This is a genomic window from Vibrio sp. 1069 (genome assembly GCF_033340555.1).
In genome coordinates this window covers 173,015-230,685 of sequence record NZ_JAWOWP010000002.1, presented here as the reverse complement: position 1 = coordinate 230,685, position 57,671 = coordinate 173,015, and the positions used below count along the sequence as shown (strand labels likewise).

Annotated in this window: 33 protein-coding genes; 16 read left to right on the top strand and 17 right to left on the bottom strand. The window is 45.0% G+C overall.

Annotated elements, in window-relative coordinates:
• The first annotated feature begins 278 nt into the window (after positions 1-278).
• Positions 279-896, top strand: a complete 618-nt coding sequence (locus R7040_RS04085; RefSeq protein ID WP_130546252.1) for an HAD family hydrolase — start codon at positions 279-281, stop codon at positions 894-896.
• A gap of 89 nt (positions 897-985) precedes the next feature.
• Here the strand turns inward: R7040_RS04085 and R7040_RS04080 are convergent, their stop codons facing one another.
• Positions 986-1,534, bottom strand: coding sequence for a GNAT family N-acetyltransferase (locus tag R7040_RS04080; protein ID WP_005376525.1), 549 nt, complete (start codon positions 1,532-1,534; stop codon positions 986-988).
• A gap of 271 nt (positions 1,535-1,805) precedes the next feature.
• Here R7040_RS04080 and R7040_RS04075 point away from each other — a divergent pair, with 271 nt between their 5' ends.
• A complete protein-coding gene (locus R7040_RS04075) occupies positions 1,806-2,930 on the top strand; it encodes an acyl-CoA desaturase (RefSeq protein WP_017821552.1) in 1,125 nt (374 codons plus the stop codon).
• Positions 2,931-3,289: 359 nt separating this feature from the next.
• Complete coding sequence (dcuC, locus tag R7040_RS04070; protein WP_005398199.1) at positions 3,290-4,657, top strand: anaerobic C4-dicarboxylate transporter DcuC; 1,368 nt, start codon at positions 3,290-3,292, stop codon at positions 4,655-4,657.
• Between the two features lie 103 nt (positions 4,658-4,760).
• Here dcuC and R7040_RS04065 read toward each other — a convergent pair whose 3' ends face one another.
• On the bottom strand, positions 4,761-5,117 hold the full coding sequence (locus R7040_RS04065; protein WP_005376535.1) for a hypothetical protein: 357 nt from the start codon (positions 5,115-5,117) through the stop codon (positions 4,761-4,763).
• Positions 5,118-5,693: 576 nt separating this feature from the next.
• Here R7040_RS04065 and R7040_RS04060 point away from each other — a divergent pair.
• The 4 genes from R7040_RS04060 (at position 5,694) to R7040_RS04045 (ending at position 9,769) form a co-directional block, all read left to right on the top strand.
• Positions 5,694-6,926, top strand: a complete 1,233-nt coding sequence (locus R7040_RS04060; RefSeq protein ID WP_005388232.1) for an OFA family MFS transporter — start codon at positions 5,694-5,696, stop codon at positions 6,924-6,926.
• Between the two features lie 67 nt (positions 6,927-6,993).
• A complete protein-coding gene (locus R7040_RS04055; RefSeq protein ID WP_318081074.1) occupies positions 6,994-8,607 on the top strand; it encodes a VRR-NUC domain-containing protein in 1,614 nt (537 codons plus the stop codon).
• Between the two features lie 163 nt (positions 8,608-8,770).
• Positions 8,771-9,418: an AcfA family outer membrane beta-barrel protein gene (locus R7040_RS04050; RefSeq protein ID WP_262583638.1), complete on the top strand. Its 648-nt coding sequence runs from the start codon at positions 8,771-8,773 to the stop codon at positions 9,416-9,418.
• Positions 9,419-9,433: 15 nt separating this feature from the next.
• Positions 9,434-9,769, top strand: a complete 336-nt coding sequence (locus R7040_RS04045; RefSeq protein ID WP_262583639.1) for a YgiW/YdeI family stress tolerance OB fold protein — start codon at positions 9,434-9,436, stop codon at positions 9,767-9,769.
• Positions 9,770-9,850: 81 nt separating this feature from the next.
• Here the strand turns inward: R7040_RS04045 and yegS are convergent, their stop codons facing one another.
• From yegS to R7040_RS03990, 11 genes are all read right to left on the bottom strand, one after another.
• Positions 9,851-10,753 (bottom strand): lipid kinase YegS, encoded by a 903-nt coding sequence (yegS, locus tag R7040_RS04040; protein WP_262583640.1) that lies wholly within the window; start codon positions 10,751-10,753, stop codon positions 9,851-9,853.
• Between the two features lie 8 nt (positions 10,754-10,761).
• Complete coding sequence (locus tag R7040_RS04035) at positions 10,762-11,667, bottom strand: LysR family transcriptional regulator (RefSeq protein ID WP_005376541.1); 906 nt, start codon at positions 11,665-11,667, stop codon at positions 10,762-10,764.
• 172 nt (positions 11,668-11,839) lie between these two features.
• Entirely contained in the window at positions 11,840-12,265 is a 426-nt protein-coding gene (locus R7040_RS04030) for a bifunctional diaminohydroxyphosphoribosylaminopyrimidine deaminase/5-amino-6-(5-phosphoribosylamino)uracil reductase RibD (protein ID WP_005376542.1), read from the bottom strand.
• A 49-nt stretch (positions 12,266-12,314) separates the two neighbouring features.
• Positions 12,315-13,616 carry a BatD family protein gene (locus R7040_RS04025; RefSeq protein WP_262583642.1) on the bottom strand — a complete coding sequence of 434 codons (1,302 nt, stop codon included), beginning with the start codon at positions 13,614-13,616 and terminating at the stop codon, positions 12,315-12,317.
• On the bottom strand, positions 13,613-15,343 hold the full coding sequence (locus R7040_RS04020; protein WP_318081072.1) for a VWA domain-containing protein: 1,731 nt from the start codon (positions 15,341-15,343) through the stop codon (positions 13,613-13,615). The genes R7040_RS04025 and R7040_RS04020 overlap by 4 nt, the downstream gene beginning before the upstream one ends.
• Positions 15,336-16,406, bottom strand: a complete 1,071-nt coding sequence (locus R7040_RS04015; RefSeq protein ID WP_258460921.1) for a vWA domain-containing protein — start codon at positions 16,404-16,406, stop codon at positions 15,336-15,338. The genes R7040_RS04020 and R7040_RS04015 overlap by 8 nt, the downstream gene beginning before the upstream one ends.
• Positions 16,399-16,977: a DUF4381 domain-containing protein gene (locus tag R7040_RS04010; RefSeq protein WP_258460922.1), complete on the bottom strand. Its 579-nt coding sequence runs from the start codon at positions 16,975-16,977 to the stop codon at positions 16,399-16,401. The genes R7040_RS04015 and R7040_RS04010 overlap by 8 nt, the downstream gene beginning before the upstream one ends.
• Positions 16,978-17,940 carry a DUF58 domain-containing protein gene (locus tag R7040_RS04005; protein ID WP_021485282.1) on the bottom strand — a complete coding sequence of 321 codons (963 nt, stop codon included), beginning with the start codon at positions 17,938-17,940 and terminating at the stop codon, positions 16,978-16,980.
• A gap of 12 nt (positions 17,941-17,952) precedes the next feature.
• The gene (locus R7040_RS04000; RefSeq protein WP_005376549.1) at positions 17,953-18,936 is read right to left on the bottom strand and encodes an AAA family ATPase; all 984 of its coding nucleotides are present in this window, start codon (positions 18,934-18,936) and stop codon (positions 17,953-17,955) included.
• A gap of 85 nt (positions 18,937-19,021) precedes the next feature.
• Positions 19,022-20,323 (bottom strand): anaerobic sulfatase maturase, encoded by a 1,302-nt coding sequence (locus tag R7040_RS03995; RefSeq protein ID WP_258470481.1) that lies wholly within the window; start codon positions 20,321-20,323, stop codon positions 19,022-19,024.
• Positions 20,324-20,429: 106 nt separating this feature from the next.
• On the bottom strand, positions 20,430-21,956 hold the full coding sequence (locus R7040_RS03990; protein ID WP_186585377.1) for an arylsulfatase: 1,527 nt from the start codon (positions 21,954-21,956) through the stop codon (positions 20,430-20,432).
• A gap of 141 nt (positions 21,957-22,097) precedes the next feature.
• Between R7040_RS03990 and R7040_RS03985 the strand changes: the two genes are divergently transcribed.
• A complete protein-coding gene (locus R7040_RS03985) occupies positions 22,098-22,955 on the top strand; it encodes a LysR family transcriptional regulator (protein WP_017635364.1) in 858 nt (285 codons plus the stop codon).
• Between the two features lie 134 nt (positions 22,956-23,089).
• Here the strand turns inward: R7040_RS03985 and R7040_RS03980 are convergent, their stop codons facing one another.
• Complete coding sequence (locus tag R7040_RS03980; protein ID WP_213966169.1) at positions 23,090-24,637, bottom strand: arylsulfatase; 1,548 nt, start codon at positions 24,635-24,637, stop codon at positions 23,090-23,092.
• A gap of 306 nt (positions 24,638-24,943) precedes the next feature.
• On the opposite strand from R7040_RS03980, the gene R7040_RS03975 reads away from it, so the two are divergent.
• The 3 genes from R7040_RS03975 (at position 24,944) to R7040_RS03965 (ending at position 27,975) form a co-directional block, all read left to right on the top strand.
• Complete coding sequence (locus R7040_RS03975; RefSeq protein WP_025767860.1) at positions 24,944-25,330, top strand: winged helix-turn-helix domain-containing protein; 387 nt, start codon at positions 24,944-24,946, stop codon at positions 25,328-25,330.
• A gap of 80 nt (positions 25,331-25,410) precedes the next feature.
• The gene (locus R7040_RS03970; protein ID WP_025767861.1) at positions 25,411-27,765 is read left to right on the top strand and encodes a fatty acid cis/trans isomerase; all 2,355 of its coding nucleotides are present in this window, start codon (positions 25,411-25,413) and stop codon (positions 27,763-27,765) included.
• An 18-nt stretch (positions 27,766-27,783) separates the two neighbouring features.
• Positions 27,784-27,975, top strand: a complete 192-nt coding sequence (locus R7040_RS03965; RefSeq protein WP_005376565.1) for a hypothetical protein — start codon at positions 27,784-27,786, stop codon at positions 27,973-27,975.
• A 50-nt stretch (positions 27,976-28,025) separates the two neighbouring features.
• Here R7040_RS03965 and torS read toward each other — a convergent pair whose 3' ends face one another.
• Positions 28,026-30,989, bottom strand: a complete 2,964-nt coding sequence (gene torS, locus R7040_RS03960; RefSeq protein ID WP_025767862.1) for a TMAO reductase system sensor histidine kinase/response regulator TorS — start codon at positions 30,987-30,989, stop codon at positions 28,026-28,028.
• 43 nt (positions 30,990-31,032) lie between these two features.
• Here torS and torT point away from each other — a divergent pair, with 43 nt between their 5' ends.
• Both torT and R7040_RS03950 read left to right on the top strand, forming a co-directional pair.
• Positions 31,033-32,082 (top strand): TMAO reductase system periplasmic protein TorT, encoded by a 1,050-nt coding sequence (gene torT / locus R7040_RS03955; RefSeq protein ID WP_081051359.1) that lies wholly within the window; start codon positions 31,033-31,035, stop codon positions 32,080-32,082.
• Between the two features lie 64 nt (positions 32,083-32,146).
• Entirely contained in the window at positions 32,147-32,602 is a 456-nt protein-coding gene (locus tag R7040_RS03950; protein ID WP_005376571.1) for a methylglyoxal synthase, read from the top strand.
• Positions 32,603-32,679: 77 nt separating this feature from the next.
• On the opposite strand, the gene helD is transcribed toward R7040_RS03950, so the two are convergent.
• Entirely contained in the window at positions 32,680-34,749 is a 2,070-nt protein-coding gene (gene helD, locus R7040_RS03945) for a DNA helicase IV (protein ID WP_213967550.1), read from the bottom strand.
• Between the two features lie 324 nt (positions 34,750-35,073).
• On the opposite strand from helD, the gene yccS reads away from it, so the two are divergent.
• The 3 genes from yccS (at position 35,074) to R7040_RS03930 (ending at position 38,030) form a co-directional block, all read left to right on the top strand.
• Positions 35,074-37,227, top strand: coding sequence for a YccS family putative transporter (yccS, locus tag R7040_RS03940; protein ID WP_064354722.1), 2,154 nt, complete (start codon positions 35,074-35,076; stop codon positions 37,225-37,227).
• Positions 37,228-37,416: 189 nt separating this feature from the next.
• Entirely contained in the window at positions 37,417-37,647 is a 231-nt protein-coding gene (locus tag R7040_RS03935) for a hypothetical protein (protein WP_005376575.1), read from the top strand.
• An 80-nt stretch (positions 37,648-37,727) separates the two neighbouring features.
• Positions 37,728-38,030, top strand: a complete 303-nt coding sequence (locus tag R7040_RS03930) for a hypothetical protein (RefSeq protein WP_017821544.1) — start codon at positions 37,728-37,730, stop codon at positions 38,028-38,030.
• A 184-nt stretch (positions 38,031-38,214) separates the two neighbouring features.
• Here R7040_RS03930 and R7040_RS03925 read toward each other — a convergent pair whose 3' ends face one another.
• A complete protein-coding gene (locus tag R7040_RS03925; RefSeq protein ID WP_318095416.1) occupies positions 38,215-56,835 on the bottom strand; it encodes a retention module-containing protein in 18,621 nt (6,206 codons plus the stop codon).
• Between the last annotated feature and the right edge of the window lie 836 nt (positions 56,836-57,671).

Genomic DNA, 57,671 nt, shown 5'->3' with positions numbered 1-57,671 from the left:
TAATCATCATTTATAAGCAGCGCGAAATGACGTAAACAGCTCGCAATACTTATCTTTAGTTTCAATCTTTTAAGACAGCTGCACTTGATTTACAACCAAATAAACAAAGTTGCATATAGTTTAGTGTAATTTTGCGATAATCGCTCTGTATCCAATTGGATGTTAATCTCATTTTGTTCTAGAAACTTAAGTCGCGCCTTTGGCACGGCTTTCCAACGATTTAAAAACTGCACTCACCGCATATAGCGCGGTGACAAACAATTGGCTTGGGGTGTGTCATGAATTCTTTCCAGATAAAAAATGTCATTTTTGATGTAGGTAATGTATTGGTACGCTGGTCTCCAGTAGAAATCGTTCGCTTAACATTTGGTGGTTCCGTAGAGTCAGAGAAAATGGCTCAAATGCTATTTTCATCACAAATCTGGAAAGATTTAAATAAAGGGACGATCTCCGAAAGGGAAGCAAAACAGCGTTATCAACGTGAACACCAAGTAACGACGGAAGAAATGGACCGCTTCTTTTATTATGTAAAACACACTCAAATACTACTTTACGGCAGTATAGAGCTGTTAAAACGAGTAAAAAGTGCCGGATATGGCGTATATGCGCTCACAGACAACATCAACGAAATTGTGGAACATCTTCGTACTACCTATGAGTTTTGGCCACTGTTTGATGGAGCAATCATCTCTTCTGAAGTTCAATTACTAAAACCACAAGCGGAGATCTACCAAACTCTACTTTCAAAGTATCAGCTTAACCCCGAAGAGACAGTATTTCTTGATGACATGCCTTACAATGTTGAAGGTGCCCGAGCAGTTGGCATGGCTGCTATTCAGTTTGAAAATGCTCAGCAATGTGAGCTCGAACTAAAAGCCATGGGGGTTAACTTCTAGAAAGCTTTTAATAAAACATAACGTTAGGGTGCATAAACAAAAAAGAGCAGTGTTGAGACTGCTCTTATCTAGTGTTTTAGAACGCTAGGTTAGGAGTAAATCACGTTTTCCTCAATCCCACTAACTAATGACTGGGCGTTCTTCCAACGGAATACTTTTTCTAACACCTCTTTGCCATCAGGTGCGCGCCAAGTTCGCTCTTGATCCTCTTGTCCACCAATGTGGCGATAGAATTCAATCGCAGAAATGTTTTGCGACACAACTTCTAAATAAAGACCTGTGTCTTTAAAGTACTGCTGTTGCCATTCGGCGACAGCAAGTAATAGCTGCTTACCAATCCCACGACCACGGTAACTGTCATCAACATGCAATGCGTCAATAAAGGTTCCACGCTCGAAATCATGGTTGCCGAACACACAAACAAAGCCAAGTAGCAAACCTCCCTCCTCCGCCAAGACAATGTGCTGATTGAATGGTGGGTTGGTCAAACGGGTTTGCCAAATCAGTAGTTTGTCGTCAATCGCTTCTTTCTCAAGATAGTTATCACTAAGAATGCCACGGTAATGACGCTTCCAGCTATCCGCATGAAGATGCGCAATGCGCTCGTAGTCCTTATATTCCGCTAATCGTAAATCCATTACGTATTCCTATTTTCTTACATTTTTGCTTCTTTATAGAGTCTCGGTATATTCCACCTTTATAACACTTGTTTCTTGGCAGATTTTATACACCTTAAGCCAGAGCTCATTTTTTAATACTACTCATTATTCAATTAAAAGCAAAATATCCCATCAAGTTCCTTAATCTACACCCAAAGGAATAGTCACATTTGTCTAACTTTAATTTGACTTACATGTGTACGCTGATATTCTAGCGAACAGTTGTTAGCTCAAAGTTAGGGATACACCTGTGACTCAAAACAAACCACCTGTTATCTGGTTGAATACATTAATATTTTCTGCCAGTTTTGTTCTGACTTTTATTGTAATGCCTTGGTATGCATATCATTTTGGACTGGGTTGGGAACATCTAATTTGGGGAGTGATTGCATTTAGTTTTACTAACCTTTCTATTACAGCAGGCTATCATCGTCTCTGGAGCCACAAAACGTACGAAGCTCATCCTATTTTGCGCGCCATTTTTGCGATTGGAGGAGCATTTTCTTTGCAAAATAGTGCATTACATTGGTCTTCTGATCATCGTGTGCATCACAAACATGTCGACAATAACGATAAAGATCCGTACTCAGCCAAGCGGGGTTTTTGGTATTCTCACATTGGGTGGATGTTACGTGATTACAATAAATCAAAGGAAAACGAATATACAAACTGCCGTGACCTAAAGCGCGACAAAATCGTCATGTGGCAGCATAAGTATTATGTTCCACTTGCCCTACTGACTAATATTGGTTTCCCAGTCATGCTCGGACTGATCTACGGTGATATCTGGGGGATGTTATTGGTCGTTGGTGCGGCTCGACTCTTTATGAGTCACCATACGACTTTTTTCATTAACTCCCTCGCACATATTTGGGGTAAGCAAACTTTCACAGACAAAAACACTGCTCGCGATAATGGTGTACTCGCCTTTTTCACATTTGGAGAGGGTTACCATAATTTCCATCATATTTTCGAGAATGACTATCGCAATGGCGTGTATTGGTGGCATTACGACCCAACGAAGTGGTTGATAAAGTCATGTTCTTGGCTAGGACTCACATCTAAGTTGCGCACAACGCCTACATTTAGAATTGAAAAAGCCCGTGCGAGTCAACTTTTGAAGAAAGCAAGAGAAAAGCTAGAATCGAAACCGAACACGCAAACAATCCTCGATCAGCTACAGCACGAGTTTGATACTCTAGTTCATCACATGCAGGAATACTACGAGATGCGCAAAGAAGTACTCGGTGCCAAAACTGCCAGTGTGGTAAAGAAATACGAATGTTCTGTAACAAAAATGAAGTATCAGCAAATTAAAGCAGAGTTCGAACGGCAGCAGCGTAGTTGGAACCTTATGGTTCGTCGATACGCATAGTTTATCCTCATTCTTACGATTACTTAGCTTCGCTTCGGCGAAGCTTTTTTGTTGTGAAGAGTGTTTTCCAATAATTGCTTACTGAGTAAAGTCTTTTTCCTATTGTGAATCAATTCACTCTTTATTCATTCACTTTCCTAGTCATATTTTCCTTCCTATAAATAGCTTCAAACCAGCACATAACACTTAGAAAACCAAATTCCAACAATACAATCTAACGAAATTATTTATTAAATTATTATTTGTCTCAGATCATGCAAGCCCCATATTTGTCTCGTGCCACAGCTAAGAATTCTGTAAATTCCTTGTCATAAACTGAAACAGTTTCTTTCTTTTTTACATAACATTCGGAGATCCCTATGTTAGAGCTCTTAATTGGCTTAGTGGTTACCATTGCGGTGGGTTACTTTATTGTCAAAGGCTATAAAGCTGCGGGCGTGTTACTGACAGCTGGTATTGCTTTACTTCTTATGACTGGCGTTTTGGGGCACGACGTGCTGCCGTCAAAAATCACCTCAACTGGTAACATGGTGACAGATGCGCTGGAATACGTGAAATACATGCTTCAATACCGCGGTGGCGGTCTTGGTATGCAAATCATGCTGCTTTGTGGTTTTGCGTCATACATGACTCATATCGGCGCGAACAACGTGGTAGTGAAACAGTTCTCTAAACCGCTTTCTGTCATCAAGTCTCCTTACGTCCTTTTGGTAGCGGCTTACATTGTGGCGTGTTTAATGTCTCTTGCGGTAAGTTCTGCAACAGGCCTTGGCGTACTATTAATGGCGACACTATTCCCAATGATGGTCGCGATGGGCATTTCTCGTCCAGCAGCCGTTGCAGTGTGTGCCTCTCCAGCGGCAATCATCCTTTCTCCTACTTCTGGTGATGTTGTTATCGCAGCAGAAAAGTCTGGTTTAGCGCTTGATGTGTTTGCGGTACAAACTGTGTTGCCTGTTTCTATTTGCGCAATCATCGTCATGGCAGCGGCAGCGTTCTTCTGGAACAAATACTTAGATAAGAAAGAAAATACACCAATGGAAAAAATTGATGTATCAGAGATCAAAGCTGACGCACCAGCGTTTTATGCAGCTCTTCCATTTCTACCTATCATCGGCGTTTTCCTATTCAACGGTCGTACCATTCCAGGACTTAGTCTAGACATCTACACTATTGTGGTTGGTTCGATTTTCCTTGGAGCTCTGATCCATTATGTTGTAAATAAGTTCGATGGTAAGAAATCACTAGAAGATTTAGATTCTTGTTACGCAGGCATGGCTGACGCGTTCAAAGGCGTTGTGATGCTTTTGGTTGCCGCAGGGGTTTTTGCACAAGGTCTGATGTCTATCGGAGCTATCGATAACCTACTTCATCTCGCAGATAATGCTGGTGCAGGCGGCGTTGCTTTAATGCTTATTCTAACTGCATTGACAGTTGCAGCAGCAATTGCAACGGGTTCGGGTAACGCGCCTTTTTATGCGTTCGTGGAGTTAGCACCATCTTTGGCTGCGAAAATGGGATTAAACCCTGCTTTCCTAATTATCCCGATGCTTCAAGCATCAAACCTAGGCCGTACTATCTCACCAGTATCTGGCGTAATCGTTGCGACATCAGGTATGGCAAACATCAGCCCGTTTGAGGTTGTAAAACGCACATCCGTTCCAGTTCTAGCAGGCCTTATCACGGTGATTATTGGTACTATGGTGCTTGTTCCAATGAGTGCCTAACGGTATTGCCACGATCAAACTAAAAGCAATATCCGAACAAAATTACGTTTAATTAAAAACGCCAGCAAATGTGCTGGCGTTTTTTTTATTCTAATGTGTTGATTTACGCTGACTTAAATCGGTCAGGAATCTTAGTGATGCTCTCTCTGTAGCTAAACCATAAGTAGGTAACGGCAAGCGAAAAGAATAAATATGAAAGTGCGAATACGATTGGAGACGTGATTAATTCCGCGGACATTCCCCACATCACACCGACTACGGTTATCGTCAACTTAGAAAGCATACCGCAAATGAGTAGGAATAAAGCAAGCTGTGGAAAGCGCGAGCTGCGAAATGCGAAGAAATAACAGCTACCTACCGCTAAAGAAGCAATAGATAAGCCCAACATAAATGAATGGATGTGGTCTGCTGATGCGATACCAGCGGATACCGAAGCCATGAGTAATAGGAACAGTTTCATAAGTCACCTCACAACAAATCTAAAAAGCATCCCTTCATAAATGAAAACTCATTTTTCACTATATTCTGCGCCTAAAATCAGCAATTACAAGTTACTTTTTTGCTCACTTAATGAACATAAAAGCTAATCAGCTTCAATTATTACAAAAGGTTAACAATTAAAAATTAAGAAACCCTTTGCATCTGATACTTACGACAGTTAGATGATAAATTCGCCATTTTTGTTACAGATGGTTAACATGGAAACATTTTGAAATTTTTTATTTGAAATGTGAACTGTGCACTCAACAGCGTAAAACCTCTCTGTCTTGACTCATCATTCGTTATTAGCGAACAAAAAATATCACTTTTTTACAACGTTCTTACTACATACAAAACCATGAATTCACATCCACTTTTAATGTTGCAAATTATTTTATCAGTAACCGTAAAAAGAGATTCCAATCACATATTTATTGGTTATAATCCGCGCTCATTGCGTTAAACGTTGAAAAACGCAAACTAATTTTGAGAAAAAACATCTTTAAACCAACCTTCTTTGCGGCATTGCCAATAAGAGGAAAAACTGAGAATAAAAATGAGCAAGATTGATAAAGCTATGCGCATCCTGTTAGCAGGGTTCTGTATCAACCTTTGTCTTGGCATCCTGTATGCTTGGAGTGTATTCAACAAGGCACTGGTAACTGAATCAGGCTGGAGTGCTGCAGAAGCTTCTGCACCTTACGCAACTGCAACCATCACTTTCTCTATCTGTCTTCTTATTGCAGGTATTCTTCAAGACCGCATGGGCCCTCGAATGATCCTTATCCTAGGTACTGTTCTTACAGGTCTGGGCATGATCGCTTCTGGCTTTGTGAACTCTCCACTAATGTTGAACATTACATTCGGTGTGATCACAGGTGCAGGTATCGGCTTTGGTTACGCATGCCTATCACCTTCTGCGATGAAGTGGTTCCACGCTTCGAAGAAAGGTATGGTTAACGGCATTATTGCGGCAGGTTTTGGTCTAGCGGCTATTTACCTTGCGCCAGTAACTTCTGCGCTAATAGACAGCATGGGCATTCAAACTAGCTTTATGGTTCTTGGTGTTGGTATCCTAGCGATTGCAGTTCCTCTTGCAGCAACCATCAACAACCCACCAGCAGACTACACACCTGCTGAGCCTAAAGTAAAAGAAGGCCAAGCACCTAAAGCGGTGAAAAAGTCAGATGACTTAACTTGGAAAGCAATGTTGAAAACGCCACAGTTCTACTCTCTATGGATCATGTACGCGTTTGCAGCTTCTGTTGGTCTAATGATCATTGGTAACATCACGACAATCGCAAGCGTTCAAGCAAACTTGCCAAACGCGGTTTACCTAGCGTCTATTCTTGCTGTATTTAACTCTGGCGGTCGTGTTGCCGCGGGTATGCTTGCAGATAAAATCGGCGGTGTTCGTACGCTTCTACTTGCGTTCGTTCTACAAGGCGTAAACATGGTACTGTTCGCGACGTTCGACTCTGAGTTTACACTGATCATCGGTACAGCAATCGCAGCGGTAGGTTACGGTACACTTCTAGCGGTATTCCCTACTCTAACGGCTGAGTTCTACGGTCTGAAAAACTACGGCACTAACTACGGCGTGCTTTACACAGCATGGGGTATTGGTGGTGCAATCGGCGCAGCGGTTGTTGGTTTCTCGATGACAAATGGCGACGGCTACACCTTGGCTTACACAATTTCTTCAGCAATGATGGCAGTATGTATCGTACTTGCGTTCATCACTAAGCCATTGTCTGAAGCGAAAGTAGCACAGCTAAAAAACGCATAATTGCGAATTGATTTGATAGCAAAAAGGCTTAACCTATGGGTTAAGCCTTTTTTGTTATCGGTCGTTTATGGAAAGCCCTATCGAACTTGCACCAGACTACTATCTAGAGAACTTCTTTAAGCTGACTCACCACGCAGTAACTTGGTACAGCGATTTACTGACCAAGGAAGAACACGCATGGCTTTGCTCGTTTGATTCTTTGAGCAAACACGCCCAGTGCCTTTTGGTGCGTTTATACAGCCGAAAGGGGTGTTGGTTTCGAAGTGATAAGCTGAGTTATCCAGAAATAACTTCTATCAATGAAGCACTGGCAGAATTGAGTCAGCATGAGTTTGTAGCCCTTTCCCCACCCCTTTCTCATCAAGAGTTAGCGGCTAATTTACTGACCAAGCCAGAAATCTCCACGCTTTATCCCGAACTGCCGAAATCACTCAAGAAAGACGCCCTTGTCGAACGTTTGAGTAATGCGGAATTTGATCGTACAGAGAAGCTTGAGTTTACGATCGTCAAACTCAATTCTGCTCATATGATCGACGTGTTGCTCACTCTGTTTTTTGCCAACACCCATCAAGACTTAAGTCAGTTTGTGCTTGATGACTTAGGTTTGCATCAGTTCGAGCAATATCAATTGAGTAAAGTGCGCCGTTTCTTTGATTCACGTGAGCAAATAGACCGTTTAATTGAACTGAGCCAGTTGGCCAACCTGTACTGGCAATTTGACCGAAAAGACAAAGCCAATCTCGACTTATTAATTGAGGTAATGCCTCAGCCCGTTAATCACCGTTACGTAGATCGTAAACGCGAGCACATGTTGAATGACATAGCACGTGATTACGAACGGCTTAATGATCTAGAGACCGCCCTATCTCTATTTGGGCAAACTCAACTCACACCGAGCCGAGAACGACGCGCACGTATCTATGACAAATTAAACCATGATGATTTATTTGGTGACATTGTCACAGATATGCTTAACTCACCGATCGATGTGTCTGAGCTCGAAGTTGCACAAAAACTTGAGCAACGGTTAAAACGAAAACAAGGCGAGAAAGTGCCAAGAATGACGAAGCCAACCTGTTCGGAATACCGCCTTGAACTGGATTTATCTCAACAGAGAGTCGAACTTGCCAGCAAAGCGTATTTTGAGTCTTTAGGCTGGACCGTATTCTACGCCGAAAATGCACTGCTTAATGCATTACTTGGTCTCACTTTTTGGGATGCGATTTTCGCTCCCATCGAAGGCGCATTCATCAATGCCTATCAACATCGTCCTCTGGATTTGTACCATTCTGATTTTGTTACCAAACGCCAAGCTTTGATAGATGCGACGTTTGATATGTTGGAAACGGGCAATACTTATACGTTGTTAACTAGATACGATGAGAAGTTTGGTATCAGCAATCCATTTGTGCATTGGAGCTTAATAAGTAAAGAGTTACTCGAAATGGCACTCGATACAATCCCAACTAACATGTTGATGGCGCTATTTAAAATACAATTGAGTGACCTAAAGCTTTACCGCAATGGGATGCCTGATCTGATTGCTTTTAAAGGAAACGAGTTCGAATGGATTGAAGTAAAAGGGCCAGGCGATAAACTCCAAGACAACCAATGGCGTTGGATTAAAGAGTTTACTCGCCTTAATGTGCCATTTGCGGTGTGTTACGTCGCCGCAAGTTAACTCTCTTTATATAAAGAGCTTGGCGCATGTTCATTAAAACAATTTCTTTTTTACCGCACCTTGCTCTTTTTCTGAAATATTTTCGTTTCTTCACGATCACTTCACGCTTCATCACACACAATGCGCTTCTACTCATTAAGTTGATTTGAAGAGGCAAAATAAAATGAACAAAACCATTCTTGCGTTACTCGTTACCTGCTCAGTTTCGGTATCTGCGGCTCCTTATGTAGGTCTGGAATATGGACTAGGTACCACTGACCATGACTTGGAACCTCACTTTTCAGCTGAAAATGTAACACTTAATCCAGAACTTGAGGATGGTATCTTCTCAGGTTTTATCGGTTACTCGTTTAATGACAATTGGGCAATTGAGCTAGGTTACAGTCAGTTTGACCTTGATGACGGCCGTTCTAAGAACCTTAGTATAAAGACAATTGATGGCAAAGATTACCATCATGAAATGGATTGGGATTCCTCTATCACAGCCAAACAAGTCTCGCTAGCACCAGTGTTTAGCTATGCATTAAGTGATAAATGGACAACAAAATTCAAAGCGGGTTTAACTTACACGCAATACGACGCCAAGGTTGCTCAACATCAAGAATATGAGCTTGTCGCGAATGACGATGTGGAAATAAGCAACACGCTTTTCCATAGCTCGGAGAAAAGCAACGAGTTAGGCGCAATGTTCTCTGTGGGCGCGGAATACCAAGTGTTGCCAAAGCTCACCATTGGCGCAAACGCTAAATACCAACTAGACAGCTACGCAAACACTGCATCCTTTAACGTAGGCACAACTTATTACTTCTAATATAAGGAGATGATAATGAAAAGAGTATTGTTAACATCCATGCTTGCTCTACTTTCAAGCACGGCTTTCGCCGCGTTTAATGGTCCAGAAGTCAGTGCAATCAATACGGTGAAAGAGGCGCGCAACGCAACCGACGACAGCGCTGTAGTGCTAACCGGGCATATTGTTCAATCATTTGGTAACGAGACTTACTTGTTCAAAGACAACACTGGTGAGATCGAAGTAGAGATCGACAACGAAGATTGGATGGGTCAAGAAGTGACACCAAAAGATACCGTAATGATTCGAGGAGAGGTTGATTCAGATTGGACAGCTACGCAGATAGACGTTGAGACCATTCAAAAACGTTAAGAAGTTGACTAATACCTCAACAAAAACAACACAGCCACATTTTAGTGGCTGTGTTAAGCAATAATCATGGAAAACGCTCGTTTAGCTAGTCAAGCAAGGACAATCTTGCGGTACGACTAATCGTATACTCTTAGGCTGAACATCAAATCTAATGGTTCTCGAATGATAGGGTTCTCCATCTAAATTAAGAGGTAATGGATTCGGGAAGTCTATCTCCAACCAGCTTGCTCTTGTGTACTTCACAAACTCTCCTTTCTCACTCGGGTTATTGATCTCGTCGATTACTTTAGGCAGCTCATGAGGTAAAAATGGGCGCACCAATGTTAGATCCATCAGCCCATCATTAATCATCGCTTTTGGAGCTAACTCTTGCCCACCTCCAGCAAGGCGCCCATTACAAAACGCACCGAGCAACATTTCTCCCTGATACGCACCACCTTCAATCGTTATTGTTCCGTCATATGGTTTAAAGCCAAGTGCTTTTACAACACCAGTTAGCGTGTAAGCTCCGCCGCCAAGAAAGTTTTTGAGTTCAACAGGCGTTTCTGCTGTAACTTCTGCGCCAAACCCTGCTGTTGCCACGTTAATAAAGCAGCGATCGTTCGCTTTGACGCAATCGACCAAAGCGGACTGCCCCTCAACAGCAAGAGATAAAGACGCCTTAATGGAATTAGGTACTTGAATAGCGGTAGCAAAGTCATTGGCAGTACCAAGGGGAATAATGGCTAACTCAGGGCGTTTTACTTCGTCAATTTGAATAATCGCAGAAGCCGCCTCATTGACAGTCCCATCGCCACCAGCGACAACAATACGTTCAATGCCTTCAGCAACCGCTTCTTTCACTAGCCGCGGCATGTCTTGAGATTCCCACGTCACACGCACCTGTACGTCGATGCCTTTTTCTCTCATTTTCATGATTGCATCTCTTAACTCTGGATTCCCAGCTTTTTTTCCGTTAAGGATGGCACGTATTGTCTTTTTCATTGCACTTCCTATTGGTTGATGACTTTTCCTGCTTGCTTAATCTGTGAACGCAACCATTGATGGGCGCTGTCGTTTGTGCGACTAGGATGCCAGATTGTGCAAAGCTCATACATTTGTTCATCAAATGGCATTGATAAAGATTTAACATGATAGGTGTTATTGAACAAGTTGATCATCGACTCTGGCATTAAACCAATGTATTCACTACCACAAATAATTGGGAGCATTTCTAGTACGCCTGAGGCTCGATACTTAATCTTTCTCTTATCCAAGTCGACAATGTCATCGGCGTTTAACAAGCTCTTACGACTCTGCCACTGCGAAACCACTACGTGTTCTTCTTCAAAAAATTGTTCAGCCGTAATCTCGTCATTCAGGCGTGGATGCGCTTCGCTACATACCACCACCAAACGCTCCGTAAGTACAGTTTCCAGTTTTAGCACCGTTCTTGCTCTTGGTGTGATATCAATGATCAAATCGTATCGTTGTAACCGCAGATCACTTTCAAAATCTTCCGTAAAAAGCGGATGCACTTCTAATGCAACATTTGGCGCCGACACACGGATTTGTTTCATGACTTGAGGTAGCAACTCAAAACTTGCAACGGACACACAGGCAATAGAAAACACTCTATTCGACACTTTAGGGTCAAACTCACTAGAGGCCGATAATGTCGAAGTGAAATTTTGTACTGAAGCAAGAAGAGCAGGATAAATATCCATCGCAAACGAGGTAGGCTCGACACCTTTAACGCAACGATGAAACAATGGATCATCGTAGATATCACGTAGCCTTGCTAGCGCTTTACTCACCGCAGGCTGGGTGATGTTTAAACGCGCCGCCGCCCGAGACAAGTTACGCTCTTCATAGATGGCAGTGAAAATGGGAATAAGATTAAGGTCGGTCGGTTTCATGCTATTAAATTTTTCAAAAGTCACTTTCTCTATTTTAATCTAACAGCATGATCCTTCACGTAGCCAAGTGCAATAAATGGGCGGTATCGCTTGTTTTAATGAGTTTTAACTCAATTTTGACGCACTTCATTCACCACATAAACTGGCACCGTAGTGCAACGTAAAGCTTGGATTAGGCTTTGCCTAAGTAAGGGGTAAGAAACTCGCTGACTTCCTCGCCGCACAAACCCGTTTCTACCTCTATACCTGCTTGTTTTAGAATCTCGATACCTCGACCACTGTTGCGCGGGTCGGGGTCCAATATGGCTACGACGACTTTGCTTATGCCGGATTTGACTAATGTCACCGCGCAAGCTGGCGTGCGACCAACAAACGAACACGGTTCCAGCGTAACGTATGCCGTCACCGATTCTAACGAGCCTTGATACGCATTCAGCGCTTCCACTTCCGCGTGATTGCCACCAATCGCTTGAGTATGACCTTCAGAAACGATTTGATTGTCTTTCACTAACACGCAGCCAACCGGCGGGTTGGGTTGACATTCAGGAAGCGCATTTTTGGACACTTCCAATGCGCGGCGCATAAACTCTTGGCTCATTTGAACTCTATTCTCTAATAAAAACGAGGCGCTATATTAGCGCCCCGTTTTATTCATTGCCATCTCTTCCAATGACTTTGTCCAGTTCTGGTAACGCTCGCGGAATACGGAATTTAAAGCGTTTTTGTTTGGTCTGGACTTTGCGCCACATCGACTTCAGTAAATGAGCGCTATTTTCACCATTTTGCATTCGCGACGCACTTTTTTGCCACGATTCACTCGTATCGGCTTTGTTCATTTCTAGCTCGGCCGTATTTAAACGCAATTGTTTGTACAATATGGTCCTTGCTTCAGACCAACGTTTAGCCTTTAACAAACGGTGGAACGTCAGCCATGCTGGTGTCGGTCTGTTGCGGTAGTAACGTTTAATGGCTACCAATGAAATAATCACAAAACCCAGCAACACAAGCGTGGAAACAATCCATTCAAAGTACGTTCTGATGAAGGACTTCAACGTGTGCTTCGCGGCAAAAGTTTTGCCCTCTAACATCACCGTTTCCACTTGCTGAGTCTTACTGTTCCACCAACGGAACTCATAATCCGGCAGGGTTAATTCACCACCTTGTTGAATCACGTACACGCTCTCTTCTGCGCGTGTTGACTGGTAATCACCACGTGTTTGCGTATCTGTCAAACGGTGGGGTTGAGGATACGCTTGATAACGGGTTGTTGATTCTCCTTTCAACAAGTCTGGTAGCAATACAGATAGTGAATCTTGAGCAGAAATGGTGATTTTACGCGTGATTGCATCCCCAACTTTGAGTGACTCAGTGGAGGTATCCCAATCTTGCTTTACCTCTACATCTGTTGCAGCAAACCAAGGTGTCTCACCACTCAGCAGGCCCGATGGCAATACGGTTTTGAACTTAATCGGCTGCGTGTAAAGTGTGCCTGACACCTTCTCGCCGTCCGGCGCAGACACCTGAACGCCCACTGCGACAGGTGGAATCACAAAATCACCAGAAGCTTGAGGATACAAAGTCACTTCCCATCGTTGACGCGACCAAGTTTGTCCCTCTTTTTGCTCAGTAAAGTTGGTTGCTAGTTGATTACGCTGTTTGGCGATAACATTGGGCATTTCAATATTGCCAATTCTCGTACCACCCGTAAACCAACGCGGCGTTGCCACTTCGATGGTTAAAATAACTTGCTCATTGACGCTAAAGCTTGGTGTTTTACGCTTCTCTCCAGCCGTTGGTTGTTGACCAACCCACGCTTGTAACTCTACACCATGCTCTCGTTGAACGTCACGAATATCTTGAGCTAACACACTACTGCTCAGGAGGAAACCGAAACAGATAACTACCCACAAGGGTAAAGCAAAGGGCGTAAAACGGTGGCTTTTCATCATTGCACCGCCTCCTCTGTATTTTCGCTCGCAGTAGAGGTTGATTCTCCGGTTTCTATTGAACGCAATTGAATCTGAAACTTCGCATTTAAGAAGTATTTAGGATCCGCTTCGACTCGCTTTAACCATTTGTCGGCTAATTCTTGGCTACCTATGATGTCGTCTGCATTTAACGTCTCTTTAATCATCAACTCCGCTGACGTTTTTTCATCCGCCCCTTCTGCGGTTTGAGGGTTATCGTCTAGCTCGGTTGATGCTTCTTGCTCTGTTCCTGCCTGACTCTCACTCATCCGGTTGATGTCCTCTACAATACCACCAATCACTTTCAAGTTATGCTCAACATCCGGTCTTAGCCTCTCGCTCAACGTTGGCTTGTTGGCTAGGGATTTTAACAAGTCACGTGCAGCCAAATATTCACGCTGACGCGCCAATGCACTCGCCGCATTATAAAAACCGTAATCTCGAACCTCTTCGGACGGGTCGTTTTGCATCTCCAAAAACGCACTGTGGGCGAGTTCAAACTCGCTAGCGTAGTAGTACGCCGTACCTTTGCGTAATGGATCGACAAAGTGTTTCGCGGCTTCTAAATACGCTTGTTGGTTGAACAAACGCTGTCCTTGTTGATCTGGCGTTAGCCACAAATCCCACCACCATTGCGCCACCTTGTCGAAGGTCGTCACTTTTTGCACAACTTGTGGCTGCTCGGCTTTAACAGAAATGTTCTCCGCCATTGCACTGGTCGGCATCAACAGTGTACCGCTCACCATCGCAATCACACACCATTGCACTAACCACCCTTTTCTAAACCACAGCATCATGATCAACGCGATTGGAAACAGAAGTTGATAACCCATGTCTTTCCAAGGCATTGAAGATTCGCCATTAAGCTGCATATTGCGCTCAACGTATCGGTTCAGTTGCTCGATATCACTGTTATCGACGGTCACTTCCATTAATCGACCGTTGGTCTGGCTGGCCAGTTTTTGTAGAGAATCCAAATCCATTGGGTTGTTACTCACAATGTCAGCGTTCCCTGCCGCAAGAATTAACAGTTGATAAGGTTTGCCCGAGAAATACGCTTGGTATTGCTCAATCGTGGCAGGATTAACGCCATCACTCACCAACAGAACGGTAGAGCCTGGTTGACCTTGCAATTGTTGGTCAATTAACGGCAAGGCTTTTTCGGCAAGCTTACCTTGCACGGGCATAATTTCTGGCGTAATGGCCGCCAAAAACGGGTCAAATACTTTGCTGTCTTGAGTTATAGGCATCGCGACATGAGCACTGCCCGCGAACACGACTAAACCCGTTTTTCCGCCTTTTCGCGCGGCTAGCAAATCGCGTATTTTCTGTTTGGAACGCTCAAGGCGGCTTGGTGGGAGATCTTTTTGCAGCATCGAGTCGCTGTTATCAAGCACCACAAGCATAGAGGCTTTATCTTCGCCAAAGGGAGAAGATTCTCGTTGCCACGTTGGGCCTGCACAAATCACAATGGCGATGAACACAATCAGCATCAAGAGCTTAAGCGGCAGTTGCTTACGCCAGCCTCGCTCACCTATCGTCAAAGCATTGCGTAAATGTTCGGGCAGAATATCCTTCCAGCTTGGCTTGCTTTCTTCTCGCCAGCGTAACCACACCAAGAAAAACATGGGTACCAAAGCCAGTAACCACAGTGGTCGAATAAAATGAAACTGCGTAAAGAATTGCGTCCAACTAAGAGAATCAAACATCGCTCTCTCCTAATGATGATCGTGTTGCAGCCCTTCTTTTGAGTGTTGCGACGCTGAACGCGAGCAAATGCATGATGACCACTAACGCCATCAAGTAATGATGAAGGCTTTGTTTTGGGCGGTATGTAGTGCTTTCGTAAAGTTGAGGTTCCAGTTTGCCAATTTCGTCGTAGGCAGCCGATAGTTCATCACGGTTGAGTGCTTCAAACGCTTCACCGCCGGATTCTTTCGCAATGCGATGAATCGTCTCCATATCCAACGCGGTTTCACCTATCGTTTCCGGATCGCCCATCGCAATGACGTGTACTCTCACGCCTTTGGCTTTCGCCACTTTCGCCGCATCAATCGGTTCAACAAAACTGCCCGTGTCGTTACCATCGGTTAATACAATCGCGACTTTTTCACGGTTTTGGTCTTGTTCTAAAGCACCACGCGACTTATCGCTTTGCTCAAAAACTTTAATCGCTAAGCCAATTGCATCACCAAGATGGGTACTCTGCCCTGCCATCGCCACATCGGTTTGGTTAAGCAGTTCGAGCCACACTTTTTGGTCTGCGGTAAATGGCGTTTGCACAAAAGCGGCATCACCAAAAAGCACCAAGCCTAATCGATCACCTTTACGAGACTGAACAAACTCCGTCAGCACTTCTTTTGCCGCATCAAGGCGAGAAATTTTTTCACCCGTACGAGAGGTGAAATCAGGCTCAGCCATGGAACCCGAAAGATCCACCACGACCATCACATCGCGCCCTAAACTCTCGCGAACTTGAGGCTCGCCTAACACGGTGGGTTTGGCCATCGCACACACCACCAAAAGCCATGAGAGAATTAACGTTGCTCGTTGCCACCAGCTTGGGGTTAACTGGCTTGCACCTTCTGATGGCGTCTCGCCAATCGCTTCCACCAACTGACTAAAAAACGGCACTTTGATCGCCATTTGCTTAGTGCGATATGCAGGCACCAAGTAGTACACCACCAATGGCAGCGGCAAAATCAGAAACCACATTGGGTGAGCAAATTCAAAACCAGACAAACCAGTTAGCGATACAAGAAGATCATTCATGTTGACCTCCCTGATGTGCTTTGCGTTTCAATAGCGGTGATTTCTTTGTTGTGCCTTTTTGAGCATCACAACGGTGTTCACTCACCCAGTTTTTCGCACGAGCAATAAGCGTTACTCGTTCTTCGTTGGTTAGCGTAACGCTTGGGTCAACAATACTTTGTAGCCAGCGCTTTGAAAGCTCATCGTTAAAGACCACTTGCGAGTTTGCTTGAGAATCTCCGGTTTGCGGATATAGCGCATCGAGCTTGCGCAAAAAGGCGGTATCAAACAATTTCGCGTTACGGCTATCAACATGAATCAACACAATTTTAAGCACAGAGAACAATGCTTTAGGCATGCCTTTGTCGCTCGGTTTGATTTGCGAAATCGTCAACAGAGCTTCTTGTCGGTAGCGGTTACACCACCACTGTTGAGCCAAACGATACGCGACATACACTAATGCAATGAGCGCAACCGCCGCTAAAATTTTCCAGCCAATAGTTTGCGGATACCAACTCACACTTGGTGGCACGGCCACATCATGTAGCTCTCTGAGTATGTAAGTACTCGGAGGCGTAGGAAGACCACTCATTTAACGCCCTCCTACCAGTTTTTGAAATTGTTTAATGTGCTCGCCTGTCGTATCGAGTTCGATGTGCGGAAGGTGTTTCATCGCCATAAGTTGAGAGAGTGATTGACGCTGTAAGCTAGTTCGAGCCTCAAGCTTTGCGCTCGCGGCTTCTACCTTTGCTTGGCTGTCTAAATTGAGTTGATACTGCCCATCACCAACCACCCATTTCGATTTTGCCAAATCGTCTGGTAGCGCTTGTTCTAATGGGTCACTGACCATCACTGCAAGAACATCGTTGTGCTGTTGTAGCTGTTTAAGGTGATCAAGGTGGTGCTCCTCGCAGTCGCTCCAGTCGCTGATAAAAATCAGTGTGGATTGTTTGAGCTTCATGCGTTTAATGAGCTCAATCCATTGACTGAACGTCACTTTTTCGGAATTGCGGGAGTCCACATTGAGCGATTGATTGGCTTTAGCGAGACGCTTAAGTTGAGCCAGAAGATCGTTTTGCGAACGCTGCGCCTTGCTGTGAAACAACGCCTGTTGGGATGCGATGACAAAACCGACTCGGTCGCCATCTTTTAACACGCGCCACCCGCACATGGCCGCGATTTCTGCCGCGACAACCGATTTCATGACTTGCGTCGAAGCAAAAAACATTGCGCTGCGCTGGTCGACACACACGATCACGTTGCGATCTTTTTCTTCGGTGTAACTGCGCACGTGCGGCTTGCCTGTGCGCATCGTGACTTTCCAATCCAGGTTACGAATATCGTCACCCAATTGGTAATGGCGCAGCTCTTCGAAGTTCAATCCACGACCGCGAAACAACGAATTGTGTCGGCCAGAGAGTACGCTACCCGCCTTTAGGTGAGGAAGTAAACTGAATGATTCTGCTTGTGCTTGCAGACGTACTAAACGAGCGTAATCGCAGTACAAACGGGGATCCATCCCTTGTGATTTTGGCGCAAGAGTTGGCTTAGCCATAATGCCTCCCACTTACCCAATTTCTACACAATCTAGCAGCTCTTGTACGACTCGTTGGTGATCGACTCCGTCTGCTAGTGCGTCGTAGGTCAAAGAAAAACGGTGGCCCAATACAGACGGAACCATGGCACGCACATCGTCAGGAGTCACATGGTCACGTCCTTGCATCCACGCATACGCACGAGCGCATTTGTCGAGTGCGATGGAAGCACGAGGACTAGAGCCAATCTCAATCCATTTTGCTAAGTTTGAATCGGCATAACGCTCTGGCTTACGAGTCGCCATCACTAACGCAACGATGTAGTTTTCCACTAGGTCCGATACCACGATGTTTGGTAACTGACGGCGCGCTTCTAGCACCACGTCTGGCTCGATGTGTTTTGGCGTAATAATTTCGCTGCTGGTTTCCGCACCCAATTCTTCACTGCGCACCAAACGAATGATGTCACGTTCGGCGTCATCTTCTGGATAATCGACGGTAACCTTCATGATAAAGCGGTCCATTTGCGCTTCTGGCAGCGGGTACGTGCCCTCTTGCTCTACAGGGTTTTGCGTTGCAAGCACCATAAATAAGTCTGGCAATACGTGAGTTTTATCGCCTACTGTGATTGTGCCTTCGGCCATGGCTTCAAGCAGTGCCGCTTGTACTTTGGCTGGTGCACGGTTGACCTCATCAGCAAGTACAATGCTGTTAAAAATTGGCCCTGGCTGAAAATGGAGTTGCGGCTTACCATCCAGCTCTTGATAAACCTCAGTACCCGTCACGTCAGATGGTAAAAGATCCGGCGTAAACTGGATTCGACCAAAACTGGTGTTTAACAAGTTCGCCAACGATTTTACGGAACGTGTTTTTGCCGTTCCCGGTAAACCTTCTAGCAGAATATGCCCATTTGTTAATAACCCGATGACTAAAGCTCGAACCACGTGGCTTTGTCCAATGACGCTTTTTTCTGTTTGTTCGATGAGTTCTTTTATCGCTTGTTGTGCGTGGTTCATAGGATACCTTTTCAATGGTTTAAGCCGTCTTTTCGATAGTTAAGTATAAGAACAAATGAAATAACTTAAGGTTATATTCACTATGTTATCTTTGCGGTTCTTGAGATTGGAGAAGTTGTGCAAGACCAACCAACATCGGTAACGCATAATCAAAGAACATTTTGATTCCCGAACACAAATAGTTTAGACCACTCTCACCATTCGGCGTTTTGATCAAACGGTTTTTTGGGCACTCACCCCAACAATAAGGCAAGTAAGGGCATTGCTTACAATACGTCGGCAATGAATCGCGTTTTGCCATGCCAAAAGTATATTGTCTTGTAGAGAAGGCCATTTCATTCAGTGAGTGTTCATGAATGTTGGCGAGTTTGTATTCTGGATACACATAGTGGTCGCAACTGAACACGTCGCCATTGTGCTCAATCGCCAACCCTTTGCCACAAAACTCCGCCGTCACGCAAAGCTGAGACGGTTTCCCCATTACTTGCGCCACCGCGGTTTCAAACAGATTAACCAGCACACGGCCAAGATCGTTATTCACCCACTCTTCAAAGGTCGCCATTAAAAAGCGTCCCCAGTCTTCAGGATCGACTGACCAATCCGTTACAATCGACATTGGATGCCCCGGTTTAGCCAGATCACTGCCTTTGGTTGGGATCATCTGTTCGTTCCAAAACTGCGGCGCGGTTGTTTGGAAGTTGTTGGCTTCTACCACCGGCGCAAACTGGATATAAGTCACACCCAATTCTTGGGTTAAAAATCGATATACTTCGAGCGGGTATTTCGCATTGTGACGATTCACCGTGACCAACGCGTTGAATTTCACGCCATGCGCTTTGAGCTTATCTACCGCTTTCATCACGAGATCAAACGTTGGCTTACCGCTGCGGGTTTTGCGATATTTGTCGTGCAGCTCTCGTGGCCCATCAATCGACAAGCCAACTAGGAAGTTGTGTTCTTTTAAAAACGCACACCACTCATCGTTTAGCAAAATGCCGTTGGTCTGAAGGTCGTTTTCAATGCGAACGCCTTTCGGCTGATATTTCTTTTGCAAAGCTACGACATTGCGGAAATAGTCCAACCCAAGCAGCGTCGGCTCCCCGCCCTGCCATGAGAATACAATTTCTTCGCCATCCTGACTTTCGATATAGCTTTTCACGAACGCTTCCAGTGTTGCGTCGTCCATTTTTGGCTGCTTTTCTTGGTGCAGTAGATTTTCTTTATGCAGATAAAAGCAGTACTGACAATCGATGTTGCACTTTGCTCCGCCTGGCTTTGCCATCACATGGAATCGACGGTCATACGCGCCCAGAACAGGCGCTTTAGACGCCGTTTTAAGAGGAACAATAGGCATAGTAGTAGAATGGCGAGGGGAAATCTGACTCATACGTTTCTCACTATTACATATACCCAAATAACCTCGTGAGCGCTGTACAGCAAAAGTGAAGCTATTTGGGTATATAGCGCTCCAAAAAGCGCTATATAATCTTAATTTACTTAGAAGACTTAGGTACGAACGAACCTGCTTCCATACGAGGCGGGAATTCTTTGAATGTACCCATCACCTCTTTCACTGTATCCATTGCTGGCATCATTAAGAATGAACGCTCGTACATCCAACGAGAATAACCCATGCCTTGATCGCCTCGTTCAAATGGATCAATGCTCAAGTCAAAGATCAGTGGCACACGAAGTTTAGTGAACGGCTTACGCCATACATCCATACCCGTTTCATTCTCTTGAATCATAAAGTGGAACTTGTACTTTCCTTGGCGCAATGCCACAAGATCGCCGTCGTCGCTCCAGTAAACGAACTCATTTCGTGCGGATTTGTCTGACTTACCCGTTAAATATGGCAGTTGGTTGTAACCGTCTAGGTGAACTTTGTAGTCCATATCGCCAACTTTTTTGCCTTTTAGTAATTCGTCTTTAACTTTGGTATCACCTGCCGCAGCAACTAGTGTCGGGAAAAAGTCCTCTAATGACATCATGCCGTTGAATGTTTTACCTGCCTCAATTTTTCCAGGCCATTTAATTAACATTGGCACACGGAAACTCCCTTCCCAACCAGTGTTTTTCTCTGAGCGGAACGGTGTCATCCCTGCATCCGGCCACAAATCAACCATAGGGCCGTTGTCAGTGGTGTAAACAATGATTGTATTGTCATCCACACCTAACTCTTTGATCTTGTTAAGTAGCTGACCGATTTGGTCATCGTGCTGCTTAACACCATCCGCGTAGAAACCGGCACCTGTTTTACCTTGGTATTCTTCAGGAACATGCGTGAAGTTGTGCATGCGAGTGGTGTTAAACCAAGTAAAGAACGGCTTGTCCGCTTTTACTTGTTTTTCTATGAAGCTCTTTGCGGCATCAAGAAACTCACCATCAACATTTTCCATACGCTTACGCGTAAGTGGACCGGTATCTTCGATTTTGCCGTCAGCGTAAGAATGGATAACGCCACGAGGGCCAAATTTCTTCTTGAACTCCGGATCTTTAGGGTAATCCACGTTCTCTGGCTCTTCTTCTGCGTTCAAGTGGTATAGGTTGCCGAAGAATTCATCAAAACCGTGGTTGGTAGGAAGATGCTCGTCTCGGTCACCTAAATGGTTCTTACCAAATTGTCCGGTTGCGTAACCCATTTGCTTAAGCACGGTTGCAATCGTCGGATCTTTTTCCGAGATACCTTCCGGAGCGCCTGGTAAGCCCACTTTTGATAGACCTGTACGTTTTGGCATTTGACCAGTGATGAATGCAGAACGGCCTGCTGTCGAGCTTTGCTGTGCGTAGAAGTTAGTGAACTTCGCCCCCTCTTTAGCAATGCTATCGATGTTTGGCGTGTTGTACGCCATCATGCCTTGGTTGTAGGTACTAAGGTTCCAGTAACCAACATCATCACCAAAGATGACAAGAATGTTGGGTTTGTCCGCTGCATGTGCAACTGCAGATGCAGCGCCCAAAGCTAACGTACATGCGTTAAGTACGAGTTTTTTACTGCTCGTTTTGGTCGCATTTTTCATATTATCTCCAAGAGTTCGCTAGTGCGTAAAAAATGGTATTCGCTTTTCAATACCATTGTTGATATAAGATAAAGCACTAATTTCAGGCGATAAATGCAGTCAAAATTAGTTAACCTATAAATTAAATTTATGAGTGACGTTATGGACTTGAATTTGATCCAAACTTTTCTTGTTGTTGCGGAGTTTCAATCTTATACAAAAGCCGCGGAACAATTAGGGCTTACACAACCTGCTGTGAGCGCTGCAATAAAGCGTTTAGAGCAAGTCGTCGATAAGCAATTATTCGTTAAAAAAGGGCGAGGTATCGCACTAACCTCCACCGCTTATCAATTACTGCCGCAATTCCAGCAAGCGGTTAATATTATTGACAATGCGATATCTGATAAAAATCATTTTGAAGTGTGTTGTTCGGAAATTTTGTTGCACATTATGGACCCGATAAAGAACACTATTTTTTATGAATCACCACCCGAAAAATTCCTATTATTTGAGCTGTTAAGACAACAAAAAGTCGATCTAGTAATCGATACGGTGATCACGAAAGATGCAGCGTTTATTATTGAAGATGCCTATGAGGAAGAAGCCGTGGTTATCTGTAGTGAGAACCATCCCCGTGTACACGGCACGCTCACAAAAGAGCAATTTTATGAGGAAACTCACTGTTTATTTTCAGGAAAATGGAACAACATGTCGGGGTTCGAGCAACTAGCAAAGGAAACAATTCAAGAAAGAAAAGTCGACTTGATCACATCTTCGCTAGCGGGCATGGCGCTGTATGTCGCCCAAAGAGACAGTTTAGGGATCGTTTCTCAATCTTTTGCAAACAAGTGGAGCAAAGCGCTCAAACTTCAAATTTTGCCCTGCCCCATTTCGATACGCTCTATCCCTTACAAGTTCGTTTACCATAAGCGAGAGGTAAACAACCCAGCCCACATCGCTCTACGTGAAAAAATCAAAGCCAACTTAACGGCAGCCCACTACGAACCAATTTGTTTATAACTCTTGTCAATTGAAGCGTTAGGCGTTTTCGTCATCAAGCTTTCTACAAACCTGAATAGATAGAATTTTACAGATAAAAAAGAGGCTCACGTTAATGAGCCTCTTTCTATATGTAATACTTCACTTAGCTTTTCCTACTTATTTGGGTTCTCTTTTAGTTTCTCCATCACTTGATCGAGCGAGAAGCTTGCTGCTTTTTGCCTTGGTGGGAACTCTTTAAACGTTTCAAGGAATCTGCCAACGTAAGCTTGCGCAGGAACAAGCATGTAAGCACGGTCTAGCATCCAATCGTAGTAAGTGTTAGAAGTGATATCGGCCACTTCGTAAGGATCCATACGCAAGTTGAAGATCTTAGGAACACGAAGTGTGGTGAATGGTTCAGCCCAAATACGCAACGTACCTTTTGCTCGTTGCTCCATAAAGACCAGCTTCCATTTGTTATAGCGAAGTGCAGTTAAGTCTCCATCATCTGAGAAGTAAAAAATTTCTTCACGTGGAGCCTTATCCTCTTTACCAGTCAAATATGGTAGGAAGTTATAGCCGTCTAGGTGAACTTTGAATTTCTTACCATTCGCACTATAACCTTTGAGCAATTTCTCTTTGATATTGTCATCACCCGCGGCAGCAACGAACGTTGGCATCCAGTCCATGTGATGCATGATATCATTCGAAACAGAGCCAGCTTTAATTTTACCCGGCCAACGTACCATCGCAGGAACTCGGTACGCACCTTCCCAGTTGGTATTTTTCTCTCCACGGAATGGCGTTGTGCCCGCATCTGGCCACGAGTTCATGTGTGGGCCATTATCGGTGGAGTAAAAGACGATTGTGTTGTCTTTAATACCCAAATCATCCACTTTTTTCAGTAGCTGACCTACATGGTTATCATGCTCGACCATACCATCTGCATACTCGCTGATGCCTGTTTTTCCAGAGTTATCTTCTTTCACATGAGTACGGAAGTGCATACGAGTTGCGTTCCACCAGACAAAGAAAGGTTTTTCAGCCTTGACGGCACGATCCATAAAGTCAAGTGCCGCATCTAACGTCTCTTCATCCACGGTTTCCATGCGCTTGCGAGTTAGAGGCCCTGTATCTTCAATTTTGCCATCAGCGTACGAACGGATAACGCCGCGCGGACCGAACTTTTTACGAAACTCAGGATCTTTAGGATAATCGACGTTTTCTGGCTCCTCCTCGGCGTTCAAGTGATAAAGGTTGCCAAAAAATTCATCGAAGCCGTGATTAGTAGGAAGGTGCTCATCTTTATCACCTAAGTGGTTTTTACCAAATTGCCCTGTCATATAGCCCATCGGCTTCAGCATTTCGGCAATGGTTGCGTCCTCTTCCTTCAAGCCAAGATCAGCACCTGGAAGCCCCACTTTACTCAAACCTGTTCTAAGAACGGTTTGGCCCGTAATGAAAGTAGAACGGCCCGCTGTACAAGATTGCTCACCGTAATAGTCAGTGAACATCATGCCTTCTTTGGCGATACTGTCTATATTTGGTGTTTTGTACCCCATCAAGCCAAACGTGTAAGCACTGAGATTGGACTGGCCAATATCATCACCCCAAATGACGAGAATATTTGGTTTCTCTGCTGCGATACTGCTACTTGTCGCACCGATTAAAGCGGCGGCAAGAATCGCTAATCGGCGTTTAACGCCATATTTCGCTGTCATATAAACCTCTGTGTGTATTAGAAAAGTGCTTCCTGCAACAGAATGTATAGTTCACAAATAGCGGATAAGCGAATTTACTAAATGAGAATTCTTTCTATCTTTGCCTAACATTACACCGTTATTTGTAGCTAATACGCACTCCAATAGCACTTTAGTTCAGAGCGCCATCGCACCATTCATCACTACTGGTAATCTCAAGTATTAAGATTGTCTACGCATATCACAGTGCTCATAAAGTACCTGATTGCTTTTACATAAATATTAATGATAATACGTTTTACTACTATTAATAATTAAGGTACCCGTGTGCTTGACTCCAAGGTTTCAAATGGAAAAACTTCCCAATGCCAACACAACGGCGTTCACCATAATGATGAGGAGCTATTACTAGATAAGCGCACTCACTCTGTGGTACTCAATTACTTGCCAAACAAGAAATCTGTTCAGTTGACAAGCATTCAATTTAAGCTGCTGCAAACTCTCACTCACCATCAAGATCAAGTACTTAGTAAGCATTTTCTTTACGAAACAGTACTAAAACGTGAATTTACTGAACATGATCGAGCACTCGATATGCACATGAGCAGAATGAGAAAGCGTCTAGTTCACGAAGGCGTTCCAACAGACAGAATTCAGACAGTCCACCGCCAGGGTTACATTTTCAAGCGCTCAAACAATCAACAGAAAAATTAACGCTAATTGACCCAACTTTTGGTAATTGACCGCTTATTTTGCTTTAATTAATGCAAATTTTAATCACGTAAAATAACTCAATGAATTTGCGCTTAATTTTTACACTTTGCATTGCTACTTTGTTTGCCGGCTGTGCAACCTATGCTGGTCTTAACTATGACCAACTGTTTGGTCCACAGCTCGTGCGTGAACGCACAGTTGACGTGGAAACCCCTCAAGCAAACTTCTTCCAAAGCGAAGTTAAACCCATTATGGATAACCGCTGTGTCGTCTGCCACGCGTGCTACGATGCACCATGTCAGCTTAAGCTCTCTTCTGTTGAAGGCATTGACCGTGGTGCGAGTAAAGCACTGGTATATGAAGGAACAAGACTCACAGCCGCAGCACCAACACGCTTATTCGAAGATGCAGAAACAACCCAAGAGTGGCGCGATGCGGGTTTTCATCCGGTTCTCAACGAACGTGATCAAAGCATGGCAGCCAACATTGACGCAGGCCTTATCGCACGTTTGCTACAGCAAAAAGAGCGCCACCCATTGCCTGACCAAGTCCAGTTAGAAGGCTTTGACTTTTCGATAGACCGAGAGCAAACCTGTCCAACGATTGAAGAATACGAGCAATACGAAAAGGATAACCCAACCTGGGGCATGCCTTTTGGTATGCCAAATCTATCAAACAGTGAATACCACACTCTCATGACTTGGTTGGAAAACGGCGCAATAATGAACGTTCACCAACCTGTTAGTGAGAATGAGCAAGCGCAAATAGATAAGTACGAAACATTACTTAACCACTCTGATTTGAAAAATCAGCTGATGGCTAGGTATATATATGAGCATTTGTTTTTATCTCATCTCTACTTTTCGGAACTCGATGAAGATCCCCGATTCTTCACGCTCGTCCGCTCTGCGACACCACCAGGACAGCCCGTCAAACGTATTTCAACGCGTCGCCCGTACGATGATCCAGGGGTTGAACGTGTGTTTTATCGAATTATTCCAGAGCAAGGGACCATAGTAGATAAAACTCACATGCCATTCGCGTTAAACAAGCAACGCATAGAGAACTGGAAAGCTTGGTTTATTGATGCTGATTACATGGTTAGTAAGCTACCGAGTTATGAACCAGAAGTTGCTGCAAACCCGATGACATCATTCATCGACCTTCCAGTGAAGTCGCGCTTTAAGTTCATGCTAGATAATGCACAAAATACAATAATGGCATACATCAAAGGCCCAGTTTGTCGTGGCCAACTGGCATTGAATGTTATCAATGATCGCTTTTGGGTGTTTTTCCTTGATCCAGATAAAGCAGACATCCCAGAAGTAAATGAGTTTTACCGATCTCAGGCTGATAACCTAAAACTACCGGCAGAACAAGAAAGTAACACGCTACCTGTTACCAACTGGGTCAAGTACGCGCGCCAGCAAGCTCGCTACCTAGAGGCTAAATCTGAGTTCACTAATAACTGGTTTAAAGAAGGTGAAAACCTATCCACCGATGTAATTTGGGACGGTAATGGCACCAACCATAATGCGGCATTAACGATATTCCGCCATTTTGATAGTGCTTCTGTTGTTCAAGGGTTAGTTGGTGAGCAGCCTAAAACAGTGTGGATTCTTGACTACGCGTTACTAGAGCGTATCCACTATTTGCTTGTTGCTGGGTTTGACGTTTACGGTAACTTCGGCCATCAGCTCATGACACGAATGTTTATGGACTTCTTGCGTCTAGAAGGCGAAAGTAACTTTATCTCGTTGTTACCCGCCGATATGCGCCATGAACTGCAATCTAGCTGGTATAAAGATCAAAGCCCGCAGTTGAGTGACTTTTTACAACGAAATGTGAAGCCGTTTAACCAACCAACCAGCGTTCAGTATAAGAGTGACGATCCAAAAACGGAGTTGGTGGAGTTGTTGAGCGAACATGTTTCAGATGTGCTTCTGCCTCGCTACGAAATTCAAGACACGGCTCTTTCTGCGAGTAGTGAAAAGCAACTAAAACGTATTGACCACGTTCGTGGTGAAGGCCTAAAAACCGTTCCGCAAATCACTATGCTTATGGTGAGAAGTCAATCAGGGGAAGATGAACTGTTCACCTTACTTCACAACAATGCACACACAAACATCTCTAGCTTGTTTGATGAAGAAAGTAACCGTGACTTTGCTAACGATGATATGACCATTGTACGCGGCGTTGTGGGAAGCTACCCTGCGGCATTTTTCTCGATCAACGAAAACCAAGTAAAAGATTTTGTCGATCAATTTAGTGCCATCCAAAACGAGTCCGATTACGTTAAGTTATTGGATAATTTTGCGATTCGTAGAAGCTCAGAAAAATTCTGGTCATTTAGCGATCGTTTACACAATTGGTACCGTACAAAACAACCGATCGAATTTGGATTACTTGACTATAATCGTTTTGAGAATCGATGATGATTTAAGGGGGTTCTCATGGGTATCCGAGATAACATTGCCGCTCTTGAACAACAGATTTACGTTGCTTGTTCTGAGGGAGACTACGAAACGGTCAATATGCTTGAGCATCAACTCGAATACTTACGTGGCAAAGTGGAACATCCTTTTGATGATGATCCTTATGCCCTAGACACTCGATTCGAGTGGGAAGATGACATGACCGAATAGAAAAAACCTCCGGAAAGCCGGAGGTTTTTTTATTTTCAATGCTCGATGGATTACTTCGCCATTAACTCATCCAGAGCTTGAATTGATGCAGACACTTGAGAAACTAAATCATCTTTAGTCGCATTATAGGTATCTAGAGGTTGAGGCGCGGCTTCAATTGCTTGGCAAGCGTTCATTAACGCAGTTAGTCCTAAACTTCCTGCACTGCCCTTTAATTTATGGGCAAGGTTCTTTACTTCTTTACTATCATTGTCCTCAGCAGACGCTTGCAGCTTGCTTAATACATCGGTGCTGGTGGCTCTAAACAGATTAATAATGTGCAACATCTTATCTCTGCCCAAGATTTTCATATCGGACTCAATCACGCTCGGATTAATGATAACCACATCGGGTTCCTTTATTTTAGGTGCTTGAACGATCTTTGATTGTAGCTCTTGTTCTTGAGGCGAAATTTGATCAAACGGGGTACAGTCGGCATTTTGTGGCAACAACAACGGCTTTCCGTCTAGCGCATCCTGAATCAATGCCGCGAGTGCCTCTTTTGCCAATGGCTTAGGCAAGTATCCGTCAAAACCAGCGGCTAGATAGCGCTCAACTTCTTCCGCAAAAACGTGCGCAGACACTGCAATCATTGGCGTGACGGCAAGCGCTTTATTGGCCGGCTTATCACACTCAATCCGCTTTAAGCGTTGGATCAACTCAGTTCCATCACAATCAGGGAGGTTGATGTCGACTAAAGCGATATCAAAATCCTGTGTGCTGATCAGTTGCTCTGCTTGTGAGCCGTTTTCCGCCATTACGACTTGATGCCCCATGCTTTCTAGAAAGCCTTCCGCGACCACTCGGTTGACTTCATTATCTTCTACCAGCAAGACCTTTGCTTTCACTTTGCAACGTGCGGTTGCCACGGTTCCTGTTTCAACAGGTTCGCTTTCCTCTAACGGAATAGAGAACCAGAATCGGCTACCATTTCCCTCTTCGGAATCGACTTCTAAAACACCGCCCATCGCTTCAATGATTCGCTTACTGATGGCAAGTCCAAGCCCCGTACCTCCAGTTTGGCTCATCCCACCTTCAGCTTGCGTGAAGGCATCAAACAACGTTCTCTGGTATTTTTTGGCAATTCCTATTCCAGTGTCTGATACTTCAAACAGGACTTGCGACTCGTCCTCAGGGTTCAGGCTAACGTAGATATCAATTTCTCCTTCGTCAGTGAACTTAATCGCGTTACCAACAAGATTGTTCAGCACCTGACTGATTCTGGTGACATCCCCTTTCCAGTAGCGACTAACATCACTTTCAATATGGTAGGAGAACAGCAGCTTCTTCTCTTGTGCTCGACTGTTCATTAACTGGAAAGTGTCCTCCACCATTTGGTGTAAATCGAAGCCCATGTGACGAATTTCTAAATGCCCCGCTTCAATCTTGGAGTAATCCAGTACATCATTAAGGATCGCGAGCAACGTTTTACCACTACGATTAATGATTTCCGCATAACGCTTTTGAATTGGGTTGAGGCCTGAGTCAATCAGCAAGCGTGCTGTCCCCAACACTCCGTTCATTGGCGTTCTTATCTCATGGCTCATCGTCGCCAAGAATGCCGATTTTGCTCGGCTCGCTTGCTCTGCTTGCTTGCGAGCTTTAGCGTGATTCAAAACCTCTTCATTCAAACGGCGGTTGGCTTGTTTTAACTGCGAAGTGCGTTGCTCAACAAGCTCTTCTAAATGCTCTTTATGCTCCTCAAGCTCTCGCTTGGCTTGAGCTTCACCCTCTGCTACCACTTTTAGTGCTTGCGCGGTATTACGAGCCGTGATGATGGCCTGCCCCATATGCGCCAACTCATCTTTGCCTTTCACTTCCAACTCAACCGCTAAGTTACCCTGTGCCACAGACAGCAACGCAGCGGAATATTCCGCTAACCGCTTCACAACAGAAAGGTACACCACACGCCATAAAATAAGCACCAATACAATCAAACCAACAATTGAAATAACGGTTAGAGACCACTGAGCGAATTTCAATGTGCTGGTCAATTGGTCTACAGCGACGGTAGTGGTTTTGTTTGAATCATCAACCAATTTGTTGACCGTGCCATTAAGCTCTGAGAACAACTCTAATGTCTTTTGCATCAGCTGTTGTGACTGTTCGTTATTCTCGTATTGCTGCATCAGTATAGAAAATACGACCTGACGCTTACCAAGCTCTATGAGCAGTTGGCTCATTTGCTTAGAGCGCGTAGGATCTTCCACAGCGAGTACACGGCGTTGCATGATTTTGAGGTTGCTATCGAAATCACTTTGAACCTGTTGAATTCGCTCAATATTCGTTAATGTCCGAGCCTCTTCAATCTGATTCAACATTTTAAAGGCCAACAAGTGCAGTTCATGCAATCGCTCAGTCAGATCAAGATCGACCTCCACCAGTGCATCTAGCGCCTGATAAACTTGCGATTTTTTATTCGATTCTAATAAGTCATAAATATGCGTGACGTTAGCAACAGCAATGGTGCTTGTATTCTGAACTTGCGTACGAGTTAGTTGTTCTAGCTCTTCACTGAGCAGACGCATTTCTTCAACACGAGTATCTATCTCTTTTGCAAGCCACAGCTTTTTTTCAACCGAAACACCGAGTTCTGCCAAATTGTCGATAACGTTCTGGACGTTATTCTCTAAAGCTTCTAACAATTGAGAATCGAACGACTCACTCCCGAGCTCCTTGATGTGAGTGAGTAAAGACTCGAGCTGTTCGAACAGCACTCGCCCTGACTCCTTTCTTTCCTGCTCGTTTCTTGCGTTCGACAACATTTGTACAGACGAAATAATACGAGTACTCAACTCAGAGACTTGTCTCGCCTCAATCATGGCGGGAATCGCAGAATCCACGACATTTCTTTCGGTTTTGGCAACCAAAGAAAATCCAGACACACCAATAAGTGCCGATAACATGACCAGTATTGCCATCGCAATGAAAGACAACAAAAGTTTACGACCGATGCTTGCAGTTGCTAGCAGCATATTTTCATGACCTTAATGTTCGTGTTCAGCGACATATTACGTTATATTTTGCAGTGTTTACTTAATCTATGCCAACGAACTTCATTTCATGGTTAAAAATCAACACGCATTTCGCACATTTTTCAAACATTCTGCAGCCACTTTAACCCTAGTTGCTTCTTTGCCAGCGGTTGCCGCAGAGAAAATATGTGCAATATACCCTCACCTAAAGGATTCATACTGGTTGTCAGTAAACTATGGAATGGTGTCCGAAGCGAAAAGAGAAGGTGTCGAGCTACGAGTCCTTGAAGCGGGCGGCTACCCAAACAAAACCCGTCAAGAACAACAACTCGCACTGTGTAACCAATGGGGAGCAGATGCGGTTATCCTTGGGACCGTGGACCCACAGGCTTACGAGCATTCACTTAAAAATTGGGTGGGGAATACTCCCGTTTTTGCTACTGTGAACCAACTCGACTTAGATGAAGAACAAAGTGAGTTGCTAAAAGGGACTGTCGGTGTTGACTGGCATTGGATGGGATACGAAGCGGGTCAATATTTGGCCGCTCGCCATCCAAAGGGGTCAGGAAAAACCAACATTGCCTTACTTTTGGGGCCGCGAACTCGTGGTGGTACGAAACCCGTTACTGCCGGATTTTATGAAGCGATACAAGGAAGTGATATCAACATTGTTGACTCATTTTGGGCAGACAACGACAAGGAGTTACAACGTAACCTAGTTCAACGTGTGATCGATATGGGAAATATAGATTACATTGTTGGCAGTGCAGTGGCGATTGAAGCGGCCATCAGTGAGCTGCGCAGTGCCGGCAAAGCTGAGGAGATCGGTCTAGTTTCTGTGTACTTAAGTCATGGTGTATATCGAGGCCTGTTACGTAACAAAGTGCTCTTCGCACCAACAGATAAAATGGTGCAGCAAGGTCGGCTTTCCATGATGCAAGCAACGCATTACTTAAGAGGTAAAACGTATGACAAACATGCCTCACCAACCATCAAACCACTGACTCCGAAGACGCTTCATGACGACACGATCGAAGAATCGTTATCTCCGTCAGAATATAGGCCGACATTCCGTGTTAAGGCTGTTGATTGAAAGACCAAAAACGTGTTCTATTGAGTCACAACAATTTTAAAATCATACAAACGGAAACATCTTGATGCAAAAAACCATTCGTACCATGCCAACCCATAAACATGTGGCTTTGGTTGCTCACGACAACTGCAAACCTGAGCTACTTCGCTGGGTAAAAGAAAACAAAGAAAAGCTACAGAGTCACTTCCTTTACGCAACTGGCACGACAGGACACATGCTAAGTAAAGAAACTGGACTTGCGATCAAGAGCATGATCAGTGGTCCGATGGGCGGTGATCAACAACTAGGCGCTCTTATTTCAGAAGGCAAAATCGACGTTCTCGTTTTCTTTTGGGATCCACTGAATGCCGTACCTCACGACCCAGACGTTAAAGCGCTTCTTCGTATTGCTAGTGTTTGGAATATTCCTGTAGCAACGAACCGAGCCACCGCTAAGTTCCTGTTTAACTCCCCTCTTCTTGAGCAAGAAGTAGACATCGAAGTGCCGGATTACGAAGCCTATCTTGCTGAGCGCATGTAAGCTTTGATGCTAACCAAATAAAGCAAAGGCGATACCAAGTATCGCCTTTACTGTTTTTAACATTCTAAACGTTGCATTTAACGAGAAGTCACGATGGGATAGTCACCATTAACGAGCTCTTGAACGAATGCAGATCCCGCACCAGTATGCGTAATCCAAACCTTCTCTTTCGCACGTGTAATCGCCACGTAAAATAGCCTGCGCTCTTCTGCGTAAGGGAATTTGTCTTTGGACTCCGTCAACGCACCATCAATGTGAATTTGCTTCTTCTTAGCGGGGAATTGCCCCTCATCCACAGAAAGAATAATCACAAAGTCAGCTTCGCGTCCTTTACTCGCATGGCAAGTCATAAAGCGAATATCGAGATTAGGGAAACGTCGCAACCAATCGTCGAACAAATCGGGCTTATGATAATGGTTACGTCCTAGCAATAAAACTGACTTGGTTTGCTTGGCTTGTTGATTCAAGTGGTCCAAGATCTTTTCCACTTGATTGCTCGGCGCGGTATGTACGCTCTTCTGCTTGCGTTGTTTGTGGCTGTTTAGTGTTTTCGGCAACTGCGATGGGTTTTGCTGCACGAATGTATTCGCTACATCACCAATCTGATTGTTGAAACGATAAGTTGTATCTAAGTGATGAACGGTTGAGTGAGCAAAGCGTTCTTTAAAACCAGTGATAAGATCGACATCCGCTCCTGCAAACTGATAGATCGCTTGCCAATCGTCGCCAACAGCAAATAACGTGGCACCTGCTTGTTTCTGAGTGGATTCACACAGTGCTTCAATCAATGCCAGACGATCTGGAGAGATATCTTGATACTCATCGACCATAATAAAGCGCCATGGCGAGACAAACTTCCCTTTATTCACATAATCTGTCGCACGACTGATCATGGTTGGGAAATCCACTTGGTTGCTTTCTTTAAGCATTTTCTGCCACGCTGTAAAACATGGCCAGCATAAGGCGAGTTCACTATTTAAACGCGTATAGTCTTGGTGGTTTACGAGCTTTTCTTGTACTTGCTTTTTGGTCAAGCCCACCGCCGCTAAATGAGACAGCTGCGAATCTAGCCAAGCGATCAGTTTTGGATTTTCTGAATGGCTTCCTAACTCATCATCCCCTTTTAGGTACGCAATCGGCCATTTGTCTAAATGTTTTTGCCAACGTTTAAAGTTGGTGGGTGTCATCCAATGTTTTTTCAACCAGTCTACACACCATGCTGTTCGTTGATTTTCGTCCAACGCTAAAGGACTAATTTCGACAGGTTGCTGTTCGACTTGTTTAAGAATATACAAGCCCAACTGATGGAATGTGTTGACGCGCACACCGTCTGCCGCCATGCCCACTTTATCTACTAAGCGTTCTTTCATTTCAGTCGCCGCATCACGACCGAACGCTAACATGAGAAGCTCTTCTGCTTGAGCTTGATGGCTTTGCAACAAATAGGCAACTCGTGCGGTTAAAACGCTGGTTTTGCCCGAGCCGGCACCAGCAAGAACTAAGTTGTGGTCGTCGTTGAGTAATACCGCATATTGCTGGGATAAATTCAAAGGAGAGGATTCAATTTGATTAAACAGCACTTCCCAATTTGGACGTTCTGCTTCTAGCCAATCGCGATTACGCTCACCAAGCGCCTCAGAGGTATCAATGAGCCAAGGCTCTATTTGCGACATACGATTCGGCATTCGCATTTTGGCTTCTTCTAGGGTGGTTTTCATCTCGCTTAACTCTTGGTTAAGACTTTCAACCCAGGAGACCACTTGAGAATGCGATAAGTAAGCAGGCAAGTGCTTTAGTTTGTAAAGCTCTTCTTCCCACTTAGGTAGATACTCAGCCAGTTTTCGGCACTGAGTGTTGTGCCACTCTTGATATTGACGAACGGCCTCAAGCGCGAACTTTCGGCATTGTGGCCACGGTAAACCTTGGACTAGCCAGCTTTGTTGTTTGCCTTCGTGTTCATGAGCAAAAAACTGTAAAGAGCTCCATAATAACCCACGCTTTACGCTAACTTTGCCATTCCAGATCGTAAAAGGAATATGTTCTTCACTGCCTATCGAGCTTAATAAAACACTGTTCTCTTTTATTTCGACGTGATGGTACTCATTTTGAATAAAAAACTGTGCTTTGTTAGTGGCAGTAAGCTGCATGAAACGTGCGCCTTTTAGTTTAGAAGTTGTCGATTTATATCATTTTAAGGCGCTAAATTGTAGCAACGGCGAGCACCTAAGTAAGCTTCTTCTTCTATTCTTTAATAAAATTCACATTACTGTCGATTTAATAACCTAAAGCTGAGGTTATTTGAAGCTGGCTTTACAATCCTCAATACATGACCTGGCAGTTTTAATATAAGTCAATGACATCCCTGCTGATTTTATCAGCAACCACGAATTTTTCTTAAAGTAAATCATAAACGCGCTATAGTGGGTCTGGTAGTATTCCCCCTGTTCTTCATCGGAAACATAAGGCGCATTGTGCAAGCAACTTCTAAATTTCGGCTATATTGGGCAAACAAGACGATAAATTACAGCGTTCTTATCCTTATTACCTTACTGGGTGTGGTTATCCCAACTTGGTACTTCGAGCAAAACACGCTGATAACGCCATTAATATTAGGCGTTATTGCTGCTGCTTTGGCTGAAAGTGATGACAGTTTCACTGGACGCATCAAGGCTCTGATTCTCACCTTTCTCTGTTTTGCGCTTGCTGCTTTTTCAATTGAAATCTTGTTCGATACCCCTTGGGCTTTTGCGTTGGGATTATTTGTCTCAACCTTCGGCTTCATCATTCTTGGGGCGATAGGTCCTAAGTACGCGAGTATTGCTTTTGGTTCGTTGCTAATCGCTATTTATACTATGCTTGGCGCACATGAAAGCACCAACATTTGGTTTCAGCCACTACTGCTGTTAACCGGTGCCGCCTGGTATTACTTCATGTCCATGATTTGGCAGATATTTTGGCCCCTTCAACCGGTGCAACAAAGCCTAGCCAATGTGTTCTTCCAAATGGCGAATTATCTTGATGCGAAAGCCAAGCTTTTTCATCCTGTGACCAACTTGACGCCACAACCGCTACGGATTGAAGCTGCAAAATGCAATGCTGCCACGGTTACGGCACTAAACGCTTGTAAAACCACATTACTTAACCGATCGAAACGGGGTCACATTGATGGGCCTAGTGACCGATTTTTAAATATTTATTTCATCGCTCAAGACATTCACGAACGAGTCAGTTCTAGCCATTATCGCTATCAGGATTTAGCGACCGAATTTGAACGTTCTGATGTGCTGTTTCGTTTTAAATATCTTTTGGAGTCTCAAGCCCAAGCGTGTCGTGATATTGCACTAGCCATTCAGCTAGGAAATGAATACTCCCATACCGATCAATCGATTCTGGCATTAGCTGAAGTACAGAACTCTCTTGCTTATCTAGAAGAACAAAAGCAAGGGCACTGGAAACGTCTGCTGATGCAGTTAACATATTTATTCAACAACTTAGCGACGGTAGAAAAACAACTTAATAACATTAACAACCCAGATGTTGAAGGCCTCGAAGAAGATACCCTCGCCGATACCAACCCACACACGCTAAAGGCGATGTGGCAGCGTATATCAGCAAATTTACACAAAGATTCGATGCTGTTTCGGCATGCATTACGTATGTCAATTGCCTTAACGATTGGCTATGGAATCATTCAAATATTCAACATCGACCGAGGTTACTGGATACTCTTAACCACTTTATTCGTATGCCAACCGAACTACAGTGCCACTCGCCAAAAATTGACGGCAAGAGTAATAGGTACATTAGCTGGTTTGTTGATTGGTGTACCATTGCTGACTTTTTTCCCTTCTCAAGAAAGCCAGTTAGTATTTATCGTTATCTCTGGTGTGATGTTTTTCGCCTTCCGGATGAACAACTATGGGTACGCGACTGGTTTTATTACACTGCTCGTCCTCTTCTTATTTAATCAACTAGGTGAAGGTTACGCAGTTGTCCTTCCTCGACTAGCAGATACCCTCATCGGGTGTGTGCTTGCAGTAGGAGCAGTATTAGTTATTTTGCCCGACTGGCAGTCGAGAAGGCTTCACAAAGTTATGTCGGATGCGATAGAGGCGAACAAGCAGTATCTCGATCAGATCATTGGTCAGTATAGAATCGGCAAGAAAGACAATTTGAGTTACCGTATCGCTCGCCGCCAGGCCCACAATAATGATGCCTCACTATCTTCTGCGATTAGTACGATGCTGGCGGAGCCTGGCAAATATCGCGCAGCTGTTGATGAAAGTTTTCGCTTCCTAACGTTAAATCACGCAATGTTGAACTATATTTCTGCATTAGGCGCGCACAGAACTCGCATCGAAGATGAGTCAATTCATAAACTCGTTTTAGATGCTCACCGTTGTATTCATCAGCATCTGGATGTACTTCATAAACAGCTTCACCAGCATTGTGAGGAGTGTGACCTATCTAATATTGATGATGCTGGACTCGAGCAACGCTTAAACGAATGGCGCGATGAAGACGACAGCTCTGCCCGCATGGTATTGCAGCAACTTCATCTTATCTATCGCATGCTCCCAGAGCTTCATTCACTTGCTAGTAAGTTTGCCGTCAGGGTAAGTTAGTAACATTCAAACCATATGTAAGAGGGAAGCGCTATATCGCTTCCCTTTTTCTTTTTACGTTTCCATCTACCCCAAAGTGGGTAATTATGTACCTTCTTAGGAAAAATCTGACGTATCACTTAACACACCTTGACAATATTCGGACAAAAAGCAATCGATCAAATTCTAATCTATTTTGGTTGAATAAATATGTTGTATCCAAAGGATGAAGAATTTCGGGCAACGACGGATAAACCGAATCATGACGAAGGTATTGAGATGAACGCACAACAATTTAATGAACTTAAGCAAAAGCTCAGTGATTTAACGGCAAGTCAGTTAAAGTCATTACAAGGTGAGATCAGCGTGAAACTAAATAAAGCGCAAAAACCGGTTCTATCTGGTGAAGAAAGAGAAATGCTTGCCAAACTGTTTGCCTAATCAAGTCATTGATATAAAACACTTGAACGTTTTATAAACTCCACCTATGCTCTCACTATCATAATGTTGGGAGTAGTGATATGCCTGTATCGGGAATTCAATCTGGACACCACATCGTTCAGATGTCACAACAAATGGCCGAGAAAGCTGCACATGGCATTAGCAATAATGTAAGTAAGGTAAAAGAAGAGCTTTCTGATCACAACATCGATTTAGCTGCGGTTGCGGATATCGCAATAACAGCCTCAACACCTAGCCTTCCCTCTCAAAAAGTTGAATCTCTCATCAACCTCGCACAAGCCGCTGGTTATAACCGAGTTGGCGCGTCTGTCATAGAGAAAAACAATGAAATCATTGGCAGCTTGCTAGACATCCACGTTTAGGCGATTTAACGTCAAATTATCGCTATTTTAATTTCCAACTATCACTATAACGTCGTAACAAGATAACCCCTTTGCTTCGCTCTTTATTTCTATTTCGATTCAAATATCTCCTGTTTAAAATCAAGCTTTCCCGAAAAAAATGGGCGGCTTATCAGAGCCGCCCATTTTTGTGTTGTATACAGGTTTATCCGTTATCAATAACACCGTTGTTGAGCAATGACTCTACAATTTCGTTGGAGCTGAGACCGTTGAAGTCGATTGAAGTACCTAAGTTTTCCACGACAATAGTCTGTTGAACATTTGCATCCGTCGTAATGTTCAGAGAAACACTTTCCGTCGATGCATCGTAGTCTGCCGAAATGTGACCAAGCAGATCATCCATGTCGATCATTGAGTTATTGAGATCAGAGATAACTTCACGTAAATCGATACTGTCTTCGTTAACAGTGAAGTCAGTAATGGTATCCACTGCCCCTTCATCAACGGAATCTACCGTCCACTTGAAGATATCGCTGCCGTCTCCACCCGTTAAGATATCTGAGCCTAAGCCACCGATAAGCACGTCATCACCATCACCACCCAGAATAACGTCGTCACCGTCTCCACCAATCAAGTTGGTACCTGTGTCTCCGCCGACTAAATAGCTGTCGTCCACTGCGGTTGACTGGTCAATATCGTCGCTATCACTACTCACATCCAAACTAATTTGGACAGGTGAAGACTGCGCTTCATCGCCATTAGATTCCGTTGATATCGCCGTAAGCGAAATATCGTAAGAACCGACATCAATACCACTGTTAGTATCTGTTGCGACAATTTCTAGCGTATCAATTTCATCGCTTGGTACTGTCCAAGTGGTACCATCGAAGCTAATGCCTGATGGAGAAACGCCACTTGTTACCTCAGCACTAGCTGGTACGCCCGTTAGCTCCAAAGACAGCACCTCGTCAATATCAGTAAGCGCCGCCATGATTCCGACAATCGCTAAACCTTGACTGCTCGCGGTTTGGCTAGCCGTAATTTGACGAATGTAATTAAACTGAGGATTGATATTCAATGTAGGTGCATCAGCTACAGGTGTCACATTGATAGTGAAGTCTTGATTCGCCTCCAATGCGGAACCCGATGCATTTTCGAAGTACACACCGTTGTCTTCGACTTTCACCGATAAAGTGATTGAAGCTGCGTTGACATCTCCTGCATCCACAAATACACCCTCAGAAGCGTCTGTTGCTCCAAGAACGGAGTTAATATTATCTGGTGTGCCCATTAGGGTTATTTCACCAGCCATCCCCGCCCCAACAGTCACACCACTACCTGCTGGCGGCTCGACACGAAGGTCGCCCTCGGTAACTGTAAGAGTCACCGTCATGATTTCATTCGCCTGCGCACCAGTGAAGTCGATGTCACTTACACTAATACCCGTTATTTTCTGGCCATCGGCTTCGTTGATCGTATCCGTTACCGACGTTGCAGTGATTTCAGGTGCGTCATTGGTCGCTTCAACATTCAACACTGCTGTGCCCGCGATTGTAATTGGGTCTGGAGCGCCGTTAGTGGTTCCGTCATCTGTGATTTCATAAGTGAAATTAACGTCACCAAAGAAATCTGCTGCGGGTTCAAACGTCCACTCTGTCGCACTCACTTGAGTCAGCGTGCCGGAAGTTGGATCCACTAACACAACATTATCGACGGTCAAGTTGTCTGACTCAGGATCACTTGCGTTGCTCAGCAACTCAGTAGCCGTAATAGTTACCGAACCACCATCTTCTTCGGTACTACTCAACGTTACCTCTGATGTTACCGGTGCATCGTTCACCTCAGTGACTTCGAAGGTCGCCGTTCCTGACACCGTTTGAGGATCTGAAACGCCGTTCGTTGTACCGTTGTCGGTAATGTCGTAGGTCAGATCGACCTTGCCGTTGTAGCCAGGCGCAGGAGTAAATGACCATGTACCTGTTACGTTGTCGAAATCCAATGTGCCGCTGCTTGGATCAACCAACTGGACATTGCTCACCATCAAGGTGTCGTTTTCAATATCAGACGCATTCGCCAACAAATCAGCTTGGGTAATATCAACCGCCGTACTGTCTTCTGCGATATCAGAAAGTGTCACTTCAGACGTCGTTGGAGCATCATTGACTTCCGTTACGTTGAACGATGCGCTGCCGTTAACCGATTTAGGATCGGATGCACCATTTGTCGTGCCATCATCTGTGATGGTGTACGTGATTTCAACTGGACCGTTGTAATCTGGTGCTGGGGTAAATTCCCACTCTCCCGTGCCACTGTTGAAAGTAATGCTGCCCGAATTCGGATCCGTTAACTGAACATTGCTAACCGTGAGATTATCGTTCTCTACGTCTGTCGCATTCGCAATAAGATCCGCTTCAGAGATGGAGAACACACCACTGTCTTCTTCAATGTCCGGTAGCGTCACTGGCGTAGTTTCTGGGGTATCATTCACCGCTGTTACTTCAATATTGAAGCTGCTGCTGTTGGTATTTAGGGTGTCATCTACCCCACCAATTACGATACCTTCATTACCTTGGTCATCGACTGTCACGTCCACCTGAACGTCACCAAAGAAGTTCAGCTCTGGGTTAAACTCAATCAGACCGTCTGCAATGGCATTGTTTAGATCGGCCACTGTGCCTTTCAGTTCAACGGAGTCCGTACCATCACCGCTCACGGTTAGGTTGTAAGTAGCGATGAGCGTTGGATTAAGCTCCAAGATACCGCTTTCGACGTTCACATTGAGTACATATTCAGCATTCGGATCATCGAGTACGGCATCAATGTCGGTAATGCTGAAACCATCAAGCAGCAATGGCGTATCTTCTGGTGTTTCCACATCCACTGTGTTGACGAACTCTGGACGATCGTTCACTGCTTCAACATCAACAGTGACATCAAACTCCTCTGCGGAGCCCAAGCTTTGACTGCCATCGAGCCCAGTATCAACGGCTTGCACTTTGAAATGCAGCGAACCATCCCATGAGTTATCGTTGCGATCCCCAGAATTAAACACCACTTGATCCAAGTCTTGAGTATTGATTTCTAAGACAAAAATGCCGCCGCCTTGGTCAGTAAACACTGTCCCATCAGGTAATGAAACACTCGCCCCATCAGGGACATTGGAGACCTCAACTCTCAGCGTCTCTGGATCATTTTCCTGGTAGTTTGCACCATCTCCGATGGACTCTTTGTTATCAACCACTAACGCATTTACATTAATAACAATGTCTTCGCCCTCATTACCTGCAGCCGAAGTATCGGGATTCACATCAACATCATCACCAATAGGATTGACAATAAGCGTAAAGTTGTTGTTTCGTTCCGTTGGAACTTGTAGCAACTCCTCTTGAATGAAGACCGTAATACCTATCTCAGCCTCGCCACTAAAGTGTTTTGGCGGTTTAATTTGGATGTCACTCAGGTCAATGGACGTCTGAGTGAGATCTTTTAGTTGAATACTCCATTCGCCCCCACCGTTGTTCTTAACAACATAATCAGAGGAATTGGATTTAACGATAAAGTCATCAGGAAGCCCCGTTAACTTGAGTGAAACGAAACTCTCAGAACCGTCATTATCGTTCAGGCTGATCGAAACACCAGAGCCCGATTGATTCAGCGAAATTAAAGTATCTTCGTCACCAATCACCGTGATTGGCTGCGTCGGATCGGCACCTGTAATGGTAATGTCATCAACGACTGGCGTAACTTCAAATGTGACATCGTCAGTGAAGGTTCTTACATCTATATTATCGCCAGAGTTATTCAAGATAGACTGATCAAACACAGCTTCATCAGTAATTTCTCCCTCGATATTAATCTTGACGGTATTTTGGCCACCACCTACGGGGTAATTTTCTTTTGGCTTAAACAGAACATTGTCAAGCGCACCAGCTAAAATCTCAGCTTCATTAAACTCAATACTGGTTCCTAAGCTGTTACCATTGGCATCAACAAACTCACCTAATGTTGTGTCATCAAGCTCTAACTTGATGTTCGTTAGTGTTTCTCGACCACCTTGAGTGTTGTTAAATTGATCGGCAAAATCAACACTCAAGTTAAGTTGGATTAAGCCATCTTCGTAACCAACACCATCCGCCGTGGGAACGTCGTTATTTAGATCAGTCACCGGTTGTTTGTTTGCATCCAAGCCGAAAGTACCGACGATATCTACTCTTACATTTGGTGTGACATCGCTATCCAACGGCTGATCCCCGGCTGAACTCGGAACGTCTGCAACCGGTAAAACCTGAACTGGAAACTGGACATTATTTTCTTTTTCATCACCGGACTCAGTGTCTTTAGTGACAAACCGAATTGGTAATTCGAAATCACCTGCGTAATCTTCTGCCAAGTGCATCGTCAAGCCATCAAGGCCAGTAATATTTCCACTCGCATCGATATGGGCTTGGAACACGTATTTACCATTGACAAAATCAACATCCGTCCCCGTGATCACCAAACCAGGAGGAATGCCAGGAGCTGTCGGGTCGACGATAATAGTTAAGACATCTTCCACACCATCTGCATTAATCGCATCGACTTTCGACGTCAACTGAGCACCAAGGTTAATAGAATTGTCTTCCAACGCTTGAATTTGGACATCATCAGCCACCTGAATCTCTGCCGCTACACTCATTTTCGGTGTGAGGACGGTTGGAAACTCTAGTGTCACATCCGTTTGACGCACGACAGTCGCATCTTTTTCGTTGCCCAAATCTTCGCCCAAATCATTCACTTCTGCGTAAATGGTTAAGCCAATTTGAGAGAGACCACCGTTATCGCCATCGTCGCTGTCATCGCTTGGTGTTAAATCAAGGCCAGACGGCGCTTTAATTGAGAAGTTGTCTTCATCGGTTACTGTCCAGCGACCTCCACCTTCATTTAGTGCACCGACGATAACCAATTGGTTGAGGATCTCAGGGTCCACATTGTGAAATTGAACAACAAGTTGAGTCACCACTTCATCTGAAGACGCATCAAACTCTTGGTATTTAATGATATGAGCACCAGATTCGCCCCCCATAGAAGTGTTGATCGTAAAGTCAATGTTACCTTGATCGTCTGACTTCACGATATCGGTAGCACCACCACCACTTTCAGTGACAAGCAGACGGGTTTGGTCATCTATTGCCCCCGTATTATCTTCTGGCTCAACGATTGGATTAACTTGGACATTCACCGTACCATTGATGGTTTTCTCAGCGATACCTTCACCGGGATTCGAAGCGTCAACATATTCATGGTCAATCTCTTTCACAGTGACGGTTGTGGTCAAGTCAAAGTCAGTACTTGAATCCTGCTCCAACTGGACTTGAACATAGCCACTTTGAGAGATTCTAGCGGAAAAATCTTGCTCTGATTCACCAGCTTGCGGTGAAAGCGTTAGTGTTCCAGAAACAAGCGCTTGTGCCACACCATCTACATAGACCGTGCTGCCTGGAGGAAATCCAGAGATGGTTACATCACTAAAGAATTCATCGGTATCAGGGCTTTGTACGAGCGTCGGTTTCCAATCGATGTCAAAGCGCGTATCTTCATCTCCCTCAGATCGAACAACGTAGTTATCTTGAGCGTCAATAACGGGTTCGACCTTGATCCTTACCTCTCTTTCAATCACACGACTATGACCATCATTTTCGGTAACAATGATCGTCCCTGTAATCGCAATGTTTTCGGTTGAAGAGGCTTCTGGAATAATTTGAATACCGGAATTAAAATTCAGCCCAGTGATGTTTGCTTCGTAAATCGGTTGACCGTTACCATCATAGCCAACAAAGGTGAGGTCAACGCTTGAACCGTCTGAATCTACGACACGAACACCATCGGGGATGTTGGACAGGATAACAGTAATGGCTTCTGAATCATCCAGAGGTCTATCGGCAACTTCACCTGATACAACCGAGAAGTTGAGGTTTACAACACCATTCTCTTCAATAGTCGTCTCTATCCCGGCCACATCTCCGTCTACGAATCGGTTCCAAACGTTCCCCGCGTCAATTAATACCGTGTCTGGTATGTCAGCAACACCTTTTACACCAACGATGACAGTCTTACTGCCCAGTGACAACACATCTTCTGTCGTACCGGTAGACAATGATGCTGTGTCTTTCACAATGCCTTCGACATTGAAAGTAAAGTCATCATTGCTGTGCAACGGAGGAAGAACTTCGACGTTCGCTAATTCAGACTCTGGCACTTCGTAATAAAGTACATTGCCGCCTGAATCGGTCACTTCTACTATCTGACTTGGGTTTGCTGAGTCCAGCCACACCAAAGTAACCCCATCAATTGAGAAGTTAGAAATGCGCACAAATAGCGCTTCAGAACCATCTAAGTCCGCTGATGGTTTCATGGTGATCACTTCACTTAATTGGAGTGGGTCGTGATCAGTGACAGGGTCTACCGTATTTTGAGTTCGAGCATTATCCTCAAACACATTAATTCGGTTTACAGTAAAACTACCTTTATCCGCAACTGGGTTTACATCAATAATGATGGTTTCGGTTTCTGAGCGAGCGGTATCTTTCCCAAGCAGTGGATTGTTGTTTTCCGTCGTAATAGCGGTGACATCAATTCTGATTTCGCCCGAGAAGTTATCTATCGGATCAACTTGAACTTCATCAATTCGGCTTGCATCCACCAGATAAACACCACCGGATTTTGGTATCGCACTACCATCTGAATAGACTAACTCTGCGTTACCTTCTCCTTGTGTAAAGACAAGCTCGTACACAATGCCTTCAGGGTTACTAGTGTCTTGGGTTTCAGCCGTGATGTTAAGTGCGACATTGTTTCCATCTTCATCAACCGAATAGTTAAATTCGCTGCTTGCCGTCCACGTTGCAATATCTGCGACGGCAGCAACTTCAATGTCTAAACGACCATTAATCGTATGATCTGGCGTACCATTGTTAAGAATTTCCACGCGGATACGAGGATCGATACCAGAAGCATCGGTTGATGTATGACGATCTGGTACGAAGTACAAGTTATCTAACGAGACAAGCTCACCATTGAATGACTGCTCAACATTTGATGCGTCGAGAACAACCGTATTGCCCACAGATGTTAACTCAATGTAGTTGCCACTGCCGTCTCTGTAGTAGAACGTACCGTTGTGAGTATCAGCATCTCGAATAGTGATGTCACCTAAGCTCTCGTTACGGTCGATATCATGTAAATTGATAACCAAGTCGACTTTCGCAGGGCTAACATCCAGCGTCGACAAGTTGTCCTGAGTATTTGCAGAGTCAACGCCCACAACGACACCATCACGCCCTTGGTCTTCGAACGCAGTAACGGTAGACGTGTCAATTTGCGCATTGCGGTCTCTTATCGAGATATCCACATCGGCATCTGCGATATCGCCATCACCATCGGTTGCAACAACGTTGATGGTGAAATCAATCGAGTCGGTTTCGGTATGGTCAAGATCGTCATTCGGACGGAATGACACACTGCCATCGGTTCGAACAACCAAACGACCGATTTCAGTATCCACTCCGTCAAGAACCTTGTGAACAAATACGACTTGGTCGCTGCCGTTCAAATCGACAGAATCAGAATCAACACCGTTTTGCTTAAAGTAAATGCCTGAATCATCAGCCGAGAATGAAGTCACTTGTGCGCCGTCAGCACCAAGGTCATCATCCCCCTCTACAGGGTCTCGGAATAAACGAACCGTGCGGCTGCCTTGTCCCTCAACACGCGAAATAGATGCATCGTGCAAGGTTGGAACATCATCGGTAATCGTCACTGGTAAGTTAATACCTGCCGTATCGCCATCGACATCGGTCGCAAAGACTGGGAGATCAAGTATGAGTGTATCTTCGCCTTGAGTTGAGTGATCTAGCGCACCCTCAAGCGTAAACTTGTAAGAGCCGTCAGCGTTCAAAACTAGCGTGAACACTGAGTTACCATCAGGTGTTTGACCTTGATAAGTAAAGTTGTTGTTGCTTACCGCGGTTTGAACTAACGTCACCGCAAGACCACCTGAAGTTACTCCTGGTATCGGGTTAGAAGTAAGATCCAGCTGATAAGAGACAACGGTATCTGCCCCTTCCACCGTATCGAAATTGCCCGTTGCTTCTAGGCTTTCTTTGTTGGTTGCCTGGGAGCCGTTGGCAAGGTCATCCTCATCAACAGCCAAAGCATCTGCTGATTTAATTTCGGGAATGTCATCAACTACGGTAATTGGAAGATTCAGTGGTGATGACGTGTCACCATCAAAGTCTGTTACTGTAATTGGAATATCAATGACAAGGTTGTTTTCACCTTGAACAGCGTCGTGGTCGATTGGTCCCAACAGCTCAAATTGGTAGCTGTCATTATTCGCATCAAGAGACAGCGTGAAGATCTTAGTTGATGTGCCAGTAATAACCGCTTCGTAACTGGTTACTCCACCATTCGTGCCTACTAGATTCAACTCGATGCTGCTGCCGTTCGACGTTAAACCAGACACGACTGCATCGAGGTCTGAAACTTGGTAGCTGACAATCTTGTCTGCACCAGCAACGACCTCAAATCCGCCGTTCAATACCGTAGAATCATTACTTGTCGTGTCAGAGCCACCGGCAAGATCATCTTCATCAACGGTTTGTTGGCTAGAGTCTGTCACGTTCACAATAGCTGGAACATCGTCCACCACGGTGATCGGCAAGGTGATGTTATTGGACACATCGCCATCAAAATCAGTCGCGTTGACTGGGAAGTTAATGACCAACGAGTTTTCATCGTTACCCGCAGGATGATCAAGTGCACCTAATAGTTCAAACTCATAACTGTCAGCTGAGCCATTTAGCGTCAGTTTAAAGACGGTATCCGTCGTACCTTGTACGTAAGCTCGGTACTCAATCACACCATTTGAATTTGAAAATTCAACCAATTCAAGCGGCTGACCACCTGAGGTAAGTCCAGAAACAGGCGACGTTAAGCTATCCAACTGGAAGCTAACGATAGAGTCGGCACCATCAGTAACGTCAAAGTTGCCACCAATGATATTGGATTCTGGCGTGTCGTCCGAACCTTGGCTCGGAATATCATCCTCATCCACAGACAAGGTACTACCAGAGCTAATAGCATCAATGGTTGGCTTGTCATCTACGATCGTCACTGGCAAGGTCGCAGTGATGATATCGTTGTCGCCATCCGTGATCTTCACAGGTAGATTCAACAAAATCTCATCAGAGTTAACCGCGTGATCTAACTGACCAGATAACTCAAAGTCGTATTTACCATCTTGATGAAGTGTCAACGTGAAGACAGTCACTCCACCCGGAGTTTGTCCCACGTAAACAAGCGCGTCAGCAGTTGAAGCACCAACGTCTTGAGAAAGTGTTACCTCTTCTCCACCCGATTTCAGATTCGGGATAGGATTTGAGCTTAGATCCAATTCGAAAGCATCAATACCATCTGCGCTAGTAACTTCGAACTCACCTGATACCGTTAATGGCTCTTTCGTTCCATCAGAACCAAGAGGTAAGTCATCTTCGTCGACACGTAGACTTTCAATATTGGTAACAACTGGAACATCATCCACAACGGTAATTGGCAATGTGAAGGCTGGTGAAGTATCACCATCATTATCTGTCGCCGTCACAGGGAGGTTAATAACAATCTCGTTTTGCTGATTACCATCGGGATGATCAAGCGGCTTCTGTAAATCGAACTCATAGGAGTTGTTCGTTGCATCCAGCGTCAGTTCGAAAACCACTTCAGCAGGATTGCCAGCAACACCTTGGTATACGTTCACGCCGTTTGCGCTAGAAGACAGAACTAAGGTGATAGCTTCACCATCTGAAGTCAGTGACGCAACAGGCGTGGTCAGGTCACTCAGCTGAATAGAAGCAACTTGGTCAGCACCTTCGGTGATATCAAAAGTACCTGAAATAACAGTATCTTCTGCACTTGCAGCATCCGTACCTGCTGGTAGGTCATCTTCATCAACGGTTTGTTCGCTGCCTGCTAGCAAACCATCAATGGTCGGAACATCATCCACAACCGTAATTGGTAAGGTGATGTTGTTCGACACGTCTCCATCAAAGTCAGTCGCGTTTATCGGTAAATTGATGATCAGTTCATTTTGTCCATCAGCATTTGGATGATCGAGAAGAGCGAGCAAATCGAACGTGTAGCTGTCATCAGAGGCATCGAGGGTTACACGGAATACTGGTGTCGTCGTGCCATCAATACGAGCTTCGTAAACTGAAACACCACCTGCGTTTGATACTTCAACCATAACCAGTGATTGACCACCAGAGGTCAGGCCTTGTACTGGCGTCGTTAGGTCAGAAACGCTGTACTCGACAATGCCATCAGAACCATCAGTCGCGATGAAGTTACCGGCAATGCTGTTCGACTGTGTACCATCAGATCCGACTGTTGGGATATCATCCTCATCAACCGTTTGCACACTTGTTGCTTCGATTCCACCAAGTGTCGGCTTGTCATCAACGATCTTGACAGGAATTGTCTCAGCAGAGGTATCGCCATCAAAGTCTGTTGCGATGATTGGGAAGTTCAGTGTCAACTCATCACTATCTACTGCGTGGTCGATTGGACCTTCAAGCGTGAAGTTGTAACTACCATCAGTATTCACTATCAGAGTAAAGACCGCTTCAGTACCCGCTGTCGCCTCGTAAGTAAAGCTGCCATCACCATTTGCGGTTTCCGTCAGTGTGACTGCCACGCCTTGTGATGTAAGGCCAGCCACTGGTGTTGCAGACGCGTCAAGCTGATAGCTCACTACTCGGTCCGAGCCTTGTGTGGTAGTGAAGTTGCCATCGATTGAAATCGGGCCAGTCTGATCCGAACCAATCGTGCCTAGGTCATCTTCATCAACGGTAATCGCATCGACATCGGTAATGGTCGGCTTATCATCCACAATGGTGACTGGGATCATTTCTGTGGTGGTATCACCATCAAAATCCGTCGCGATGATTGGGAAGTTCAGCGTCAGCTCATCACTACCCGTCGCATGGTCGATTGGACCTTGCAGCGTGAAGTTGTATGAACCATCCGTATTAACGGTCAGCGTAAATACGGCTTCAGTTCCTGCTGTCGCTTCATAAGTGTAGCTACCATCACCGTTTGCAGTTTCAGTCAGCGTCACTGCCACACCTTGCGATGTTAGGCCATCAACTGGCGTTGCAGAAGCATCCAATTGGTAACTCACTACCCCATCAGAGCCTTGCGTTGTAGTGAAGTTGCCATCAATGGAAATTGGGTCAGAGCCGTCAGAGCCAATCGTGCCTAGGTCATCTTCATCAACCGTGATGGCATCTACGTCAGTGATGGTTGGCTTATCATCAACGATAGTGACAGGTAACGTCTCCGATGAGGTGTCGCCATCAAAGTCTGTTGCGATAATCGGGAAGTCGATTTGCAGGCTGTCGCTGTTCACCGCATGGTCTAGTGGACCTTGCAGAGTAAAGGTGTAGCTGCCATCTGGCTTCACAACCAATTCAAATACGGCATTGCCATCTGCTGTGGCTGTGTAAGTAAAACTACCGTCGCCGTTAGCAGTTTCAGTAAGCACGACAGGCTCACCATGAGAGGTCAACCCTGCTACTGGATCTGCTGTTGCATCAAGCTGGTATTTAACAACACTGTCCGAGCCTTCAGTTGTGGTGAAAGAGCCCGACATAAACGCATCATCGTTCTGGTCTGAGCCTATTGAGGCAAGGTCATCTTCGTCTACTGTTAGTGGGACAACGTTATCGATGGTTGGAACGTCATCAGTAATCGTGACTGGAATGGTCGCAGTCGTCGTATCGCCATCAAAGTCTGTTGCAATGATTGGGAAGTTAAGAACTAATTCATCGCTGTTTAACGCATGATCAACCGGACCTTCCAGACGGAAGTTGTATGTGCCGTCAGCATTCACGTTCATGGTGAAGACCGGATTGCCATCCGCGGTAGCCACGTAAGTGAAGCTGCCATCGACATTCGCAGTCTCTACCAAAGTAACAGGCTCACCTTGAGAAGTTAAACCTGAAACAGGATCAGCCGTTGAATCAAGTTGGTAGCTCACCACTCGGTCTGAACCTTGAGTAGTCGTGAACGAGCCTTCAACAAACACAGCGTCAGTTTGGTCTGAGCCAATACCGGATAAATCATCTTCGTCTACAGCCAGAGGCACAACATTATCGATGATTGGCGCATCATCTGCGATCGTAACGGGAATGGTTGCCGTGGTCGTATCACCATCAAAATCGGTGGCAACAATTGGGAAATCAATCGTCAGGCTATCGCTGTTGGCGGCATGATCAATCGGGCCTTGCAGCGTAAAGTCGTACGTACCATCTGTTGCGACATTCAACGTGAAGACTGGATTACCGTCAGCGGTCGCAACATAGGTAAAGCTGCCGTCGCCATTCGCGGTTTCCACCAAGGTAATCGCCTCACCTTGAGAGGTTAGCCCCGCAACAGGATCAGCGGTTGAATCCAGTTGATAGCTCACCACTCGGTCAGAGCCTTGTGTGGTAGTAAACGCGCCTTCAACGAACAGATCGCCGCCAGGGTCCGAACCCACACCGGTAAGGTCATCTTCATCGACACTTAACGCATCCACCGCTGTGATGGTCGGTACATCATCAACAATCGTGACTGGAATGGTTTCAGTAACGGTGTCGCCATCAAAGTCGGTTGCGATAATTGGGAAGTTCAGTGTCAACTCATCACTATCAACCGCGTGATCAATTGGCCCTTCAAGTGTGAAGTTGTAAGAGCCATCAGTATCTACTGTCAGAGTAAATACTGGGTTGCCACCCGCAGTCGCTTCATAAGTGAAACTACCATCACCATTTGCGGTTTCAGTCAGCGTTACCGCTACACCTTGCGATGTTAAACCGTCCACCGGTGTTGCTGAAGCATCGAGTTGGTAGCTCACTACTCGGTCAGAGCCTTGTGTGGTAGTGAAGTTACCATCAATAGAAATCGGGTTGCTTTGGTCTGAGCCAATTGACGCTAGATCATCTTCATCAACCGTGATTGCGTCGACGTCAGTAATAACTGGCTTATCGTCCACGATCGTCACAGGGATCGTGGCGTTTGTGGTGTCGCCATCAAAGTCGGTCGCAATAATTGGGAAGTTGAGCGTTAACTCATCATTATCAACAGCATGATCGATTGGGCCTTCAAGCGTGAAGTTATAAGAGCCATCAGTGTTCACTGTCAGCGTAAAGACCGCTTCAGTACCCGCTGTCGCCTTGTAAGTAAAGCTGCCATCACTATTTGCGCTTTCAGTCAGCGTGACAGCCACGCCTTGTGATGTAAGGCCGTCAACTGGTGTTGCAGAAGCGTCAAGCTGATAACTCACTACTCGGTCAGAGCCTTGTGTGGTGGTGAAGTTGCCATCGATTGAAATTGGGTCAGTCTGGTCTGAGCCAATCGTGCCTAAGTCATCTTCATCAACGGTAATCGCATCGACATCGGTAATGGTCGGCTTATCATCCACGATGGTGACTGGGATCGTTTCTGTGGTGGTATCACCATCAAAATCCGTCGCGATGATTGGGAAGTTCAGTGTCAGCTCATCACTGTCTGTCGCATGGTCGATAGGACCTTGCAGCGTGAAGTTGTATGAACCATCCGTATTAACGGTCAGCGTAAATACGGCTTCAGTTCCTGCTGTCGCTTCATAAGTGTAGCTACCGTCGCCGTTTGCGGTTTCAGTCAGCGTCACTGCCACACCTTGCGATGTTAGACCATCAACTGGCGTTGCAGCAGTATCTAATTGGTAGCTTACTACCCCATCAGAGCCTTGCGTTGTAGTGAAGTTGCCGTCGATTGAAATTGGATCTGCGCCGTCAGAGCCAATCGTCGCTAAGTCATCTTCATCCACATGGATTGCGTCTACGTCAGTGATGGTTGGTTTATCATCAACGATGGTGACAGGTAGTGTTTCTGTCGACGTATCGCCATCAAAGTCTGTTGCGATAATCGGGAAGTCGATTTGCAGGCTGTCGCTATTCACCGCATGGTCTAGTGGACCCTGCAGAGTAAAGGTGTAGCTGCCATCTGGCTTCACCACCAATTCAAATACGGCATTGCTATCTGCTGTAGCTGTGTAAGTAAAACTGCCGTCGCCGTTAGCAGTTTCAGCAAGCACGACAGGCTCACCATGAGAGGTCAACCCTGCTACTGGATCTGCGGTTGCATCAAGCTGGTATTTAACAACGCTGTCTGAGCCTTCAGTTGTGGTGAAAGAGCCCGACATAAACGCATCATCGTTTTGGTCTGAGCCAATTGAGGCAAGGTCATCTTCGTCTACTGTCAGTGGAACAACGTTATTAATGGTTGGAACGTCATCAGTAATCGTGACTGGAATGGTCGCGGTCGTCGTATCGCCATCAAAGTCTGTTGCAATGATTGGGAAGTTCAGTACTAGCTCATCGCTGTTTAACGCATGATCGATTGGACCTTCTAGACGGAAGCTGTATGTACCGTCTGCATTCACGTTCATGGTGAAAACCGGATTGCCATCCGCGGTAGCCACGTAAGTAAAGCTGCCACCGGCATTCGCCGTCTCTACCAAAGTAACAGGCTCACCTTGAGAAGTTAAACCTGCGACAGGATCAGAAGTTGAATCAAGTTGGTAGCTCACCACACGGTCTGAACCTTGGGTGGTCGTAAACGCGCCTTCAACAAACACAGCGTCGCTTTGGTCTGAACCAATGCCTGATAAATCATCTTCGTCTACAGCCAGAGGCACAACATTATCGATGATTGGTGCATCATCCGTAATCGTGACTGGAATGGTCGCCGAAGTCGTATCACCATCAAAATCGGTGGCAATAATTGGGAAATCAATCGTCAGGCTGTCGCTGTTAGCTGCATGGTCAATCGGGCCTTGCAGCGTAAAGTCGTAAGTACCATCTGCTGCTACATTCAACGTGAAGACAGGATTGCCATCTGCGGTCGCAACATAAGTAAAGCTGCCGTCGCCATTCGCGGTTTCCACCAAGGTAATCGCCTCACCTTGAGACGTTAGCCCCGCAACAGGATCAGCCGTTGAATCCAGTTGATAGCTCACCACTCGGTCAGAGCCTTGAATAGTGGTAAACGCGCCTTCAACGAACACAGCGTCAGTTTGGTCTGAGCCCACGCCGCTAAGGTCATCTTCATCGACACTCAACGCATCCACCGCTGTGATGGTCGGTACATCATCAACAATCGTGACTGGAATGGTTTCAGTAACGGTGTCGCCATCAAAGTCGGTTGCGATAATTGGGAAGTTCAGTGTCAACTCATCACTATCAACCGCGTGATCAATTGGCCCTTCAAGTGTGAAGTTGTAAGAGCCATCAGTATCTACTGTCAGAGTAAATACTGGGTTGCCACCCGCAGTCGCTTCATAAGTGAAACTACCATCACCATTTGCGGTTTCTATCAGTGTGACAGCCACGCCTTGCGATGTTAAACCGTCCACTGGTGTTGCTGAAGCATCGAGTTGGTAGCTCACCACTCGGTCAGAGCCTTGTGTGGTAGTAAAGTTGCCATCAATAGAAATTGGATTGCTTTGGTCTGAGCCAATTGACGCTAGATCATCTTCATCAACCGTAATGGTGTCGACGTCGGTAATAACAGGCTTATCGTCCACGATTGTCACTGGGATAGTGGCATTTGTGGTGTCGCCATCAAAGTCTGTTGCGATGATTGGGAAGTTGAGTGTCAGCTCATCGCTATCTACCGCGTGGTCGATTGGACCTTCAAGCGTGAAGTTATAGCTACCATCAGTATTCACCGTCAGCGTAAAGACCGCTTCACTACCCGCTGTCGCCTCGTAAGTAAAGCTGCCATCAGCGTTTGCGGTTTCAGTCAGCGTAACTGCCACGCCTTGTGATGTAAGGCCGTCAACTGGTGTTGCAGAAGCATCAAGCTGATAACTTACCACTCGGTCAGAGCCTTGTGTGGTGGTGAAGCTACCATCAATAGAAATCGGGTCAGTCTGGTCCGAACCAATCGTGCCTAAATCATCTTCATCAACAGTAATCGCATCAACATCGGTAATAGTTGGCTTATCATCCACGATGGTAACAGGCAATACGATTTGGCTTGTGTCACCATCGAAGTCTGTAGCAATAACGCTAAAATCAAGGGTTAAGCTGTCGCTATTTGCCGCATGGTCAATTGGACCTTGCAGCTCAAAACTGTACGAGCCGTCGGTATTCAAAATTAATGTGAAAACTGCACTGCCATTTGCCGTTGCGCTGTAGGTGTAACTGCCATCTGCATTTTGCGTTTCGGCAATGGAAACGGTTTGACCTTGAGATTGCAGGCCATTTAAAGAATCAGCGTTTACATCCAACTGATACTGTACGACGCCATCAGAACCTTGAGTTGTCGTAAACTGACCTTCGACCAGCGTTGACTGTGATTGGTCAGAGCCTACCAAACTTAAGTCATCTTCATCGACGGTAAGAGCGACAACGTCATTAATGGTTGGCACATCATCGGCAATGGTTACCGGTAGAACAAGTGAACTGGTGTCACCGTCAAAGTCCGTTGCGACAATAGTGAAGTCTAGAGTTAAGCTATCGCTACCCACAGCATGATCGATTGGACCTTCAAGGGTAAATGAATAAGAACCGTCAGGGTTCACTTGTAAGGTGAAGATAGCGTCCCCTTCTGCCGTTGCAGAATAGGTAAAGCTGCCATCTGAATTGGTTGTTTCCGTCAGAGAGATAGATCGCCCCTGCGATTCCAACCCATTGAGTGGATCAGTGCCGCTCTCTAATTGATAACTTACAACACGGTCTGAGCCCTGAGTCGTCGTGAAGCTACCTTGCGCGAACACAGAGTCGCTTTGATCGGAGCCAATGCTTGATAAATCGTCTTCATCGACGGCTAGCGCATCAACGCCATCAATCGAAGGAACGTCATCTTGAACTTGAATGACAATTTGCGCAGCTTCTGGTGTGTTCGAACCTTCGGTAATAGAGGAGCGGTCACCATCCGCATCTACCGCGTAAACTGGCAGTGAGAAAGTGAGCGAGTCATCGTTAGCACCCGTATGGTCAAGTTGTTCATACAAGTTGAATTGGTATTCGCCCAATGCAGGTGCATCAATCGCCACATCAAATACGGTAATACGCACACCATCCAGCTCGATGAAGCCTTCGTAAGTACGTACGCCGTTACTCTCGGACGCTAGTTCTAGTTGAACAACCTGCCCTTGAGATTGGAGTTCTCCACCAACATTGAACTCTGTAGGTTCCAACTCATAGTGATCAATGATGTCACTTCCGACCGCTGTCGTGATCGACCCAGTACCACTTGTTACTGCCGCGCCTTCCTGTGAACCTTGGTCAACCCCCGCCTCATCTAAAGACAAGCCCGTCACGTTCTCAATCACTGGGTTATCGCCATCGAGGATGGTCATCGTAAAGGTGTTGCTTGCCGTATCTTGGTCATAGTCGACGATTGTGGTTGGTAAAGAGAGCTCAATCGTATCTTCACCGTTTGTTTGTTCTAACGGCTTAAATTGCTCAAATTGGTAGGTACCATCAGTATTCAGACTGATGGTTAAGACGGTTTCATTCGAGCCAGCAATGGACAAGGTGATAGTACTGCCGTCTTCAGAGAGTACCGCTTCTGTCGCCTGATTATCACTCAGTAGGCCATCGAACTGACTAAGTCCTTCTTGATTAAACGTGACCGTTGCCAATTGATCACTACCAATATCAACAAAGGTGCCAGTAATTGGTGTAGAAGAAGATTCAACGTTTTCAAAAGTAACGTTTTGCGGCGCAGGATCATCGCCATCAATAACGGTTGTCGTAAAATCGATAGGCGCTTGAATGCTGTTACCACCAATATCTGCACCTGTAATATCAAAAGCAATATTGATTTGATCACCGACGATCGATACTTGGCCATCAGCAACAGACGCAACATGGTCAACGCCCTGGCTAATCGTGGTAACGACTTCTAACTCTAAATCACGGCCTACAGATGTCGCTTCGATCTCGATACGAAGCACTTCGTTACCTTCTTGAGTACCGATAATGGCATTTTGCGCTTCGTCATAAACGAACGCCACTGGCTGACCACCAGAGGTAATATCACTGTTAAGCTCAGTCAACAAAGACTCTAAAGAAGACGTTTCGGGTACAAATGAAGCAGTATCAAGTGCGAGATCCCCTGCTTCAACCAGCACACTAGACGAAATGGTTTGCGGGTAGCTTGATAGAGAAATTGAGCCTTCTGTTACGCTAGATTGCAGTGACTGCCCACCATCAGCAAAAATCGTGACATTCAAACCGTCATCTTCGTCGCGATCATCTTCTCCGCTGCGAGTCGCAGACGTTTCAAAAAAAGTAGAAGCGAGTACTTCCGGGTTATTATATTCAACCGTCACGTAGCCAGCATTAGCCGAGCCTTCAGCACCTGCGCCAGCAGCTGTTGCTTCTAAGATAGCGGTAGGGTCAGCTCCGTCTAAAATAGCTTGCTGGATAGCGGCAATATCGTTGGCGTCGAAGTCAGCACTTCCAATAGCCGTTGGGTCAAAAGTCACCAAGCCATTAACTGGAGATTGTACCAATACTGGTTCTAACGGTTCAGAAGAAGGCACAGGAAGACAAGCAACACAATTTGCATCGACCAGATAAAGCTCATTATTTATCTGTACGTCGAGAGAAGCATTATTTTCTGTGATAATAATCTCGCCAGGTCTTAACTCATCCCCCGCTTTTATGACCTTAACGTTTCCATCCAGGCCCAAAACCAAAACTTCACCTTTGACAGCATTTACAATCGCGCTCTGCGGTACCGTGTGCGTACTCATCTGACCTCCGCTAATGGCTTACGTTTCCCATTAACCTTTTTAGATAATTTCTTATTAATTTAGTGCGGCATACTGCACACCTTTATACGATTAAACTAAGTATTGAATCATTAAACAATCGATAAATACCCTACTACCAAGCAACATAAGTAAAACTTACTCGTAGTCACAGAAATGTGACACATGTGCTGACGCGTAGATATCGAATAATTATATGAAATTAATACCTTATTCTGATTAAGTGTAGTTGTTTTAAGAAAAGAAGAGAGATGAAATCATTCAGCTAAACGCCAGACTGCCGGTTGCGATCAATAATGGAAGAAAAGCAATGAGAATGTTGTATACACCGGAGCGTGATGACATCTTAATCAATATCGGTGACGAAAAAAACGTAACGATTAAATATTGAACAACATAAATTGCAGGACAAAATGCAACGATAAAAAAGTGGCTTACGATATGAATCCCCGCACACCACGAGTTCGGTTTTGTTCTGATATACAGCAAAAAAAACACGAGCAAGCTAATAATAAAATACATAAACACAGCACTTGAAAATAATTATCATTTTCAATCATATGTAAATATTCCCTTACTTTCAATGGTGTTTGAGCTATTAATGTCATCGTTATTATCAATCAACACAATAAGTAAAATTATCAGTAATTCCAGTCCTAAACGTTTGCGTAATCGCTAACCTTCTCTTAACCTTGATTTGAGGCTTTTATCACGGTTTTTCCATTGATATAGTGCGTCCATACAACAAAAAAAGACCATTCGAGGCATGGAGCTTCCTCATTAATCTCAAGATGAGAAGAATTGGTACCGACAAAATT

What these genes read in the sequence shown, in the direction of transcription:
- R7040_RS04085 (WP_130546252.1), top strand. Translation starts at nt 279, where the DNA reads ATGAATTCTTTCCAGATAAAAAATGTCATTTTTGATGTAGGTAATGTA.
- R7040_RS04080 (WP_005376525.1), bottom strand. Translation starts at nt 1,534, where the DNA reads ATGGATTTACGATTAGCGGAATATAAGGACTACGAGCGCATTGCGCAT.
- dcuC (WP_005398199.1), top strand. Translation starts at nt 3,290, where the DNA reads ATGTTAGAGCTCTTAATTGGCTTAGTGGTTACCATTGCGGTGGGTTAC.
- R7040_RS04065 (WP_005376535.1), bottom strand. Translation starts at nt 5,117, where the DNA reads ATGAAACTGTTCCTATTACTCATGGCTTCGGTATCCGCTGGTATCGCA.
- R7040_RS04060 (WP_005388232.1), top strand. Translation starts at nt 5,694, where the DNA reads ATGAGCAAGATTGATAAAGCTATGCGCATCCTGTTAGCAGGGTTCTGT.
- R7040_RS04055 (WP_318081074.1), top strand. Translation starts at nt 6,994, where the DNA reads ATGGAAAGCCCTATCGAACTTGCACCAGACTACTATCTAGAGAACTTC.
- R7040_RS04050 (WP_262583638.1), top strand. Translation starts at nt 8,771, where the DNA reads ATGAACAAAACCATTCTTGCGTTACTCGTTACCTGCTCAGTTTCGGTA.
- R7040_RS04045 (WP_262583639.1), top strand. Translation starts at nt 9,434, where the DNA reads ATGAAAAGAGTATTGTTAACATCCATGCTTGCTCTACTTTCAAGCACG.
- yegS (WP_262583640.1), bottom strand. Translation starts at nt 10,753, where the DNA reads ATGAAAAAGACAATACGTGCCATCCTTAACGGAAAAAAAGCTGGGAAT.
- R7040_RS04035 (WP_005376541.1), bottom strand. Translation starts at nt 11,667, where the DNA reads ATGAAACCGACCGACCTTAATCTTATTCCCATTTTCACTGCCATCTAT.
- R7040_RS04030 (WP_005376542.1), bottom strand. Translation starts at nt 12,265, where the DNA reads ATGAGCCAAGAGTTTATGCGCCGCGCATTGGAAGTGTCCAAAAATGCG.
- R7040_RS04025 (WP_262583642.1), bottom strand. Translation starts at nt 13,616, where the DNA reads ATGATGAAAAGCCACCGTTTTACGCCCTTTGCTTTACCCTTGTGGGTA.
- R7040_RS04020 (WP_318081072.1), bottom strand. Translation starts at nt 15,343, where the DNA reads ATGTTTGATTCTCTTAGTTGGACGCAATTCTTTACGCAGTTTCATTTT.
- R7040_RS04015 (WP_258460921.1), bottom strand. Translation starts at nt 16,406, where the DNA reads ATGAATGATCTTCTTGTATCGCTAACTGGTTTGTCTGGTTTTGAATTT.
- R7040_RS04010 (WP_258460922.1), bottom strand. Translation starts at nt 16,977, where the DNA reads ATGAGTGGTCTTCCTACGCCTCCGAGTACTTACATACTCAGAGAGCTA.
- R7040_RS04005 (WP_021485282.1), bottom strand. Translation starts at nt 17,940, where the DNA reads ATGGCTAAGCCAACTCTTGCGCCAAAATCACAAGGGATGGATCCCCGT.
- R7040_RS04000 (WP_005376549.1), bottom strand. Translation starts at nt 18,936, where the DNA reads ATGAACCACGCACAACAAGCGATAAAAGAACTCATCGAACAAACAGAA.
- R7040_RS03995 (WP_258470481.1), bottom strand. Translation starts at nt 20,323, where the DNA reads ATGAGTCAGATTTCCCCTCGCCATTCTACTACTATGCCTATTGTTCCT.
- R7040_RS03990 (WP_186585377.1), bottom strand. Translation starts at nt 21,956, where the DNA reads ATGAAAAATGCGACCAAAACGAGCAGTAAAAAACTCGTACTTAACGCA.
- R7040_RS03985 (WP_017635364.1), top strand. Translation starts at nt 22,098, where the DNA reads ATGGACTTGAATTTGATCCAAACTTTTCTTGTTGTTGCGGAGTTTCAA.
- R7040_RS03980 (WP_213966169.1), bottom strand. Translation starts at nt 24,637, where the DNA reads ATGACAGCGAAATATGGCGTTAAACGCCGATTAGCGATTCTTGCCGCC.
- R7040_RS03970 (WP_025767861.1), top strand. Translation starts at nt 25,411, where the DNA reads ATGAATTTGCGCTTAATTTTTACACTTTGCATTGCTACTTTGTTTGCC.
- R7040_RS03965 (WP_005376565.1), top strand. Translation starts at nt 27,784, where the DNA reads ATGGGTATCCGAGATAACATTGCCGCTCTTGAACAACAGATTTACGTT.
- torS (WP_025767862.1), bottom strand. Translation starts at nt 30,989, where the DNA reads ATGCTGCTAGCAACTGCAAGCATCGGTCGTAAACTTTTGTTGTCTTTC.
- R7040_RS03950 (WP_005376571.1), top strand. Translation starts at nt 32,147, where the DNA reads ATGCAAAAAACCATTCGTACCATGCCAACCCATAAACATGTGGCTTTG.
- helD (WP_213967550.1), bottom strand. Translation starts at nt 34,749, where the DNA reads ATGCAGCTTACTGCCACTAACAAAGCACAGTTTTTTATTCAAAATGAG.
- R7040_RS03935 (WP_005376575.1), top strand. Translation starts at nt 37,417, where the DNA reads ATGTTGTATCCAAAGGATGAAGAATTTCGGGCAACGACGGATAAACCG.
- R7040_RS03930 (WP_017821544.1), top strand. Translation starts at nt 37,728, where the DNA reads ATGCCTGTATCGGGAATTCAATCTGGACACCACATCGTTCAGATGTCA.
- R7040_RS03925 (WP_318095416.1), bottom strand. Translation starts at nt 56,835, where the DNA reads ATGAGTACGCACACGGTACCGCAGAGCGCGATTGTAAATGCTGTCAAA.